Raw genomic sequence first — 46178 nt, forward strand, 5'->3', positions numbered from 1 at the left:
TTTCCAAACCATTTATTACTATATTTAATAATGAAGTTAATGTTTAAAAACGGTCAACCATATTTAGGGACGTTCATTACTCACCACTCACCACTCACCACTCACCACTCACCACTCACCACTTACTACTTACTACTTCTACTTTTATCTTCGAAGGTTGCCTCCTTGATGCTCTTCTTATTCGAGCTGTCTCCAAAAGTATAGGTTGCACCAACGGTTAATCTTCTGCTATTCCATTTATTGCTAAACGTTTGTATGTTGTTGTTGAAGTAGCTTGTTCCACTTGATTTCCCCGTATTAAAGACGTCAGATAACGTTAAGCTTAGATTTAGCTTTTTGTTGAGTACATTCGCTTTTAATCCTGTTGATAGAGATTGATATGCTCCATAATGTGTATTGTCTTCCTTATGTGGAATTTGATGGTACCAGTTTAGGAATAGGTTCAGTGTTTTTGCTTGATTTACTGTAAAAGTATTTTGCGAATAGTAGCTGAATCCAATGCCATTTTGAGCAATGTGATTGGCTAGTTTATTTCGATAATAGGTGTCCGATAGGTAAGCTTCTGCTCCTGTGCTCGTCTGCCACCACCCTGTTATTTTTTCACTGTAAGAAACACTCAGTCCATAAGTATCACTATTGAGGATGTTGTAATAGGTACTAATGAAGATATCGTTCTCCATGGTAGAATATTGATCAAAGGAATTGGTAATATGGTAGTAGTTTAAACTCACAGATAAAGAACCGTGGAATAGATAGTTCAATTCGTAGTTGTCCGTAAAAGAAGGGTCTAATTCGGGATTTCCACTGTTGTATGAATAGCTATTCGCATAGTAACGGAAAGGGTTTAAAATATCGGAATATGGACGGTTAATTCGCTTGGAATAGTTGAAATTAAACGAGTGATTTTCATTGGGGTTATAGGAGATATAAGCCGTTGGAAACCATTTGTTGTACGATTTTTTGAATGTTTCCTTGGTCTCTACTAAATGACCTTCTACCTCTGTTTGCTCGAATCTCAAGCCTCCTTTTACGCTCCATTTGTCGCTTAATTTTTTGTGTAAGCTCAAATACCCTGCAAAATTGTCCTCTTTGTAATTAAAGCGATTGCTTCGTGTAGGATCATAGTTTAGGTTGTTGTCTATTCGGTTGTAATAAAATACGGTAGATCGGTTGTCGTAGTTGGAGTATTTTCCTCCAAATTCTACATCAGCCCAGGATAATTTATAGGATACATCTGCCGTACCACTCCATACTTGATAGTTTAAATCGTTGGTAAAGTAGGTCGATCGAGTATGGTTGCTAGGGGTGTTGCGCTCATTCATGTTTGTGCTTCCTTCTGGAATATTGGAAAAGTAATTCATCCCCAAGGATAATTTACTCCCCAAGGTATCTAAGTTGTGATCGTAAAAAGCATTTAGTGTGTGATAGATGTTGTCTGAAGTTACCTCTGTTAACGAATTAATAATAGAATCCGTGGTCTTTTGGGATACTGAGATGTACTTGGAAATATTGTTGTTCTTCGTTGTGTTTTTAAACTTAGATAAGTCATACGTTAAGCCAATTACGCCGTTTTTTGACAGCTGATAATTTGTTGTTAGGTTTAACCCTCCTGAAGTATAATCTCCTGTTGGATCGCCATAAGCATCTAGTATACGGTCTTCACCACGGTAAGTGTAGGTGTTGGTATTGCCGTACTCTCCATAGTTACCGTGGGCTTTTAGCATAAGATTCCACTTCTTATTTTGGTAGTTTAAGCTTCCATTGGTTGAGGTAGAATTGAAGTTATTATACGCATAGGAGCTGCTGAGTGATCCGTATAAGCCCAAAGACTTGTTCTTCTTCAAAACAATATTGATCAATCCGCTATTTCCACTTGCTTCGTATTTAGCAGGAGGATTGGTAATTACTTCTATTTTCTCTATATCATCTGAGCGTAGTGTTTTGAGGTAGTTGCTCAAAGCATCTCCTTGAAGATGAACGATCTTATCGTCAATCATTACCGTGACACTGCTTTTACCTACAATGCTAATCTTGTCGTTTTGAACTTTTATCAAAGGGGTATTGGTCAAAGCTTCCATGGCATCCATTCCCTGTGACGCAATGCTGTTGGCCGTGTTGAAAACCAAGCGATCTGCTTTGCGCTCCACTAATTTTTTTTCCGCTTGAAGTACAATTTCGCCTAATTGCGTGGTTGATTCTGCTGTGATTTCACCTAAGTCTAGATCGCGATCTAATGTGATGTTTTTGGTGTAAACTAACTGACCTAGATAATGAATATTGAGCTTGTAGGAAGCAGTGGGAAGGTTTGTTAATTGAAAATCTCCTGTTTCAGAGGTAAAACCCTGTTGAGCGAGTTGGTCATCCACGCCTTTGAGCAGGTGAATTTCCGCAAAGTCAATGGGTTGTTTTTCTTGGTTAAGCACTTTTCCCTTTAAGCTATTTTGGGCTTGTAGTACTGAAATACTACATAAAAATACCATAAAGAGTGTAAATTTCTTTTTCATAATGGTTGAGTTGAAACCTACTTATTAACAGTGTTGATAAGGTTGTTAACAAGTAGGGTTATTTCTGTTTGTAACTTAGTTGATGCCTATTGGTAGCAGAAGTAAATGATTTGTTACTATTTATTTAACTATGTTAATAACTTTCGTTTTGGAGGGGCTATTAAGGTCTTTGGATAAAGCTTTTTCTATGCTTATTAACAAAGTTATAAACAAGGTTAATTTACTTTCTGTTGATAACTTCTTTATTGCTACCTTGTCTTTCACTTACTTTAATTTTCGAATTTCCAAAGCTGTAGCTTAACCCCAACGAGAAATAGCGGTTGTCATAATACATAGTATAGCCTTGTTTCACACCATCTGATGTGGCCTCTGCACGTAAGTGGGACGTTCTAAAAATGTCATTTAGATAAGCAGATAGATTTAGTTTCTTGTCTAACATTGCATATTTCATACCAATATTTAATCCCTGCATGGCTTTTAACTTCCAGTTTCCGTTGTTTAATTTCGACTGATAGAAGTAATCCACTTGAGCTTGTAAGGTCTTGTCTGCATTTAGATTGATCGTATTGTTTGAATTGAAGTAGTAGCCCATACCGTTGCTCGTTGTTAAATCCACAGGCAGTAATAGTTTGGTACTGTTGTAAAATACGCTCAAGGTATTTTGCGAATTGAACCAATGCCAAGCATCGTGAATATGCGTCATACTTAGGTTGTAATTTTCTGCATCAAAGACATTGGCTTGTTGTAAGATTTGAATGCTATTGATTTTGTCTATCGTGGCATATTGCGTAGCTAGATCTTTCACTTTTGAGTAAGAGGCATTGATGAATAATTTATTTTTAAGGGTGTAACTCAGCGTCAAGGCATTGGTGAAAGTAGGTTTTAACGAAGGATTACCCGTTACGTAATTATATTCATTTACATACCATCTAAAAGGGTTTAGTTGCCAAAAAGAAGGACGGTTAATGCGGCGATTGGCGGTAAGGGAAAAGGTGTGATCCTCATTCATTTTATAGTTGACGTATACACTTGGAAATAGCTCGGTATACGTTGTTTTTTCTTTGGATTGACTTGCTGCGGATTCTCCTACTGTTTGTGTACTTTCTAGGCGTAAGCCCACCTGTGCTTCCCATTGTTTAGAAAAAGATCGAGTAGCACTAAAATAAACAGCTTGAATGTTCTCTTTGTAAACGAAGTGATCGGCTTGTAAAATCTCTTGTGTTGCAGAACCCGCGTTTGTATTAAACGAATTAGCGTTGTTTATCGTTTGAACAAAACTCACTTTTGCTCCGTAAGTTAAGTTGGCAAAAGACAGGGGCTGTTCCATGTCTATTTTGGCACTGTAATTATCGATCGTTTGATCGCCATCTGTTTGGGAATTTTGATCGCTGTTCACAACGTTATGAACAGTAGCTTTTTTTGTGTTGAAAACTCGGTTTTTATGTGTGATGTAGTTAAAGTAATCCATGTCTAAATTCAACCTAGTTCCCACAGTATCAAATTGATGATTTAAATTAAGATTAACCGCATGATTGTTGAAATCTGGACTCGATTTCCCCTTCGTTTCAATGTTTTTAATCAAGTTATCAACAAGGTTATAAACATTTGTTTGATTCTTGTCTTGGGTGTTTTGTTTGTAAGTATTTCCTCTATATTGTACTCCGATTCCCGTTGATGGAGTCGCTTGGTAATCCAATTGAAAACTACCTGATAGATCTTCTTTTTTCGCGGTTTCACGAAATACGGTTTTCCATGTTTCTTTCGGATAATGTAGCTCCATTTTGCCAATTTCTTGGCTGTATCCTGAACTAGCATTAAGTGAAGCTGCTAGGGATACTTTGTTCTTGCTGTAATTGAATACATCGCTAATCTTATAGGTTGCTTTATCCGCAGCTGTAAATCCACCGCTTATTTGATTGCTCCACGCATTGTGTTTGCCTTGTTTTAAAACAATATTGATCAATCCGCTATTTCCACTTGCTTCATATTTGGCTGGAGGGGTCGTTATTACTTCAATTTTCTTGATCGTCTCCGAGGGAATTGTGCTCAAATAGTTGATGAGATCCTCTCCAGTCAGGGGAAGGAGTTTATCGTTAACCATCACCTGCATGCTGCTTTTTCCGATCTGAGCAATTTGATCCTTGTCTACTTTTAATCCTGGAGTAAGCTTTAATACATCTTTAGCATTGCTGTTATTCGCGTGTATTGATTGTTCAATATTGAAGACTGTACGGTCAATTTTGCGTTCTACTAATTTCGCTTGAGCGGTCAAGATAATTTCGTCTAATTGTTGATCGTTTTGGATGACAATGGGATCTAATTGACGATCCGTTTCTATGGACAAAGTGGTTTCGTATTGTTTTACTCCCAAATATTGAATGCGTAAAATATAGGTAGCTGAGGGTATATCAAGAAGAACGAAGCTTCCTGTATCATCAGTATAGGTGTGTTGAATCAGTTGATCTTGTTGATTGAGCAAAAGTACTTCTACATAGTCAAGCGGTTGATGTGCAGCATCAACAAGTGATCCTGTTAGCTTTGATTGAGCCTGACTGATGAAAGAAAGGAGTAAAATAAAAAAGGTGATTCGTTTAGTTTTCATCGAATAGTTAATTTGCTAGATGAAAGACTAAAGTTGTGCCAGAGAAATTATGTTTTTATAATTCGCTGAAATTTAGTATATTAATCGTTTTGTTTAGTAGAGGAGTGTTCATTTTTGAACAGCTAATGAATGAAAATGAACAAAAAAAAACTGCTTTTGGGGAAAGCAGTTTTTCGTTAAGCATATATGAATTTTTGAATTTCAGTTTTCAGTGTATTCATTTTAAGCTTGACATTGATTTTGTTGTTTATGTTAACCAAAGGTACGATAAAGTTTAATAAAATGGAACTAAAATATAATAAAGTGTTACCTTTGTGACAGATAATTTATTAAACTCAAGGTTTATTATGCAAACACCAACACAAAAATGTAAAATTCAATCAGAAAAAATGCGAACAAGAAGAAAAGAATTAGGGTTTTCTCAGGAATATGTAGCAATGAAGCTTAATATTTCACAAAAGGCATATTCTGATATTGAGAGTGGAAAGACGAAGTTGAAAAATGATGTATTGAATGAAATCGCAGTGATTTTAGAGATATCTCCTTTTGAAATTTGTCCGATTGCCTGTGATTGTACTTCTGATTTGCAAATAAAACATGGCAGATTAATTCAGTATCTGCAAGAGAAGGATGTTAATTTTCCAGAAGAGTTGATTTAATTGGCGTGCAATCTTACTTGAACCTATCGTTTTTAAATTGAATAAACAAAGCGGTCTCCCATGGGAGACCGCTTTGTTTATGTAGTGTAGTTTATATATTCCATTGCAAAAGACTAGCTCCCCACGAAAATCCTGCACCAAAAGCAGTAAGTAAAAGCAAATCGCCTTTCTTAAGCTGATTTTTGTACTCCCAAATACAAAGCGGAATAGTGGCTGCAATTGTATTTCCGGAATAGGTGATGTTGTTTAAAGCTTTTTCTTCCTCAATGCCTAGTTCTTTTCCAACAGCATCAATAATGCGCTTGTTTGCCTGATGAGCAACTAACCAGTTGACGTCTTCTACAGTTAAACCATTTTGGTCTAGAAGCGATTGACAGGCTTGACTCATTGCTGTTACTGCATTTTTGAATACAACTTTACCATCTTGTTGTAAGTAGCGATGGGTTGAATCCCAATTCTCCATAGCATAAGGATAGCGCGAACCTCCTCCTTTGATATTCAAATATTCAATTCCCTTGCCGTCACTGAGCAACAAAGCATCTAAGACTCCAGTTTCTTTAGAAGGTTCAAGCCATACCGCTCCAGCTCCATCGCCAAATAAAATATTGGTCGATCGATCTGTGGTGTCAACATAGGAACTAATTTTATCCGCACCAACGACCACGACATTCTTGTAGCGCCCTGTTTCTACCAAAGCAGCGCCCATATCTAAAGCATATAAAAAACCAGAACAAGCTGCATTCATATCAAAAGCCCATACCTGGGTTAGATCTAACTTGTCGCAAATAATATTTGCCGTTGAAGGCATAGGCATATCAGGTGATGAGGTTGCAACCAATAGTGCATCTATGGTCGTGATGTCTTTTTGATAGGTTGCACACAACTCCTTAATCGCCTCAACTGCCATATCTGATGTCGCTAGACCATCCTCTAAAATACGTCGCTCTTTGATCCCTGTTCTTTTCATGATCCATTCATCAGAAGTGTCTGATAAACGTTCTAAATCAGCATTGGTCCGTCTGGTTGTTGGTAGATACCCCCCAATGGCTGTTATTTGAGCATATTGTTGTTTGTTTCTCAACATTTTTGTTAGTTTTGCGTCTTATATGCAAATAATAATTAACTTCAGTTTGAGGGGTGTTTCCCCTTATAAAAGACTCAAATCTCGTGTTTTTTGATAAAATATCAGTAGTTAAATAAACGGAACAAGTTGTCAAAAAGACGTAATAAATTCCGTAAAATGTTAATTTGTTAACTTATACTCGCGCGGTGACACGCCTACGCTATTTTTGAAAAACTTACTGAAAAGGGCAACGTCCTGAAAGTTTAATTCATTGGCCACTTGGGTAATGGTATTGGTCGGATTTTTCAGTAGGATTTTGGCCTCGAGAATGATTGTTTCTACAATGATATCCTTGGGTGCTTTGCCAAAAACATCAGTAATGATTTTAGTTAAGTGTTTTCTGCTGATAAACATATGATCAGCATAAAATTGCACGCTTCGTTCTTTTTTGAAATGGGAGGATACCAGTAAAAGAAAATTCTTGGTCAGTTCTTCTTTTCGAAGGGTCTTTTTTTCTGTTTTTGCCAATACACGTTTGTTGTAAAAATGCCCTAACTCATACATCAAAATAGAGAAATGGTGTAAAATCAACTGATGCGTAAACATATTGTCTTGTGTAAAAACCAATTTATTCAATCGCTTCAAATGGTATTTTATCTCTTTAATGATGTAGCTGTTTAACGGTAAAATCTTGGGATACTGAGAGGAGAAAAACTGAATGAGGTTGTTTGACTTTAAGTGAAAACCCGCATCTAAAAATAGTTCGCCACTGGCAAAAAAAGCTAGTACACCAAAGTCTTTGGTATATTGAATAATTTCAAAAAATTGCTGAGGTAAAACGACGAGAATATCGTTCTTTTTGACTTTCGTCGGCTCTAAATTGATCGTGATTTCGCATTCTCCTGAAGTGATGAGAATCAATCCAAAAGAAGCAAATTTATAGGGTTTTCCAATAACAAAATACTGGCTGTGTTTAGGACCAATTTCTACAACAGCTAATCGCTTATCTACAATAAAACGTTCATATCGGTTTAAGATATCAGCAATAGAGTACGATTGTATATAATTATTCTTCACAATAAGACAACATAGTTAAAGGGATAAAAATAAGAAGTCCAAGTCAGAAAAAAGTTGTTTTAGGTTAAGAAAAAAAAATAGAGTAGAAAATTTTTCTACTCTATTGCTGTTTTATTTTATTCGGTCAACAAGGGCGAAGTCCTAGTGATGATCTACGAAATTGTGATTGGGTTCATAGTCTGCCTCCATCTCTGCCTGATAGTCTACAGGTTCTTTTTTGCCAAATCGCTGTCCGATTTTGTCAAAAATAGAGTAGATGATAGGTACAATAACCAAGGTTAATAGAAGGGAGGAGAGTAATCCACCAATAATGACAACGGCTAATCCATTGTTCATTTCTGCTCCTGCACCACTGGCGAGTGCAATGGGTACCATTCCGATTACCATGGCGATTGTCGTCATCAAGATAGGACGTAAACGCGCATGGTTGGCTGCAATCAATGCATCGTGCACGCTATCTCCTGCTTCTACGCGGTGGTTGGCAAAATCAACCAATAGAATAGCATTCTTACACACCAGTCCAATTAACATAATGATACCGAGAATAGTAAAAATGTTTAAGGAAATATTGGCAATAGCAAGCGCGAGTAGCGCACCAATAAACGAAAGGGGAACAGAGAAAATAACAATAAACGGTTTAGAAAAACTGTCGTATAAGGCAACCATAACCAAGTAAACGAGGATAATAGCTGCTAATAGAGCAATTCCCAATGTACCAAAACCTTCTTCTTGATCTTCCATTGTCCCCGTCCATTGGTATTTAACCCCTGGTTTTAAGGTCAATTGATCAAATTGAGGCAACCAATCTTCTGCAATTGCTCCTGGTGAACGACCAATCGTTTGAGACTTAATCGTTACAGATGGACTCTTATCGCGGCGCTCTAAAATTGAAGGTCCTGAACTATAAGCTACGGTAGCAAATTGCTCTAATTTAACATCTTGTCCTTGGTTGTTCTTAAAGTTGATGGTTTTTACATCGTCAATCGTCGTTCTAGCATATTCTTGAAAGCGGATGTTGATGTCGTATTCATATTCACCTGCTCTATATTTTCCATCTGTATTTCCATTAAAAGCTGTTTGCATGGTCATCCCCACTGTATACATGTCTAGTCCCAAGGCCGCCATTTTGTCTCGATCTACTTGTACATTGATCTCAGGACTACCCGTTTCTGTGGTTAGTTTGGTTTCCATTGTACCAGGGATTTGATCCAATATCGCTTTGGCTTGGATGGCAAAATCCATGGCATCGTCTAAGTTAGATCCAGTAACCGTTAGTGCTAAAGGCGCTTCTTCTGCACCGATGAGTCCCACGGGAACCGTTTTTACTTTAACGCCCACCATCAAAGGTGCAAGTTCATTTTTCAATTTAGCAGCATAAACAAATGAACTCTCACTGCGTTGTTTCTTGTCAGTTAAAATCACGTGAATTTCCGATTTGTACTTCGTAGCCTGACTTCCACCATATCCTTCTGATGATTGTCCAACTGTGGTAATCATATCCACCACTTCTGATTTGGTGCGCAAGAAAGCTTCTGCCTTTTGGGTCATGCGATTGGTTTGTTGTACTGAGGCATCTTTATCTAGTTCTAACTGAACTAAAAACTCACCTTTATCTGTTTTGGGGAAGAATTCTCCACCAACATACCCAAAAATTGGGAGTAAGAGAGAACCGAAAAAGGCTAAAGCAACAATAACTAATACAATCACCGTGTTTTTTGTTGATTTTAATGACCAAACCAATAAACCGGAAATACTGTGAGTGAAAGAACTTAATCCCTTTTCAAATCCATGCAAAATTTTTCCAAAGAATGAATGCGGTTGAATGACCTCAATCTTCCCATATCTTGAGAACAACCAAGGTACAATGGTAAAGGACACCAATAAAGACAACAAGGTTGCAATAATTACAGTTACACAGAATTGCTTAATAATGTTAGGTACTAAACCAGATGACATGGCAATCGGTAAGAATACCACTACTATAACCAAAGTAATTGCCGTAACGGTAAAACCAATTTCTTTTGCTCCATCATAAGAGGCACGTATCTTGTTTTTGCCCATCTCCATGTGACGGTGAATATTTTCAATAACCACAATAGCATCATCTACCAGAATCCCTACGACCAAGGAAAGGGCGAGTAAACTCAATAAGTTTAGCGAATATCCCAAAAGGTAAATACCAATAAAAGTAGCAATTAACGATAGGGGAATGGCAACCATTACAATCAAGGCATTTCTAAAACTGTGTAAGAAAAATAGCATCACAAAAGCCACTAACACAATAGCTAAGAACAAGTCAAACATTACTGCATTGGCTGCTTCAAGGGTAAATTGGGAGGAGTCATTCGCCGTTTTGATGTTTAGTTGAATATCAGCATAGTTCTTTTCAACCTCTGCAATGGATTGCTGCGTCAATTCACTCACCGTTACCGCATTGGCATCCGATTGTTTGATCACTTGCATCAAAATGGTTGACTGTTGATTTAAACGCGCAATTTTTTCTACTTCTTTGATGCCATCTTGTACATCAGCGATATCACTTAAACGAATGTCAATACCTTGGTGAGAAGCGATCACTAAATTTCGCATTTCCTCTATGTTTTTGTACTTTCCGGCTAAGCGAATAAGTGTTTGCTTGTCTTGGGATTTCACACTCCCCGTAGGGAAATCTAAGTTAGAACTCAACACCGCTTGCTGGACCATAGGAACGCTCAAGCCATAGGCTTCAATCTTTTTGGGATCCAGTAAGACTTGAATTTCTCTTTCTTCACCTCCAACCAGTTCTACTTTGGCAACACCAGCAACACGCGAAAAGATTGGCTGGATTTTCTTGTCTAATAAATCATAGAGCTCCTTTTCGGTTAGGTTACTCGTTACACTCAATGTCATGATAGGTAAATCACTCAAGGAGTATTTCTGTAAGGAGGGTGGATCTACGTCTTTGGGTAAATCTTTGAGGATGGCGTTGATTTTACGCTGGGCGTCATTTAAAGATAAATCGACATTTGCCTCAGAGGTCAGGTAAATCATTACCGTTGACAAGCTCTCAAAAGATAAGGCTTCTACCTTTTTTACGTTTTCTAAGGAGGCTACGGCATCTTCAATTTTCTTGGTGACTGTATTTTCGATCTCCGAGGGCGATGCTCCCGGATATACAGTGGCAACTGTAATTACGTTTACTTCAAATTTTGGAATAAGCTCGTAACTCAGGTTTTTATAACTAAAAATACCTCCGAGTATGAGTGCAATAAATAGTACTATAATAATACTCGGACGTTTTATGGATATTTCGGCTATTTTCATATGTCAATCCTCTCTTTTAGGACATTATTTAATAATAGATACAGGGGCTTGATCAACTAAGTTGATTTGCCCAGAGGTAATTACAACTTCTCCTTCTTTTAATCCGTCGAGGATTTCAACAAAGTCCCCGAGATTTCTACCCGATACCACTTGTGTAGCTACGGCTTTATTATCAATGATGCGGTAAATTAAATTCGAGCTTACACTTCCTACAAAAGCATCACGAGGAACTAAGAGTAACGGAGTATCTTGATTCTTATCTGCATCAAAATAAGCCGAACCATACATTCCAGCACGCAACTTATTGTCTTGGTTGTTGGTCAGCAACAAGTCTACGGGATAATTTAGAGCTGCATCTGCTTTAGGAGCGATAAACGTCACTTTTCCTTCAAAGGGATCATTGGGAAATACGCTGGCTTTCACTTCAATGATATCGCCTTCTTTTAAGTTGGCTACGTGACTCTCATCTACATTAACTCGTAGTTTTAATTGATTGACATTCACTAGGTCGAAAATAGGAGCCCCAGGAGCAACAAAACTTCCCTGTTCGACGTGTTTTTTGTTGATAACGCCGTCAATAGGTGCTTTGATACTCGTATCGCTCGCTGTGATTTGAGCCGATTTTAAATTGGCTTCTGCATTTTTGAGCATAAGTTTTACCTGATCCAATTGTTGTTGGGTAACTCCGCCCGTAGTAAACGCACTTTCGAAACGAGCAGCATCTGCTTTGGCTGTAGCATAGGCGGCCTCCGCATTGCGAATTTGGATATTGATTTGATCGCTATTTACTAAAGCTAAGGCTTGACCCTTGTGTACTTGAGCGCCTTCATCCACCAAAAGGCGTACAACGCGTCCTGGTGTTTCTGCAGAAAGCGTTACTTCCTGAAAGGGTACAAAGTTTCCATTGGCTTTGTAGGTAGCATCAACAACTTGAACCGTTGCTTTTTCTGCCCGTACAGCTATGGTTGCTTCTTGTTGCGCAACTAAGGCCGTTTCTGCATCGTTCTGACTCTTATTTCGCTGTAGTATATAGATCGTCCCACCAATTAAAGCAATAAGGACTAAGGCTGTAATTATTTTTTTCATGATTGTTTGAGATTAGGTGAAGAATTAGTTTAGGAGTGTCTTTAACTCACCTTGTGATTTAATAATTTGAATTTCTGCTAGTTTAAAATCAAGAAGGGAGGTGGTGTAATTATTTTCAGCTTCAGTATAGGCATTCTCTGCATTGAGCAGATCCGTTAAAGAGGCTAGTCCATGCTTGTAGTTATTCTGCATATTGGTTAGGATACTCTTCGCTAAATCAACATTTTCTTTTTGAATATTAATGGTGATGAGCGCATTCTCAATTGATTTTTGCGCATTGACAAAGTCTAAACTCAACGCCTGTTTGGTGTCATCCAATTCAATCTCGATTTTTTCTATGTCAATTTTGGCCTGTTTTACTTTAGATTTTGTTTCAAAACCATTAAATATAGGTAGCTTTAAGGTGATTCCCACTGCAGATGCACTCGTCCAAAATACGCCATCACTTGGCTTAGCCCCCCAAGGGAATTTGTCTCCCATGCCTTGATAACCAAACGTACCAAAGGCCGATAAAGTAGGGTAGAAATCCGCTTGAATCGATTTGAGCTTATACGCTAATAGTTCCTTTTGTTTTTCTAATAAGTTAATTTCCGTGCGATGGTCAATTTTGTTTTCTGCCAATACAACGCTTTCATCAATGGTAAACGTATTGTCAGGTAGTTGAATCGGCGTTTCTAAATCCATCCCCATAAAAAACTTCAGTGCATTCTGTTGTAACTCGACCGCGTTGATTATTTGTTGTCTTGTTGCTTTTAAATTGCTTAAACTCACTTTCGTTCGGTCAAGGTCGATCTGAGTGGCCAAGCCATTGCGGTGTAAATCTTCAATAATGGTCTTGATGCGCGTCGTACTGCTAATCGTTGTTTCTAAGGTTTGTAACATCGCCTTAGATTGGAAGACTTGGTAGTAGGTCGAAGCTACTTTTTCTATAATTTGTTCATCCGTCAATTCCTTGTTGATCACGTAGAACTCTTTGGCAGAACGCGCCGCTTTTAATCCCATAAAAACGGCTTGATTAAATAGGATTTGAGAGGCAGTTGCCGTGATTTGAGAGTTCCACTTCAAATTAAAAGGGATCATTTGTGTTTGTCCACCAAGCGTTAAGGGCATTTCCTGAATCTTGACGTTGTTGGCGATATTCGCCTCTACGTTGAGGTGAGGTAAGGCATTGGCTTTTACTTCTTGAATCTGGTAGTCACTGTTGATAACGTCCAAATTCGCTTGCCTAGCTTCTGCTTTGTGAACTAGTGCATAGTGCAAGGCATCTTTCAGTGTTAAAACCGGTTCCTGTGCCCATAAATGGCCCGTAATAAGTAGACTACATAGGGTGAGTAAAGTCTTATTCATTGATGATACTTTCTTTAAGTTCTAAGTATTGTTTGAGTCCTTTTTCTGTGGTAATGCTGCGAATGTGATGATCGAGATGTAGGGCATGTAGCTGCATATGGGTGTATTCTTCGGGTTCAAAATAATCGTGATCGTCGATGAGTACAACAGAAGCAATGTGTAAACGCGCCGTAAATTCTACATCTAAATTTGGACGATAAACACCTTCTTTTATTCCTTTTTCCAAATTGCGTTCTATAATCCCTACGTATTTTTTCTTGTGGATTATTTTTTGTTTCTGTGCAATCTTGGGGTAATATTTATTTAACTGATACAAGCAAACCGAAGTTTCAACCGCAAATACTTCGTTCATATTGTTGTGTGCCGCAATAATTTCAGCTATTGCTGTTTGGTTTTGTGCAATAACAGCTTCGAGAGATCTTAAGAATTTATCGTTGATGTAAACCAAGCTCTTTTCAATCAGTTCGGGTTTAGATGCAAAGTGCTGGTAAATCGTCTTTTTAGATATCGAAAGCTCAGCGGCTATATCATCCATTGTTATGCTTTTGAACCCTTGGGACAAAAACAGGTGTGTTGCTTTTTCTAATATTAAAGTTTCCATGAATCTCTTTTTAATCGGGCAAATATAAACAGGAAACTTATTTGGTTTAAAAGTTTCTATTGAATTATGAAAACTTTAACGCGGGTAAAAGTTTCCGTTTTGTCAAGGATAAAAAAGGAGAGAACCGCTTTGTTGTGATTTGATGCTCTTTCGTTCCAAAAAGAGGAGAATCAGTCTAAGAATGTATTGTTTTTGTTTCTAAATTAGTGGAAAACTGATCTATTTTTAAGATCTTTGCCCTAATCAAGAAGTAGAAATAGACAGCGAAACTAGAATTCTTTAAAAAACGCGTATTTTTACCAAAATTTTTTTGAGCATGCAATCAATAGCAAAATATAAAGAGGAGATAGCCTCCTATTTGAGTTCACTACAATTAGAGGGGCAACCGAATGAACTTTATGCGCCTATTTCTTATATTCTCTCCTTGGGAGGAAAACAGATTAGACCAGTTTTGACGTTAATGGCCACTGATGTTTTCAATGAAGATCCAAAGAAAGCTCTTCATGCGGCTACAGCCATTGAATTGTTTCACAACTTTTCCTTGATGCATGACGATATTATGGATGATGCTTCTTTGCGTAGAGGGCATCAAACCGTACATGAAAAATGGGATGTCAATACGGCGATTCTCTCTGGTGATGCGATGTTGATCTTGGCGTATCAATATTTTGAGCATTACGAACCAACTATTTTTAGAGATTTAGCGAAATTGTTCAGCAAAACAGCTATTGAGGTGTGTGAAGGACAACAGTATGATATTTGTTTTGAGCAACGTACTGATGTTCGCATTGAAGAGTACATCAAAATGATTGAGTACAAAACGGCTGTGTTAGTAGCTGCTGCGTTAAAAATGGGAGCGATTATTGCACAAACAACAGCAGAAAATGGCGACCAGATTTACAATTTTGGTTTGAATCTAGGCATTGCTTTTCAATTGCTCGATGACCATTTAGACGCTTTTGGAGATCAAGCAACGTTTGGCAAGCGAATTGGAGGAGATATTCTTGAAAATAAAAAAACCTTCTTGTACTTAAAAGCGTTAGAAAAAGCCAATCCGAATCAAAGAGAGGAATTGATTCGCTTTTATGCCACTGCAACATGCGAAGATGAAGAACAAAAAATTGAGCGTGTAAAACAATTATTTGTAGAAACAGGTTCACAACAAGCCTCTTTACAACTAATTGAACAGTATACAGAAGATGCCCTACAGACGTTAGAGCGCTTAACTATTGAAGAAGATAAAAAAGAATTGCTTCGCATTTTTAGCAAAGAATTGATGAATAGACAAATGTAATATACCATGGAAGTAGCAGTAACTTATCTTGAAGATCAATTAAAAGAAAGAAACTTATTTGACCCCTTGGTCCAGCAAGTTCAACGCGATTTTAGATTGAGTGTCGATGAGGATATTGTCTTCCAACCTTCAACTCCTCTTGCCTTGGTTCAACAAATTCAAGAGGAGTTGGAGCTTATGGCTTCTCGTACTCCTGCGAAGCTATCCATGCTACTCTACCGCATAGACGTAGCAGAAAAAGACATACGCGCTTTAGAAGAAGGCGATGTGTTTAACTATTTTCAACAATTGACCTATCTTATCGTGAAACGCGAGTTTCAAAAAGTGTACTTTCGACATTCCCTTTAATACCTAAAAATTACGCTATATAGTTTTCTTTTGAGAAAGAGCCAGTTTTTAAGTTATACAAAACAAAGAAGATGAATACAAATCACATTTCGTAAGTAAAATGGTATTGTTTTTGTATTTGTGTTACAAAATTAGAGATACTATGAATATAATTGTTTGGCAAGTTTTTATTATTGGAATTATCCTTCTAATGATTTACAGTTTATATCGCGTAGGACAATCTTCCTACTCGACAAATAAAAAGATTTTGTTTTTCTTTATGGTGCTCTTCTTCCCGCTATTTGGAAGTTTGGCTTTTCTGATGATGAATCACAACAAAGAAAAATAGCAAAGGAAATGACAAGGGTGCAAGATGCAAAAACACAAGCTAGGAGTTAAATAATATAGACTAGTTTTCGTTTGAAAGTTGTCAATAACAAGTATGAAACAACGTTTAATACAAGCAAAAAAAGAGCCGATTTGTACAATCGGCTCTTTTTTTGTATCTTATCGAATGTGATTCGAATTAGAAATAAATGCGGATAAATGGCATAAAGGCACTGCCATACACCATGTCTTTTTCGCGGTATAATACATTATATCGAATGCCTACCGTTGCGGGGCCACTGCTGTATCCTGCGCCTAAGAATAGGGCAGTATTCCAGAAGTTGGCATCGAGCTTGTGTAAGTCTTCCTTATAAGTATAGGTGTTGTTGACGCGCAATTGCTCCAGTTCAATAGAGAGTTGTAATTGTGGAATCGGGTTAGACAAAGCAATTAAGCTCCCGCCATAAATCCACGATTGGTATTCTTTGACACTACTGTAGTAAAAAGAGCGGTCTTTGCTGTTGATATAACTCCCTTGCAAACCAACACCAACACTCAAATAGGGGTTGACGGTATAGAGTGCACTTGGGGCTAACATCACATCCGTATAGCCATTTCCGAAGCCTAATCCGAACCCACCGCCAAATCTCCATTTTTTGACAGAATCGTAATTTTCGGAGTTATTTCGGTTTTGTTGTGCAAAAAGTGAAAAATTGGACAATAAAAAAAATGAAAAAATGAATAAAATACCCATTTTTTTGACATAAAATCTTCTCATAGCTGTTTTATGAAATTGTTGTGAGATAAAAATAAGAAAAAGTTTATACTTTTGTAATCAAAGAGTTGTATTTTTGTATATATAATATTTAATCAATAGGTCTTTAGACGAAAATTATGGATAGATTTTCCTTTTTAAACGCGGCACACACTGCATTTTTTGCAGATTTGTATGATCAATATTTAGAAAATCCAGATAGCGTAGAACCAAGTTGGAGAGCCTTCTTTCAAGGTTTCGATTTTGCAAATGAATTTAATGATGGTACGGTAGAAAAAGTAACTTATGTAACATCACCAACAGCCAGTTCAAATACAGGTAGTTCGGTTGATACAAGCCAAATTACAAAAGAGTTAGCTGTACTTAAGTTAATCGATGGCTACAGGACTTATGGACACCTATTGACTAAAACAAACCCGCTTAGAGAGAGAAGAGTCGTTCACCCAGATTTAAGTATAGAAAAATTTGGATTGTCTTCGGCTGATTTAAATACGACATTCGACGCTGCAAAAGCAATTCAATTACCTGCATCTTCTTTAGCGCAAATCATTGCTCAATTAGAGAAAATTTACTGTGCTACTTTAGGTATTGAATTCAAATATATTACAGATGAAAAAGAAGTGAATTGGATCCAAGATCACTTCGAAATCCCAGAAGCTAAATTTAACGCAGAAGAGAAAAAAGAAATCCTACACAAATTAATTGAAGCGGTTTCTTTTGAGAACTTCTTGAATACCAAATACGTAGGTCAAAAGCGTTTTTCTTTAGAAGGTTTGGAAGCTGCTATCCCAGCGATGGACTTTTTAATTGAATCCGCTGCTGCAAAAGGAGTAGAGGAAATCGTTGTTGGAATGGCACACCGTGGTCGTTTGAACGTTTTAGCAAACGTTTTCAAAAAACCAACCCAAGAAATCTTCTCCGAGTTTGATGGAAAAGACTACGATACGGTAGAAGGATTCGACGGAGATGTAAAATACCACTTGGGATTAAGCTCGATGCGCAAAACGCGTACAGGAAAAGATATCCATGTAAATTTGGCGCCAAACCCTTCTCACTTAGAGACTGTTGGAGCAGTGATCGAAGGAATCGCAAGAGCAAAGCAAGATACTGTATTTCCTAATCAACCGTCTAAAGTATTGCCAATCGCATTACACGGAGATGCTGCGGTTTCAGGACAAGGAATTGTGTATGAAATTGTGCAAATGGCACAATTAAGAGGGTATAAAACAGAAGGAACCATCCACATTGTACTAAACAATCAAGTTGGATTTACTACAAATTACACAGACGGACGTTCGTCAACGTATTCTACAGACATTGCAAAAGTAACAGCATCCCCCGTATTACACGTAAATGCTGATGATACGGAAGCTGCAGTACGCGCTTTCTTATTCGCTTTAGAGTACCGCATGACTTTCGGTAGAGATGTGTTTATCGATTTAGTGGGATACCGTAAATATGGACATAACGAGGGAGATGAACCAAAATTCACTCAACCTTTATTATATAAATTAATTGCAAAGCACCCAAATGCTAGAAATATCTATAACGCTCAATTGTTAGAAGATAAGATTGTAGATGAAAGCTTTGTTAAAGATTTAGAACAACAATATAAAGATGTATTAGAACAAGATTTACAAATTTCTCGTGAGAATGAATTTGCTAAAATCAGAACGTTCATGCAAGAAAACTGGAAAGACTTCCGAACTGTAGACGAAACGGAAATGGTTGTAGATTACGATACGAAAGTGTCTAAACAAGTGTTGACGGATATTGCTACTGTTATTACTGCACTTCCGGAAGATAAGAAATTCATCAGTAAGGTAAAAAGATTGATCGGAGATCGAAAAACGATGTTTTTCGAAAATGATCGATTAGATTGGGCTATGGGTGAACTATTGGCATATGGATCTTTACTGTCAGAAGGGTATGATGTGCGCATGTCTGGACAAGACGTAGAACGCGGTACCTTCTCTCACCGTCATGCTGTGGTTAAAACAGAAGATACAGAGGAACTTATCGTTTTATTAAACCAATTGAAAGACCAAAAAGGGCAAATGAGAATTTACAATTCCCTATTGTCTGAATATGCGGTTGTTGGATTTGAATATGGATATGCCTTAACGAATCCAAATACTTTAACGATCTGGGAAGCGCAATTTGGAGATTTTTCCAATGGAGCTCAAATTATGTTCGACCAATACATCTCGGCAGCTGAAGATAAATGGAATAACCAAAATGGGTTGGTGATGTTGTTGCCGCATGGATATGAAAACCAAGGGGCAGAACACTCTTCTGCTCGTTTAGAACGCTATTTACAACTTTGTGCAGAACACAATATGTTCGTAGCAAACTGTACTACACCAGCTAACTTCTTCCACTTATTGAGAAGACAAATGGTAACAGATTTTAGAAAACCGTTGGTTGTGATGTCACCGAAGAGTTTGTTGAGACATCCACAAGCAACTTCTACCATTAGTGATTTAACGGATGGTAAATTCCAATACGTCATTGATGATGCAGGGGTAGATAAAGCAAAAGTAAAATCATTGGTATTCGTATCGGGTAAATTCTACTACGACTTAGTAGCGAAGAGAGAAGAGCTAGGAAGAGATGATATCGCTTTTGTGCGTATCGAACAATTATTCCCTCTACCTGTAGAGCAAATCAAAGCAGTAATCGCTTCTTATCCGAATGCAGATGACTTTGTATGGGCACAAGAAGAACCGAAAAACATGGGAGCTTATGGCTATATGTTGATGAACTTTGATGCAAAACCATTGCGTTATGCAGGTAATAAGGCTTATAGTGCGCCAGCTTCAGGAAGTTCAACGCGTTCGAAAAAGCGTTTTGCTTATGCAATAGAAAAAGTTTTTAATAAGAACTTATAATAAAAAAAGAGTATTTTTACATAACAATATTTAATTAAAGAATATACGATGAGCATCTTAGAAATGAAAGTTCCTTCACCAGGTGAATCAATTACAGAGGTTGAAATTGCTACTTGGTTGGTAAAAGATGGAGATTATGTTGAAAAAGACCAAGCAATTGCTGAGGTTGATTCAGATAAAGCAACATTAGAATTGCCTGCAGAAGCAAGTGGAATCATTACTTTAAAAGCAGAGGAAGGTGACGCAGTGGCTGTAGGTCAAGTAGTTTGTTTAATCGATACTAGTGCTGCAAAGCCAGCAGGGGGGGCTTCTACTGAGGCTAAGCCTGCAGCTGAAGCTCCAAAGGCTGAGGCTCCAAAAGCAGAACCAGTTCAAGCACCTGCAGCGGCAACTTACGCAACAGGAACAGCTTCTCCAGCGGCTAAAAAGATACTAGATGAGAAAAATATTGATGCTGCTACTGTTTCTGGAACAGGAAAAGATGGTAGAATCACTAAAGAAGATGCTTTAAACGCGAAACATGCTATGGGAACACCAACAGGAGGACCTAGAGGTGAAGAGCGTAAAAAAATGTCTATGTTACGTCGTAAAGTAGCAGAACGTTTAGTTGAAGCTAAAAATACAACGGCTATGTTAACTACGTTCAACGAGGTGAACTTGACGAATGTAAACAAATTGAGAAGCGAATATAAAGATGCTTTCAAAGCTAAACACGGTGTTGGTTTAGGTTTTATGTCTTTCTTTACAAAAGCTGTAACACGCGCTTTGGAATTATATCCAGACGTGAATTCAATGATCGACGGACAAGAGCAAATTAAATATGACTTCTGTGATATTTCAATTGCTGTATCAGGGCCAAAAGGGCTAATGGTACCTGTTGTTCGCAATGCTGAATTATTGTCTTTCCGCGGAATTGAAGCTGAAATCAAACGCTTAGCAACAAGAGCTCGTGATGGACAAATTACCGTAGATGAAATGACAGGAGGTACATTTACAATCACAAATGGTGGTGTATTTGGATCAATGTTATCTACGCCAATTATCAACCCTCCACAATCTGGAATCTTGGGAATGCACAACATCATTGAGCGCCCAATTGCAGTAAATGGAAAAGTTGAAATTCACCCAATGATGTACGTAGCCTTGTCGTATGACCACCGTATCATCGACGGACGCGAGTCAGTTGGATTCTTAGTAGCAATCAAAGAAGCGCTAGAAAACCCAACAGAATTACTATTGGATAATAATCCTAAAAAAGCATTTGAACTTTAATATAAAAAAAAGCAACTCGAAAGAGTTGCTTTTTTTTTGGAAATGGGAGATTGGAAATGGGAGAAGGTGTCAACCGATTACTATGAGCCGTAAACGTGAACTGTGTGTGGTCAACCGTAAACAAAATAACGTATCTTTGTTCCTTAAAACACTAGACCATGTCGAAAGAAACGAAAAAAGGAATATACAGAGGTATTATTGAAAAGGACGAATTAGGAAACTATTTTTGTGGTCCTTACTTACTCGATTACCAATATACAGAGGCTCAATTTAAGTTGGGAGATAAGATTAGTATCAAAACGGTTATTGCTAATCCAAGTGGAAAGAGTAGAACCGCTTATCCAATGAAATCAATGAAATTTTTCTTGTCAGAAGAAGAGTAGTCAAGGAATAGAAGAAAATAAAAAAGGTATGATAGCGAATCATGCCTTTTTTTATGGGGTTAAAACAGCTAAAAAGGGCGAGTGAAAAGGAGATAATTCGGTAAAATAGCACTACATTGTCTGCTGGCTTTACGCGAAGTTTGCTTTTCACTTTTGGTCTCGTAGAGCGTTTTATTGACGATTTTATATGCGCAACTATTATACGATATTAGAGGTTCCTTCAACTGCAAGTTCGAGTGAGATTAAGCAAGCCTTTCGACGTTTATCAAAGCTGTATCACCCCGATATGAATCAGGGTAGTACGCGTTATCAAGATCGATTGGCTGAGGTAATCCATGCTTATGAAGTTTTGGGGAATGAAACGCAGCGAAAAAGCTACGATTTCTCATTGCTTCAATCAACTTCCTATCGTTCGTATAGCGATCAAAATACTTCAAGTTCACAGCCAACCCAAGCTTGGCAAACAAGCTATAACCAACCAGTCATTGTCGATTTTTCTTGTAGTCAAACTTATTTCTTTATTGGTGATATTCTCGAAATTAGTTGGGCGTGTCAAAATGCCGATCGCATTCGTCTCTATCCTTTGGGGTATATGAGTGAACTAAAGGGAAAAATACGCTATCACGTGAAAGATTTTAGCGGTAAACAGCTGTATCTCGAACTCATCGTTTATCATAATAATATCGCCCAGCCAGTCAAACAACATTTGATTCTGTCTCATGGTCGGTATAAAACATTTACCGATGCGGATGCATTGGAAACACCCGTAGACTATGTACCCATATTTCCGTGGTTTATTGGTTTTGTGGCACCGTTGGGACGCAGTTCACGCAAAGATTTTGCCCTTCGATCGGGAGCTATGTTGCTCGTGTTTTTATGGGTATATGGCTATCACGCTATTAATGATAATGAAGAATTGTACTACTTAGTCTGTACCATGCTCATCTATGCTTTGGTTATTAGTGCAGCCAGGCGCATTCACGATGTCAATCGATCGGGTTTTCTTTCTTTGTTATTGTTAATTCCCTACTTGAATGTGGTTATTTTTGTTATTCTCCTCCTGTTGAAAGGTGAAGAAGCTCCCAATAAACATGGGCGTAAACCCAAAAAATAGGAGGGAAAAGTAAGGGAGTGGAGGATCGATTTTTCGTTGTCTTTTTAGAGAAACTCGTTGGACAGTAACGTTTTTTTTAGCTTATATTTGTAGTTAATAATGTTCAAATCATATTTTGAGATGAGTTCTTTGTATTATATCGACAGAACAGATACTCGTTTGGAAGATGTTATGTTTTCTGAAACAGTAGCAAGAGAAATCGAAGCGTTCTTGAAGGAGTATAGGTATCGTGAAATATTGACGAAATACAACCTTCCTGTTAGTAATAAAATTTTGTTATACGGCAAAACAGGGTGCGGTAAAACAATGACAGCCAAAGCCATTGCCAAGCAATTGGATAAGAAGTTGATCATTGTCAATTTGGCGACTATTGTTTCCTCTAAATTGGGTGAGACTGCCAAGAATATTGAGAGTTTGTTTAAGGAAATTCAATATGAGAGTGCCGTTTTGTTTTTTGATGAATTTGATTCTTTAGGTCAAATTCGCGATTATGACAATAAGGACAATAGTGAGATGAAACGCGTGGTAAATGCTATCTTACAATTGATCGACAATTTCCCACAAAAATCAATTTTAATTGCCGCAACGAATCAAATTCAAATGATTGATGAGGCATTAGTGCGTCGATTCGAATTGAAATTAGAGTATACTGCACCAGAAAAAGAAGCGTTAGACTTGTATTATGATAAGATGTTGGCCGTTTATCCTGAAGAATACGCCAAGGTGGAACGTTTGTATGATGTTTCCTATGCAGAAGCTAAAACTCATATCTTTCGTACAGTAAAGAACAATATTATTACAAGCCAGATAGAATTAGAAAATTAGTAAAGAAACAAAAGAATATAGTATATGATGAAATGGGAAAAGTTACTGTCTTTAAAAAAGCACGGTGACACCTTTGTACGTAATCGTTTAGATGAAAGTCAAACGAGAATTGGTTTTGAAGTAGATTATGATCGCATTATTTTCTCCTCGCCTTTTCGCAGTTTACAAGATAAAACACAAGTAATCCCTTTATCAAAAACCGATTTTGTTCACACCCGATTAACTCATAGTTTAGAAGTTTCCGTAGTAGGGCGTTCACTAGGGCGAAATGTCGGAGAAAAATTACTGAAGAAATATGTGTTTTTAGCTGAAGAATACGGGTATACCGTCAATGATTTTGGCGCTATTGTCGCTGCCGCTTCTCTGGCACATGACATTGGAAATCCTCCTTTTGGTCATTCAGGGGAAAAGGCTATTGGCGATTTTTTTAGCCGTGGAAAAGGTCTTGGGTTTAAAGAGCAATTGACTGAAAAAGAATGGCAAGATTTAATCGACTTTGAAGGAAATGCCAATGGCTTCTCTATTTTGACTAAATCCCGTCCAGGAATCGAAGGTGGTTTGCGTATTTCCTATGCAACTTTAGGTGCTTTTATGAAGTATCCAAAAGAGAGTTTACCTAAAAAGCCCACACGTGATATCTCGGATAAGAAGTATGGCTTTTTTCAAGGAGATAAAGAAGCGTTTATTGACGTAGCCTCTGAATTGGGTATGATCATGAAAGACGATCGCGTTGAGACTGCTTTTTACCGACATCCTTTGGCGTATTTGGTTGAAGCAGCAGATGATATTTGTTATACGATTACCGATTTTGAAGATGGAATTAACTTAGGTTGGATTCCAGAAGAGCACGCCTTAGAGTTCTTGATTATGATTGTGCAAAATAGCATCAATACACAAAAGTATTCTCAATTGAATTCCAAAGAAGATCGTGTGAGCTATTTACGCGCCTTGGCGATCGGTAGTTTAATTGACGATGTAACGCGTTTGTTTATTGAGAATGAAGAGAAGATATTAGCGGGCGATTATCCTTTTGCATTAACAGAGAAATGTTCGTATATCGCTCAAATGAAAGATATCTTAGCGGTAAGTATTAATAACGTATACCAGAGCAAAGAAGTAATTGAAAAGGAAATCATAGGGTATCAAGTAATAGAAACGCTCTTGGAGCGTTTTATAACGGCTACAAATAACCGTTATTATGGTGAAGACAACCACTATGACGGATTAATTCTCAAGTTGCTACCGGAACGTTATATTATAGAAAGCGATAGCCTGTATGAACGATTGATGAGTATCTGTCATTTTGTTTCTATGTTGACTGATGGTAAAGCACTGGAATTATATCATACAATAAAAGTAACCAAATAAAAAAAAGGCATTTGAAATTAATTTCAAATGCCTTTTTTCATTATTTAAACAAATATGGAAATGCGATTATTTTTTAGTTGTTGGAATCCAAACGTGTGAGTACACCATCATTCCACCATCCCACATCTTCATTGCGTCTGGTGCAGCAATGTTTTTCGCTTGTTCTAACGTTGTTCCAAGAGCGTCACCTTTACTAGCTGCAATTGAACCTTCTCCGTGTTTTGTAGCGATTGCAAAAGTAGCTTTGTTATCTTGGTTTTTGTAGTCTCTTACATATAATGTCAAGAATTGTCCAGCTCTTCCGTCGTAGTATCCTTCAGCAGTTAGGATTTCATAAATGATTTGCCCTTTAGCTTCGTCAGTAAATACGCGTTTCATTTCGATTTTTCCTCCTTCAGTGAATGTTCCTGTTCCTCTGAAATCTCCCATGAAGATAAAAGCTTCACCATTTTCTCCGATGTGGAACTCATATTGTCCCATATCATTTCCGTTTACTTTGATGATCGCTGATAAGTATGTTCCATCTAATTCTGCAAATGCAGGTGTAGTTTCACCACCATCTGTACCTTCTTTTGTATAGGTAGAGAATCTAGCTCCTGTTAATTCTGATGCTAATGCAAATTCAGCTTCAGCTTTTGTTTTAGCGTCTGCTTCACCAAAAGTTAAACGCGCTACATCTACTGTGTTCTCCGTAATATCCTTTAATTGAGCTACAAAGAAAGATCCTGCTTTGTCACCTGTACCTTCTAATAAGATTTTGTTGGTATTGGTGTTGTGCTGTAATACTTTCATATCGTAAGCGCCATTGAAGTTTACTACTGTATTAGAGAAATCGTAGTAGTATGTATGTCCTTGTTGAGTGAAAATGTATTTTCCTTGTACAGGTAAATTGATTTTTACTGGCTCTTCACCCCCTGATTTTGTCAATTTTAACCAGCTAAATTTGTTGTTTGCGTGGTCTGGAGTTCCATTTCCACTTGGTGGGAAAGCTGCATCGATTGCTTCAATTTCTGATGCGTATGAGTAGTCAATATTAATATCTAATGATACTCCGTCTTTAATATTACGCAAGAAAAAAGCTTTGTATTCGCTCTCTTTTACGTGTTTAGAAACAACTTTTAAAACGTTTTCTTTATTCTTGTAAACTTTGATGATATTATAAGTATCATCTTCTTGTCCACTTCCTGCCATTAATGACATTTGCATCGCAATTGATTTCTTTTTAAACTCAAACGGAATTGGGTTTCCAGCATGCGCATAGGCATAAGTTCCTTCAAATGGCAACTCTGAACCAACTTCAGTTTGTCCATTGTTGTTGTTTTCGTTTCTGATTACGTCATCATCACTAGAACAACTAGTAGTCCCTACAGCAAATAATGCCATAATTGCAAAAGCAGATAAGAGTTTAGTTACTTTCATCATGAGTAGATTATTATTATGTTTTTAGTTATAATTTAATTTAGACCAAAAATAAATAAGAAAAACGACATATGCAATATTATTTTTATTTTTTCTAAATAAGAATAGTGGAGAGAAGGGAAATGGGAGAAGGGAAATGGGAGATGGTGAATAAAATGAAGAATTCTTTGTTCGGCTTGTTCTTTGTGGTTAAAGGTTTACTAGGATATTGTAGGGCTCATTACCCATTTCTCCTTTTTCCTTTCCAAAAAAAAAGGTACTGTGAAATTTCACAGTACCTTTTTTTATTTTGTAATCATTGTATCTGTATTGACAGATAACTTAGATTCTTAAGCTTCAAATGGAACGATAGAAACGTAAGACTTGTTGTCTTTTTTCTTTTGGAATTTAACAACACCGTCAACTTTAGCATGTAAAGTATGGTCTTTTCCCATATAAACGTTTTCACCAGGATTATGCTTAGAACCTCTTTGTCTTACAAGGATGTTTCCAGCGATAGCTGCTTGACCACCGTAAATCTTAACACCTAAGCGTTTCGATTCTGATTCTCTACCGTTCTTCGAACTTCCGACACCTTTTTTGTGAGCCATGACGTTATAATTTTAAATTGTTAATTACTCAGCTGCTTCAGCTGTTTCTTTTTTAGTCGCTTTTTTCTTTGCTCCACCGAAGTTGATTCCTTCAATTACGATTTGAGTCAAAGCTTGTCTGTGACCGTTTTTCTTTTTGTAACCTTTTCTTCTTTTCTTTTTGAAAACGATTACTTTATCACCTTTAAGGTGTTGTAAAACTTTAGCTTCTACAGAAGCACCTTCTATAACTGGGGCGCCTATAGTAATGTTGTTGCTGTCGTCAACTAAAAGAACTTTATCAAAAGTGATAGTAGCTCCTTCTTCTGTCGCCAAACGGTGAACATATACTTTAAGGTCTTTGCTAACTTTGAATTGTTGCCCAGCTATCTCTACGATTGCGTACATAACAATAAATTATTAATGTTTATTTAAGTGTGCAAATGTACGATTCTTTTTTAATTAGTCAAATGTTTTTTAAAAGAAAAACAGTTAATGGTTGATAGTTAGCGGTTACGGGTTGATGGTTGATTGTTGCTTTTTGTACGGCTTATCTCATCTAGTTTATATTTTTTTTTGATATTCGGTGAATCTTCACTGCGTTAGGATTTGTTCTTAGTGTGGTTTATCTCATCTAGTTTATATTTTCTTCTGGCATTCGCTGAACCTTTACTTCGTTCGGTTTGTTCTTTTTTACAGGCTATACCGTGAAAAGTGCAAATCGCAAAAATAAACAATTCATGCTGTAACAAAATCCAACTTCGTGCGTCTCATAGTGCTATAAACTAAATTCAAAAACTATAAAATGAAAAGATCACTCTTGATTTTAGGCGCATTATTTTACGGAATGACTGCGTCAGCTCAAAAAGTGGAATTCGAAGAATACACTTTAGATAATGGGCTTAAAGTTATTTTGCATCAGGATAAGTCAGCTCCTGTTATTATCACGTCTGTTATGTATCACGTAGGGGCAAAGGATGAGAATCCTGAGCGTACAGGATTTGCACATTTCTTTGAGCACTTGTTATTTGAAGGAACGAAAAATATCGAACGCGGAGAATGGTTCAAATTGGTAACAGCAAATGGAGGCCAAAACAATGCCAATACGTCGGATGATAGAACGTATTATTACGAAGTATTTCCATCAAATAATTTGGAATTAGGATTGTGGATGGAATCGGAGCGTTTGATGCATCCTATCATCAACCAAATTGGGGTAGATACACAAAATGAAGTGGTAAAAGAAGAGAAGCGTTTGCGTATGGACAACCAACCGTATGGCCAATTGCTTCCTGAAGTGAAAAAGAACCTATTTACGAAACACCCATATCGTTGGGCACCTATTGGATCGATGGAACATCTAGACGCTGCAACATTAGAGGAGTTTTTAGCGTTCAATAAAAAATTCTATATTCCAAATAATGCCGTATTAGTTGTTGCTGGAGATTTTGAAACTGCTCAAGCTAAAACGTGGATTGAACAGTATTTTGGTTCTATTGCTAAAGGAACGCCTATAACGCGTACAGCTATTCAAGAAGATCCAATCACCAAAGAAATCAGAGCATCGTACCAAGATCCAAATGTTCAAATTCCGATGTTGGTTCAAGCATACCGCACGCCATCAATGAAAACACGTGAAGCACGTGTATTGGATATGATTTCTACTATTTTATCTGGTGGGAAAAGCTCAAGATTGTACAAGAAAATTGTAGATGAGCAGAAAAAAGCATTAGAAATAGGTGCATTCAACTTAAGTCAAGAAGACTATGGAGCGTATTTGATCTTTGGTTTACCTATGCAAGGATTTACAACAGCTGATTTAGTGACTGAAATCGATAAAGAGATTGAGAAATTGCAAACGGAATTAATTTCGGAGCGCGACTTCCAAAAACTGCAAAACGTATTGGAAAATAACTACGTGAGCGAGAATGCTGATTTAGAAGGATTAGCGCATAATTTAGCAACTTACAGCTTGCTATACGGTGATACCAATCTAATTAATACGAATATTGAGTTGTATAAAGATATCACGCGTGAGGAGATCCGTGAGGTAGCTAAAAAATACCTGAATAAAAATCAGCGCTTAATCTTAGATTATACGCCAGAGAACGAGACTACAAACTAATGCGAAACAAGACGAAGAAAAAATGAAAAAAGTATATATATATGCAGCTAGTTTAGTTTTTGCTTTAGCAGCTGCTCAACTACAAGCACAAGACAGAAAACAACCAGTTTCAGGGCCAGTACCTACAGTACATGTTGGACAACCAACTTCCTTTGTATTGAAAAATGGATTAAAAGTATTGGTGGTTCCCAATCATAAATTACCCCAAGTTTCTTATACCTTAACGATAGATAACCCTTCCATTGTAGAGGGAGAGAAAGCAGGTGTATCGTCTATTTTATCTCAAGTATTAGGAAATCAAACGAAAAAAATGTCCAAAGAACAATTCAACGAAGAAATTGATTTCTTAGGAGCAAATATTCAGTTTTTCTCTTCAGGAGCGTTTGCTAGTGGATTGTCAAAATACAATGAAACTATTTTGGGATTATTGGCAGATGGAGCTTTAAATTCAGTTCTTACACAAGAAGAATTTGACAAGGCAAAAGCGCAAGTAATCGAATCGTTAAAAACAAGTGAGAAGAGTGTAACTACCGTAGCACGTCGCGTAGAAAATGCGTTATTGTATGGAAAGCACACAGCAGCAGGAGAATTTGAAACGGAAGCTACAGTAAGCAACGTTACGTTAGCAGATGTACAAGCGTATTACGATAAGTATTTTTCGCCAAACAGCGCTTACTTAGTGGTGGTTGGAGATGTAGACTACAAAAAAACAGAAAAGGCGGTTAAGTCGTTATTCAACAATTGGAAACAATCTCCAGTTGCCTTTGAAGAAATAGCAACAAATAAAAACGTAGCAACAACGCAAATCGATTTTATCAATATGCCGAATGCGGTGCAATCTGAGATTGCTTTAGTCAATGAGGTAGATTTAAAAATGACCAATGAAGATTATTTCGCTGCTCTTTTGGCGAATCAAATCTTAGGTGGTGGTGGAGAAGGACGCTTGTTCTTAAACCTACGTGAAGCACATGGATGGACATATGGTGCATATTCTTCAATTAGTGTTGCACGTAAATATCCAGGTAAATTTAGAGCAAGTGCATCTGTGCGTAATGTTGTGACAGATAGTGCTGTAACAGAATTTATCAAGGAAATCGAATTAATGCGTACAACCTTAGTAAAGGATGAAGAGTTGAAAATGGCAAAAGCAAAGTACATTGGAAACTTTGTGATGGAAATTCAAAAGCCTGAAACGGTGGCGCGTTATGCTTTAAATAAAGAGTTACACCGATTGCCTGCTGATTTTTATGAAAACTACATCAAAGGTATTAATGCGGTAACAGCAGCAGATATCCAAAAAGCAGCACAAAAGTATTTCTTGAATGAGAATATGCGCATTGTTATTGTTGGAAAAGGAGCAGATGTAGTTGCTGGATTAGAAGGATTGAATAAACCTATGTTCTTCTATGATAAAGAAGCGAATGCAGTTGAAAAACCTGTGTTCAAAAAAGAAGTAGCAGCAGGTGTAACAGTACAGACCGTATTAGCAGATTACATCAAGGCTATTGGTGGTGCGGATAAGGTAAAAGCAGTGAAATCATTGATGATTACTAGCGAAGCTGAAGTACAGGGGATGAAGTTAGAAATGGTAAATAAAGTGAAGGAAGGCTACTTGTCTTCAGAGCAAAAAATGATGGGTGCTGTGATGTCTAAGCAAATTATTACACCAAAAATGGGGTATACAGTAATGCAAGGACAAAAATCTGACATTACAGGAGATGAGTTGAAAGAGGCTCAAGCAGAAGCTATGCCATTCGCTGAATTAAAAGCAGATGCAGCAGCTGTATTAACGGGAATCGAATCGATCAACGGTGTAGATGCCTATGGCGTTAAAGTGGGGAATACCACAGCGTATTACGATACTACGACAGGATTGAAAGTGGCTGTTGTTCAGGAAATGGAACAAATGGGACAAAAAATGCAACAAGTCGTTAACTATTCGGACTATAAAGAAGTAAAAGGAATCAAGTTTCCTTTTGTTCAATCGATGAATGTAGGAATTGAAATCGAAATGAAAGTCAAAGAAATTAAAGTTAACGAAGGAGTTTCGGATGCCGATTTTAAATAATCTTTTTAAAACTTAATTATAATTCTTTTTGAGAAGTCGCTATTCTAATCGAATAGCGACTTTTTTTTAGTTAAAGTCAACCGTAACAATTGATTCTCAAAACAAAAAGAGTGAATTATAAGGAGTGCGCATTGCCTTTTTTTGTATTTTTGTAGGATAAAAGCATTGTATTAATCAATTAGTTAACAAGAACGAGATGAAAATAGTAAAACTAGGATTAGTTGCCTTAATAGGCGGTATCTTTTTAGTAGGTTGTAAAGGCGAAACAAAGACGGCAGAAGGACAAGCGAATGAACAAGTTGAAGCCGTAGAGCAAGTTGAAACAGCAGATACGAATGAGGTAGCAGGTACGATGGAACAAGCTACATTTCAAATTGAAGGAATGACATGTGCTTTAGGTTGTGCTAAAGTGATTGAAAGTAAATTAACGGGATTGCCAGGTGTAAAAGAGGCTACAGTCGACTTTGACAGTAAAACAGCTAAAGTGGTATTTGACGATGCCAAACAAAATGGAGAATCGCTGACTAATACGGTTCAGAAAATTGCAAATGGCAGTTATAAAGTAGAACATTTAGAAGTAACTACACTTTAATAGTTGGATAAAAAAAGGGCTTTCGCTAAAACGAAAGCCCTTTTTTTATGGTTGTATGTGACAATGTCTTTCTTGAGGAAATAGGATGGCGAATGCCTTGGTAAAGATTAATTTTTCATTGATTTTTCCCATTTTAGCGATTCTAGCATTTGGCGCATATCTTCCTGTATATAATGGCTAGCAGGAAGTATAGAATCAAAGTTGGGTTTAGCATAAAAGTAGAGGGAAGCTACCACGAAGTTTTTGACGCTATCTGTAGCGTAAAATTGTACATTGGTTGCTGCATTACCCCCAACATGATAAAACATACCGAAAACGCGGTCTTTTTCATTGACAAAAGGTTGCTCGACAATTTCATCTGCTTTGATGAAGTGTTCATAGGTTAATTTTTGAGCGTCTTTCAATAAAGCATCGAGGTTATTGTCTACGGTTTTATAGTTCATAAAGATCGTTGCTTTCATCTCAGGATAGTGAACTTCAAATGCTGTTGCTTTCAATTCTTTGACCGTTGTGTTTTTGTTCTGGTCGAAAGTGAAGTGATGGTATGAATTCTCGTAGGTTTTGTATTCCTGTTTAGGGTAATTCAGTGCTAAATAAGCATTGGGTTTTGGTGTGGTTTCTTTTTTGCAAGAACCAAGTGCGAGTACGACTCCTAAAAAAGCAACGCTGTAGCGTGCGAATGTTTTGTGGAACATAGAGTTTATTTACTTATCCGATTAAAAAGGCAAATTATCGTCGTTGTTTTCTCCTGGAATAGAGAAGTTGTCAATGGCCTTTTTGCGTTCAATTTCTTCTGGTGTAACGGTTCTACTGCTCTCTTTTTTTGTATCAAGAAACATGAATTCCGTTACGATAATTTCAACAATTTGTTTTTGTATTCCTTCTTCCGAGGTCCATTGTCTGGTTCGTATCCTACCTTCAACGTAAATGCGATCGCCTTTAGTAAGGTGTTTTTCACATATTTCTGCTTGTTTATTTCGAACGACAATATTGTGCCATTCTGTAGAAGTGATGCGTTCATTGGTTGTTTTATTGATGTAAACTTCGTTGGTTGCCAAGGGAAAACGTCCAATGCAATTGCCATTCTCAAAATAGTGTATTTTGACATTTTCGCCTAAGTGGCCAATAAGTGTAACTTTGTTTAGTGTGCCATTCATAAATGCAAAAATTATACGGTTAAGGATTGAATAAAGTTATGAATTACAATTGGAAAACCAAATTTATTTAATTCACTCCAAGCGACAGTGTTCCCCTTGAGTGCAGTTGTTTTGACTAACCAAAAGTGAATGTGTAGTTTTTGGTGGGATAGTTGATGAATAATCACTTCTTGTGTGAGCGCTTCAAATTGGATAATAGAGTCAGCGAGGTGGTGTTTTTGTAGGTGTTCAGCAATATCGAAAGGGGTGTTCTCAAAGCGATCGAAAACGGGAAATTGATACAGGTTTTGCCAAATATCCTTTTTTGTACGTTGTTCTAGTTGCGTATTTCCTTGTTCATCTAAGAAAATAAGGAAGTCCATGTATCGGTTTTTAACCTTGGTTTTGCTGAGTTTCACGGGGAGCTTATCGACCTGGTTGGTTTGGTAGGCAACACAGGTGGTAATGAAGGGACAAGGGGTACAATTAGTGCCTTTGGGAGTGCATTGAATGGCGCCGAAATCCATGATCGCTTGGTTAAATATCGCGGGTTGTTTTTGAGAGATTAAACCAGCTGCAACCTGTTGAAATTCTTTTTTTGTTCTTTGAGTAGATATATCAGATGTAATTCCGTAAATTCGTGCGAGAACTCGAAAAACATTCCCATCAACTACAGGAACGACTTCATCATAAGCAATTGAGGCAATTGCAGCGGCGGTGTATTCACCAACGCCTTGTAAGGTGAGTAGGTCTTTATAGGTGGTAGGGAATTGACCTTCAAGTTCAAAGGCTACTTTTTTCGCTGTTGCATGTAAATTTCGCGCACGACTGTAGTAACCTAAACCTTGCCAAAGCAGTAAAACATCATCTTCTTGCGCATTTGCCAGGTCAAAAACAGTAGGATATTGCTGTATAAAAGCCTCAAAATAGGGTAATCCTTGGGCTACGCGCGTCTGTTGAAGAATAATTTCTGATAGCCAAATGGAATAGGGATCTTTTGTTTCACGCCATGGTAAAAAACGTTTGTTGTCTAAATACCAAGCTATTAGTTTGTTAGAGAAAATCATGATTAAAAAGTGTCTGGGGCAAAAATAAACGATATATAATTAAATTTTAATCGATTAAGATTGAATTATTGGATTATAAATTAATATATTTGCACACTCTAAAAAAAACGGACAACAACAAATATAATTAATATCTAAAATGACTAAAGCGGACATTGTAGCTAAAATTTCAGAGAAATTAGGGCTTGAGAAAGGTGACGTTCAAGCGACAGTAGAATCTTTTATGGATGAAGTAAAAGCGTCGTTAGAAACAGGTGAAAATGTGTATTTAAGAGGTTTTGGAAGTTTTATCATCAAAACAAGAGCTGAGAAAACTGGAAGAAACATTTCTAAAAACACAACAATTAGAATTCCAGCTCACAACATTCCTGCATTTAAACCAGCTAAAGTGTTTGTAGAAGGTGTAAAATCAAACACAGAAGTAAAAGTAAAATAATTTATTAATCTCTAAATTACACACATTATGCCAAGTGGTAAAAAAAGAAAAAGACATAAGGTAGCAACGCATAAGCGTAAAAAAAGAGCGAGAGCTAACCGTCACAAAAAGAAAAAGTAGTTTAATACTACTTTTTTCTTTTTCTAAGAAAGTTTAAAATACGTTCATTGATAACTATCTTATCAAGTTGAAGAAGGAATAAACAGGCATCTGCTTGTTTTTTAAAATAATGTTTAATCCATCTATACAAACTCATTTTGTTTTGAAAGGATTCTCCAGAATAACCAAAACAGTGTAATGAATGAGTATGGATAAAAATGTACAGTGTGAATAAAGAGCTAATTATTAGGTCGAATTCTGATACAGTAGATTTTGCCTTATTAAAAGATGGAAAACTAATTGAACTGCATAGAGAGCGTGAAGCTGATGAAGGAAATGGTTTTCAAGTCGGGGATATTTTTATCGCCAAAATCAGAAAACCCGTTCCCGGATTGAACGCTGCGTTCGTACACGTAGGTTTTGAAAAAGATGCTTTTTTGCATTATCACGACCTAGGCCCGAACTTAAAAACGCTATTGAAGTTCACTAAACTTGTAAGTGGAGGTAAATTAAAAGATTACGCCTTAGAAAACTTTGTTTTTGAAGAAGAGATAGATAAGGATGGAGCTATTACTGATGTATTAAGCGCCAATCAATCCTTATTGGTTCAAATTGTAAAAGAACCTATTTCAACAAAAGGACCACGTATTAGTTCAGAATTGTCCATTGCAGGTCGATACGTCGTACTTGTACCTTTTTCGAATCGCATTTCAATTTCGCAAAAAATTGAATCCAAAGAAGAAAAGGATAGACTAAAAAAACTAGTACAATCCATCAAGCCCAAAGGTTTTGGAGTAATCGTACGTACAGTTGCTGAAGGCATGAAAGTAAGTGAAATCGATAAAGATTTACGCAACTTAATGGCCAAGTGGAACAACATGTGCAAAAAGTTAACAACCGCACATCATCCCTCTAAAGTACTGGGTGAAGTCAATAAAGCTTCGTCCATTCTTCGAGATGTTTTTAATGATACTTTTACGGGTATCATAACAGATGATGAGGATCTGTATTACCAAACAAAGGACTATCTGCAAGAAATTGCCCCGACTAAGGTGTCGATTGTAAAGCATTATCAATCGAGAGAAGTTCCGATTTTTGAGAAATACAGTATTGAACGCCAAATAAAGACCTCTTTTGGTAAAACCGTTTCTATGAGCAAAGGTGCTTATTTGATCATAGAACACACGGAGGCGTTGCACGTCATTGACGTGAATAGCGGAAATCGTTCAAATAAGGCACAATCTCAGGAAGATACCGCCCTGGAAGTAAACTTAATTGCCGCAGCAGAAATTGCGCGCCAGTTGAGATTGAGAGATATGGGGGGAATTATCGTGGTCGATTTTATTGATATGGGTAACCCAGAGAATAGAAAAACCCTGTATGATTTCTTGAAAGAGGAAATGAGCGATGACAAAGCCAAACACAAAATTTTACCACCTAGTAAATTTGGACTCATTCAAATCACTAGACAACGCGTTCGACCAGAGGTATCGATCGAGACTAGAGAAGAGGATCCCAATGAGCATGGTGAGATCGAAGCTCCAATTTTAGTTATTGACAAAATTAGAGCACACATCGAAAATATTATTGCAAGAGATCCATCTTGCAAAATAATCTTGAATACACACCCATTTATCGCGGCTTATCTGACGAAAGGATTGCCTTCTTTGCGAATGAAATGGTGGATGGAGTTCAAAAAATGGATCAAAATTGTACCGCGTGACGCTTACACGTATTTAGAATACCATTTCTTTGATGATAAAGGAAAGGAAATATCAGAATAACGAAAAACCCAAAACGAAATCCGTTTTGGGTTTTTTGTTAGTTTTGTTTTTCTAGATAAAATTCAATGGTCTGTGTATGACCTTCTTCATCGGTAATGGTCAGGTAGTTCACTCCTTCTTTGCCGTGAATGGCTGTTTCGTGAAATTGACTGGTTGTGCCAATGTATTGCTCGTTTAAATACCAAAACAAGGCTTTATTTGCACTACTTGTACTCGCTTTGGCTATAAAAGGTTGTACTTCGGAATAGAAGTTTTTTGTCAGGTAAATATGTTCCCCGTGTTTGGGGTAGATAAATTCAATTTTCTTGAGCTGATCTTGTGGCGCACAATCTCCCCTAAATGGAGGTAAATCTTGATAATCACTGTGTGATTTTCGATAGAAATACGCCATCGTTGGCGGTAGAATAAACCAGGGTATGGGTTGGATCTGATCGACGGACTCGCATTGGCTGTTCACTTGATATTGCAAGGAGGTATCCAAATGTACGAGTCTGTGGTAGGGGCATAAAACGGTTTTTTTTGCACGAAAAGGAACAAGGTCCGTTTGGGTCTGTGGACAATTTGGACCTGCTAAATAACCTGATGCTTGACAAATCGCTACTTCTTCCAAATCATTGAAGGGAATGGGTACATCTTGCTGTTTGGGTAAAAGTTTGAATAAATCAAAGAGAATTGGTCCGGCCATGCGGACGCCACTAATGGAAGGTCGTCCTTCGCCTGACGCGTTACCTACCCATACACTAACGACGTATTTTTTGTTGACGCCAATAGCCCAAGCATCACGCCCACCAAAACTCGTTCCCGTTTTCCAAGCAATTTTAAGCGCTGAGTCGTAGTATTGCCATGCCTCATCACCTTCGGGGCGATTTACTTTAGTAAGTGCCTCAAAAGTGTTGTAAATAGCTCCTGCGCCCCAAATTGTTTTCTCTTTGGATGTTGCTCCAAAAGATTGGGTGAAAGAGGCTTTCCAATTGAGCTCTTGTATTTCTTTGGTACGATAGTCGTGATCCTTGTTGTAGTGATTAACCGTCCCCACCATGCCTGCATAGGCCCTAGTTAGCTGCCATAAACTGCTTTCCGCTCCTCCTAAAATGAGGGATAACCCATAGTGATCTGGAGATCTGTTGATGGAACTAAGATTGAGTTGTTGTAAGTGGTCATAAAAGCGATAAACGCCATATTGTTGTAACATCAAGACAAAAGGGATGTTTAACGAGCGAGACAAGGCTTCATTTGCTGTTACAGCACCTTCATAACTGTTGGAAAAATTCGTTGGCTTATACCCTGAAATAACAATGGGAATATCCGCAACCAATTGATGGGGTAGTAAAGCGGCATCATCGAGCATGGCAGCGTATAAAAAAGGTTTCAAAATACTTCCTGTACTTCGTGCAGCTTGGATGATGTCTACATCTTTTTGATGCGCGGTTGTCGTAGGAGAGTTTCCTATATACGCAATAACATCTCTGTTTTCTACGTCGACAATTAGTGCCGCTATATTGTAAACCTCGGCTTGTTTGTAGTGGGTATAGTAATTCTCAACAATTGCATTGGCGCGTTGTTGTACAGCATAATCGACTGTTGTTACCAAGCGCTCCTCTTTGTTGGTTTTGGCTACATATTGCAAAAGATGAGGAGCTAATTGAGGAAGTTCATGTGGTTTTTGCGGTAGAGGTTCTGTAATGGCCAAGTCATACGTGCTTTGATCAATACGTCCCTTGTCCCTTAATTTTTTTAGTAAGGAATTGCGTTTTTGGAGTAAAATCTCCTGATTTTTTCCCGGATAGATTAAACGAGGAGCATTGGGCAACACCGCTAGAGTTGCACACTCTGCCCAAGAGAGTTGTTCGGGTGATGTACCAAAATAACGCCAAGCCGCCACGTCGAGTCCCACTACGTTACCTCCAAAAGGTGCATGTGAGGCATATAGATTTAGAATTGATTTTTTACTGTACTTGAATTCCAATCGCGTGGCTTGAATCAGTTCTATAATTTTTTCAAAGTAGGTGCGTTTTTTTCCATCTCTCGCTAATCGAATGGTTTGTTGCGTTAAGGTACTTCCCCCTCTTTTTACCTTTTTTGCTGATAAATTAGAGGTAAAGGCTTTGACAATGGAAACAGGATTAAATCCCCAATGGTAGTTGAAATATTCATCTTCATAGGCCATGATACAGGTTTCAAATTTTTCAGGAACTTGTTCCATGGCAGGAAATCTCCATTGACCATCACTTGCGATTTGAGCCGCGAGTAACTGGTGATCCTTGCTTTCAATCACAGTGGAATAGGGTTTGTCAAATAAAGTTTGAGGCAAACAAAAGTAATAGGCAATCAAGGTGATTCCTATTAAGATGGAGCCTACTTTCTTTTTCGTGCTCCATGTACGCCATTTTACATTAGGTCTGAATTTCATATAAAACAATACAGGGATATAGCTACCCCTGTATTTTGTATTGATTTAATATGTTGTTATTTAATTACTTCTACCCATTGTCCAATGGTGCGGCAACGATAAGCGTTGTCATACATCGCATTGGCTTGTACACCTGGTAAGTAATAATTTCCTAAGTAGGAAGCATTAAGCGTCACGCGTAGGGTTTTGGTTGTATTGGCTTGTAGCGTAAAGTAGAACATGGTACGATCATCGCGAATGTCAGTATAGTCTACTTGATTTTGTGCACCACCTGCGTCGGTATAACGCAAGTTGACAATTTCCCAACCAGAAGGTACAATATGGGTTAATGCTACATTTTCAATGCTGCGGTTACTTGTATTTGAAATGGTAATGTCACAAACAAATTCAGTCCCCTGTTGCAAGCTACTTGGGTTTACGGCAGCTCCATTGGTTGAGCGATAGTTTGTTTTGATCATCAAATTACTTTGATCTGCCTGTTCTTCACCCACGGGTAAAATACCACTGGAGGTCAAACGTGCATAAAGTGCGGCATTACTCTTGTTTTGAACGACTAAAGTATTGTTCGACTTGATGCTCTTTAACTCTGTACTAACCATAGCTTTGGTTGTATTAACCGTAGCTGCTTGCCCGTTATAGGTATAGAGCGTATTGATTCCATCTCCTGGTTTGTGTACGTTGACATAGCTGGCAATTGCATTTAAGGCATAGGCCGTTGTCTGCGTGCTCATCCATTGAGATGATCCCAATTTATTCGCTAGTTCAAGGGCATATTCATGTGTTTTGACTTTGTTCGCTCCACTGTTCATCATCGTTTCTAACACCATAGCTAAATTGCGTTCGTAGGAACCATAGTAGGAATAGCCTGAAATCTCATCCAACGAAAGGTTAGCGATTAATTTCTGAGCGGCATCTTTTTGTCCTGCTAGCGCATAAGCGGCTGCGAGACGGAATTTCGTATTGGTAGAAATTCCTTGCGTTTCTCTTAATCGGTTCATCGAAGCAACATCGGCTTGTCCAGCAAGAGCTAAAGTGTACAAGCGATACGCTTGAGCAAAATCTGAGCTATAGCGTTTGTCGTACTTCCATTGACGCGCCATCTTTTGTTGGTAGGCAATCCAGTTGGCTTTGCTGTTTACTGGTAAGACATAGCCCTTTTTCTCTGCTTCAATATAGAAATGTCCTACATAGGAAGTAGCCCAGTCATCTGCATAGCTATTTCCTGGCCAATAGGCAAATCCTCCATCAGAAAACTGGCGTTGTGCCAAGCGCTGAATACCTTCATTGACATTGCGTTGGATACTTTGTTTTTTGCTGTCATCTAGCGTAATTAAATCCCCTAAGTACAGCTGAGGAAATACACCCGAGGTAATTTGCTCCGTACACCCATGAGGGAAGGTAATTAAGTAATTTAAACGAGAGGTTAAATTAATGTTCGGGAAGGTAGAAAGCTCTAAAGTAGCCTTGTTACTTCCTGCAATTCCAAATGGAATCCAATCTAAATCTTCTTGTCCTTGTGGGTCAATGCTTACAATTTGTGTACGCGTTGTCACTGGGTTTGGATTGAGTACATCCAACTCAATGCTATACGTCGCTTTTTCTTTGCCAGAAGCGGCCTCAATTTCAATTTTGGAAATTCCTGTTTTATTGGCTACTTCTAGTTCAAAATACGCAATTTTATCATCGGGTTCGCTAAACGTTACTTGTTGGGTAGAAGAACCGCTAATTTTAAATTTATCATCCGTTTTAACGGATACTTGTGCATTTTTCACGTGGTTTTCCATGGCGAAAACCGTTACTGGTAACGTGATTTTCTCTCCAGGAACAGCTCGTCTTGGTAAAGATCCTAAGATCATTAATGGGTTGTTTACTTTTACCGTCTTATCAGCATGACCATAGGCTCTGTTTTCCGTGTTAGAAGCGACAATCATCGTGCGCACAGATCCGATGTATTTCGGCATTTTGATTTCGTGTGAAGCTGTTTTGCCTTTTTCTAAGGTATATGGACCTGAGAAAATAACAACAGGTTTAAAGCGATTGGCTTTTTTCACTTGTCCAGCGCCTAAATCTTCATCCCCACCAATACTGAATACTTGATTGATGGTTCCTCCATAGGCTCCAATGATGTAATCAAAAACATCCCAGGTACGAACACCAAGTGCAGACTTACTATAGAAATTTTGCCATGGTGCAGGTGTTTTAAAGCGCGTAAGATCCAGTAATCCATCCTCAACAATGGCAACGGTATACGTCATCTTGTTTCCATTTTTCTCCTTAACTTTTAAGGTGAATTTCTCTTCTGGACGCAATTTATCTGGCATGATGATCTCAGGCTCCAATTTTGTTTTCTTGTTGTACACGCTGATTGGCGCAATACCATAGAGGCGGATTGGCGCGTTATTAATCGTATAGGCGTGGGGTTGAATCAAGGTAATGTTAATATAAGCATTCGGAGCCATAGCTGCCGTTGCAGGTAATTCAAATGTCGTTTCCCCTTGTTTGGTTTGTACCCAATGCGTAGATAGAACACTACTGCCACTTTCTACAGAAACCAAGGCTCTTCCACCTTCACTTGATGGGAAGGATAGCTTTATTTTTTCATCCACGGTATATTCTTTTTTATCCGTAGCAATCGATAAGGCAATCGCATCTTTTCCTTCTCTGTGTTTGGTTTTTGCAGACCAATACGGCCAATCTACATACACTTGTTGAGAAGCGATATGACCACTGTTTAGGTTGGTAATCACTACTTCGTAGTTCCCCCAATCTTGTTCAGGGATTTTTAATTCGAATTTAGTTGATCCCTTAGATGAGGTCGTTAGTTGATCCGAACTGTAGAGGCTGTAATAGTCTGAAGCGTTGTAATTGGATACGCCATACTCGTTCGAACTCCACCACCAGTACCCTTTTTTACGGTATACATCGACTTGGATATTTTGCCCCAATCCTTTACCGTCACTGTCTACCGTTACAATAGAAAAATTCAAAGGTTGATCAGTTTCGTAATAGCCATATTTATTAGCTTCAGGCGCTTTTATTCCCACATAACTTGCATAAGGAGAGTAGGTAAGAGTGGAAACGTCGGTCGATACATCTCCGCCATTTTCATATACCTTGGTCGTTAAAATCGCTTTTAACATGGCTGAGTTTTCTACGGTATTTTTCAAGTTAAGCGAAAAGGAAAATGTCCCATTTTCGCTTGTTCTACCCGAATATACATTGATGTCTTCAGTTGCATAAGAAGACAAACTATTGTTGAAACGATAGTTCGGATATGCTTTGAAAGTTGTTTGTTCAGGTAGTAATTTAATCTGTACATCGGCTTTCAAGTTCTTCGCTGTACTTCCTTGTAACCATTCTACGGTATAGTCGATTTGCTTGTTGTAGTAATCGGATGTAATTATTTTACCTTCCGCATTATTTTTTATTTTTAAGCGATTGGGCTTAATCGTTTCTACCTTAATGCGCTTGTAAAATTTAGCTCCTCCCACTTGGATGATTGCCTCCCAGTTTCCTGTTGGGGCTTCCGCATCTGTTTTTATTTTAAATGCATAGTGATTGGCCGCATTTTTCTTTTGTACGATTTGTTCCGTTACTTTTCCAAAAGGATCAGATAAGGTCAATTTAATTGGGTGATTGTCTGGTAAAGGATTAGCGATATCATCTAAGATAAACCCAATGTGAATATCATCACCAGGACGCCAAACACCGCGTTCAGTATAAACATAACCGTTCATCCCCTTTTGTAGAGTTGTTCCGTCGACATCGTAATTACTTACAGAAAGTGCATTGGCTTGATCTATTTTGATGTACGTTGTATTGTTGTCTTGTTTAGCAATGGCAAAATACGCCTTGTTTTTACCAAGGTTTACTTTTGCAATTCCATCGCCATCTGTTTTGGCTGAAGTAAGTAGCTGTTGTTGATAGCTATAAAATTCAACCGTTGCTCCATTGACTGGTGCGGTTGTTAAAATATTCGTTACGATTGCTGTGTAGACATTGTCGTTTCCGCCTTTTACAATGATTCCTAAATCACTGGCAAGCACGTTAGCACTTGGCATTTGCGTATAGTAATAGTAAGCGTCAGAACATGGATCTTCGCGTTCTTCCCACGGATAGTAGCGGTAGTAGTATTCATATTCATCGTCCTCAGGCTCTAAATCCTCTTCTGCTTCATAGTCAATTTCATCCTCAGCCTCTTGTGTACAGGTGAGGGCATATGCTTTTTTAAATGAGAATTTTACGTGATAAATAGCCCCTGGATCTGGTTTGATCAAGGTCGATAAATCCAACGCATAGGCATTCCAACGCAATAGCGCTTTAGGATCTGGATTGGTCAGTTCAATCGTTGTTTTTGCAATCGGTGCTGCAACGGTATAAAGCGAATAAGAACCATCTAAGTTATTGGATTGTAAAAACTGTAGGATGTTATTTTGATAAACTTTATATACTTTGACATCTACCGCTCGTAACGAGGTGGCTTTGAAGTTGATTTTTAAATTTTCCGAAGAAGGTAAAATAGTTCCATTCTGAAGCAATTGTACTTCGGGTTTCGGAATAGCAAAGCTAATGGTTTCGGTGTGAATTGAACTCAATCGGTTGCCATAGGTATCTGTGATTCCCTCTTGAACCAATAGGGTTACTTCTTCTGGTAATGCTTTTTCGCTATACACTTTAATCAAGTTTCCTTCGATTAAAAAGGTCAAGGGCAAGCTTTCAAATCCCTGTAAACGAATTAACCCTTCTAGGCTTTGATTCTTTTTAATAGGATTTGAGAAGTTAATTGCAAAAGCGTGATTATCACCAAGAGTAGTTAATACCTGATGAACAGCAAAAACATCTTTAGCGGGAATATCAAACGTTTGCGTTGTTTTTTGGTCGAGTTGAAGTGATTTTGCATCAACAGTTAAGGTCAATTCTGAAGATTCCTTTTGGCGTTTAATCCCGCGAATAGTAAAGGGAAATTCCTTTGCTTCTTGGCCATCAGCTGTCTGAAAAGACAAGTCAACTCCTTGTTTTGCCTGCTGTGCTGTAGTGATTTTTTTAATCGTTTCTGTACTCGTCCAATCGCTGGATTTAACCATACCATGCAGAATGTAGCTGTCTTTATCTGCTGATTGTAAATCGGTAAATTCCGTTGTAAACTGTTGAGGTACGGTATGTACTAAAAAAGAAAACGTTTGCTGCGCTTCTTCCACAGCAGTTAGTTTACCCAAGTGGAAGGTAATATAGTACTTTTGATCCTGTTTTAAGCGTTCTGTAGGTTCAAAACGCAAGGTTTGATTGGCTAAATAATGTAATTTTCCCTTTACTGCAGGTGAAATGGTAAATAATTTAGCATCGACCTCTTGTTGATCTTGCCATTCACCCCAATTCTTCGTTAGGGCAATGTCGATGGGAGATTTGGACGAAATCATCCCTGTGGTAAAGGCCGTGATGTACTCGCTAAAATCCTTGGGATCTGATAGCGGAAAATCCTGAGTGTCCTCCTTTTTACAGGCCTGTAAGAAGGCGAGTAGCACACACACTACCGTTAGTACAATTTTTTTCTTCATAGCTTTTTAATTTATCTTCTTTTTTCAAAAAACGAACGCATTAGTGTGGCACATTCCTCTGCCAAAACGCCTTGGGTAATGGTGGTCTTCGGATGGAGTTGTCCCCCCATAGTTTGAAAACCTCTTTTTTCGTCACTTGCTCCCCATACCACCCTTGAAATCTGACTCCAATACAAGGCCCCCGCACACATTTGACAGGGTTCTAAAGTTACGAATAAAGTGCATGATTTCAGGTATTTAGCGTCTAAATAATTGGCCGCGGAAGAAACCGCTTGCAATTCCGCATGGGCGGTGACATCGTGTAGTAATTCCGTGAGATTATGGCATTTGGCAATGATTTTATCGTTGGAAACTACAATAGCGCCAACGGGAATCTCCCCCTTTTCAAAGGCCATTTGCGCCTCGCTGAGGGCGATTCGCATAAAGTATTCATCTGTGAAAATATCCATAACTCACTTTTAAATTTAAGCAAAGTTAAGTGAAAAACGATTGCTGTTATTTTATATCGTAAAAAAATCACTACAAGTAGGGAAGAATTCGTATGAGACTATGTTACAATTGACTGTTTTTTTTTACCACAGTATTTCATTTTTATGAATGTGAAATTCTGTTTGTAAACGTGGTATTATTTAGCGTGATTAGTGTTTGAGTAAAAACAAAGTTGTAATTTTGTTCTTCACCAAAGAAGAGTAGTAGGGCTTATGTTACTAGAACAAATCAAAGATCCTTCCGATATTAGACAGCTAAGTTTGCCACAATTGGAAGAATTGGCTGCTGAAATCCGACGATTTATCATTGATATTGTAGCAACTAAAGAAGGACATTTAGGAGCGAGCTTGGGCGTTACAGATAAAAAAACTATCATATTTCAACACGTTCTATAGAAAGATTAGAATGCTTACTTTTTACCTTACTTCCAAATTTATAATTAAAAGAAAAACCTATACTTCTACTGTCATTATAACTATGCACAATATTTACATAATCGTGAAAATATATTTTTTGGTCTTTTCGTTCTTGCCTAAAAACATCATTTACGAAGATTCTGTAAGTTAATTTATTTTTAATCAATGTCCCCTTCATTGCAAGTGAAAAAGACGATTCTGATTTATAAATAACATTTAAAGAAGCACTTGATGGGATGTAGGAAAAAGAGGTTGAAATAAGAATATTTTTAGTTATTTTTAAATCTGTATTTAAATAAAGATTAAACGCAAATCCATTTTTAGAAGTAGTTTTTTTATCATACAAAGTCGAACTAGAATAAAGTACATCAAATAATAGTTGTGAACTTAACCAAGGAAGTGGAGATAGCAAAACATTTACTGTTACACCAGCAACTCTTAAGTCAGAATCATTAACATATTTCTTTTCTATTATTTGATCATTTAATTTACTAGTTGCTGATATTAACTTTCTCATATCAGAATAATATAAATTAAAGAAAAACTTATTATTCAATGAATAAGTCATATTCAAATCGTGATATATTGAAGGACTTAAGCTAGTTGATCCTTGAACAAATGATTCACTAGATGTAAATTGTTTATAAGGATTAAGATAGATAAAATAAGGTCTTATAACTCTTTTATTATAAGAAAAACTCAAAACATGTTGATTATTTGTATAAGAAATCAATAGGTTAGGAATCAGATAGCTTTTATAATTATAATTTTCATATCGTACACCGATTTTTACATCTATAGGAACTATAATTTTAAATCCAGTGGAAGCGTAAAAACTATAAATATTTTCTTTAAAATTAAATGTGTCTTCTAAAATGTAAGTATTTCTTGTTGAATTAATCTTAGTCCCTAATTCATAAAATATTTTTTCCCTTTTTACGAATAAATCTAATTTTATATCATAATTTTTTATTTGTGTAGAAGATTGATAATCAAAATTATTCAAACCAAACAATTCATTATTATCGACTAAACGTTGATTTAAATAAGTTGTATTAACAGACAGATTACTACCTAAGCTATCAATTTTATAAGTTGAATAAAAAACTAGAATATTGTGTAGGCTTACCTAAAAATCGGACAGTTGTTAATTCGAAATTATTAACTTTAAACAAAACTGTCAAATATGAAAACA

General features: G+C 37.4%; 34 protein-coding genes and 1 pseudogene. 16 read left to right on the plus strand and 19 right to left on the minus strand.

The window, feature by feature from the left end; translation table 11 throughout:
- Positions 1 to 125: 125 nt before the first annotated feature.
- Both ACPDHL_RS13140 and ACPDHL_RS13145 read right to left on the minus strand, forming a co-directional pair.
- Positions 126 to 2504 (minus strand): TonB-dependent receptor domain-containing protein, encoded by a 2379-nt coding sequence (locus tag ACPDHL_RS13140; protein WP_430533209.1) that lies wholly within the window; start codon positions 2502 to 2504, stop codon positions 126 to 128.
- 220 nt (positions 2505 to 2724) lie between these two features.
- Positions 2725 to 5106, minus strand: a complete 2382-nt coding sequence (locus ACPDHL_RS13145; RefSeq protein WP_430533210.1) for a TonB-dependent receptor domain-containing protein — start codon at positions 5104 to 5106, stop codon at positions 2725 to 2727.
- Positions 5107 to 5420: 314 nt separating this feature from the next.
- Between ACPDHL_RS13145 and ACPDHL_RS13150 the strand changes: the two genes are divergently transcribed.
- Positions 5421 to 5765: a helix-turn-helix domain-containing protein gene (locus ACPDHL_RS13150; protein WP_430533211.1), complete on the plus strand. Its 345-nt coding sequence runs from the start codon at positions 5421 to 5423 to the stop codon at positions 5763 to 5765.
- Between the two features lie 91 nt (positions 5766 to 5856).
- On the opposite strand, the gene ACPDHL_RS13155 is transcribed toward ACPDHL_RS13150, so the two are convergent.
- From ACPDHL_RS13155 to ACPDHL_RS13180, 6 genes are all read right to left on the minus strand, one after another.
- The gene (locus ACPDHL_RS13155) at positions 5857 to 6849 is read right to left on the minus strand and encodes a beta-ketoacyl-ACP synthase III (protein WP_430533212.1); all 993 of its coding nucleotides are present in this window, start codon (positions 6847 to 6849) and stop codon (positions 5857 to 5859) included.
- Between the two features lie 159 nt (positions 6850 to 7008).
- Positions 7009 to 7905: a helix-turn-helix domain-containing protein gene (locus ACPDHL_RS13160; protein WP_430533213.1), complete on the minus strand. Its 897-nt coding sequence runs from the start codon at positions 7903 to 7905 to the stop codon at positions 7009 to 7011.
- A 141-nt stretch (positions 7906 to 8046) separates the two neighbouring features.
- Positions 8047 to 11208, minus strand: a complete 3162-nt coding sequence (locus ACPDHL_RS13165) for an efflux RND transporter permease subunit (protein WP_430533214.1) — start codon at positions 11206 to 11208, stop codon at positions 8047 to 8049.
- A gap of 24 nt (positions 11209 to 11232) precedes the next feature.
- The gene (locus ACPDHL_RS13170) at positions 11233 to 12294 is read right to left on the minus strand and encodes an efflux RND transporter periplasmic adaptor subunit (RefSeq protein ID WP_430533215.1); all 1062 of its coding nucleotides are present in this window, start codon (positions 12292 to 12294) and stop codon (positions 11233 to 11235) included.
- A 24-nt stretch (positions 12295 to 12318) separates the two neighbouring features.
- Entirely contained in the window at positions 12319 to 13641 is a 1323-nt protein-coding gene (locus ACPDHL_RS13175; protein ID WP_430533216.1) for a TolC family protein, read from the minus strand.
- On the minus strand, positions 13634 to 14242 hold the full coding sequence (locus ACPDHL_RS13180) for a TetR/AcrR family transcriptional regulator (RefSeq protein WP_430533217.1): 609 nt from the start codon (positions 14240 to 14242) through the stop codon (positions 13634 to 13636). Before ACPDHL_RS13180 ends, ACPDHL_RS13175 begins: the two co-directional genes overlap by 8 nt.
- 316 nt (positions 14243 to 14558) lie before the next feature.
- On the opposite strand from ACPDHL_RS13180, the gene ACPDHL_RS13185 reads away from it, so the two are divergent.
- The 3 genes from ACPDHL_RS13185 to ACPDHL_RS13195 all read left to right on the plus strand — a co-directional run bounded on the left by ACPDHL_RS13185 (position 14559) and on the right by ACPDHL_RS13195 (position 16212).
- Complete coding sequence (locus ACPDHL_RS13185; RefSeq protein ID WP_430533218.1) at positions 14559 to 15536, plus strand: polyprenyl synthetase family protein; 978 nt, start codon at positions 14559 to 14561, stop codon at positions 15534 to 15536.
- A gap of 6 nt (positions 15537 to 15542) precedes the next feature.
- A complete protein-coding gene (locus tag ACPDHL_RS13190) occupies positions 15543 to 15884 on the plus strand; it encodes a hypothetical protein (RefSeq protein WP_430533219.1) in 342 nt (113 codons plus the stop codon).
- 142 nt (positions 15885 to 16026) lie between these two features.
- Positions 16027 to 16212 (plus strand): hypothetical protein, encoded by a 186-nt coding sequence (locus tag ACPDHL_RS13195; RefSeq protein WP_430533220.1) that lies wholly within the window; start codon positions 16027 to 16029, stop codon positions 16210 to 16212.
- 177 nt (positions 16213 to 16389) lie between these two features.
- Here the strand turns inward: ACPDHL_RS13195 and ACPDHL_RS13200 are convergent, their stop codons facing one another.
- Complete coding sequence (locus ACPDHL_RS13200) at positions 16390 to 16968, minus strand: hypothetical protein (protein ID WP_430533221.1); 579 nt, start codon at positions 16966 to 16968, stop codon at positions 16390 to 16392.
- A 116-nt stretch (positions 16969 to 17084) separates the two neighbouring features.
- On the opposite strand from ACPDHL_RS13200, the gene ACPDHL_RS13205 reads away from it, so the two are divergent.
- The 6 genes from ACPDHL_RS13205 to dgt all read left to right on the plus strand — a co-directional run bounded on the left by ACPDHL_RS13205 (position 17085) and on the right by dgt (position 24818).
- On the plus strand, positions 17085 to 19856 hold the full coding sequence (locus ACPDHL_RS13205; protein WP_430533222.1) for a 2-oxoglutarate dehydrogenase E1 component: 2772 nt from the start codon (positions 17085 to 17087) through the stop codon (positions 19854 to 19856).
- A 48-nt stretch (positions 19857 to 19904) separates the two neighbouring features.
- Positions 19905 to 21128: a 2-oxoglutarate dehydrogenase complex dihydrolipoyllysine-residue succinyltransferase gene (gene odhB / locus ACPDHL_RS13210; RefSeq protein ID WP_430533223.1), complete on the plus strand. Its 1224-nt coding sequence runs from the start codon at positions 19905 to 19907 to the stop codon at positions 21126 to 21128.
- A 158-nt stretch (positions 21129 to 21286) separates the two neighbouring features.
- Positions 21287 to 21511 carry a hypothetical protein gene (locus tag ACPDHL_RS13215; protein WP_430533224.1) on the plus strand — a complete coding sequence of 75 codons (225 nt, stop codon included), beginning with the start codon at positions 21287 to 21289 and terminating at the stop codon, positions 21509 to 21511.
- 187 nt (positions 21512 to 21698) lie between these two features.
- Positions 21699 to 22625, plus strand: coding sequence for a DnaJ domain-containing protein (locus tag ACPDHL_RS13220; protein WP_430533225.1), 927 nt, complete (start codon positions 21699 to 21701; stop codon positions 22623 to 22625).
- Between the two features lie 120 nt (positions 22626 to 22745).
- Positions 22746 to 23450, plus strand: coding sequence for an AAA family ATPase (locus tag ACPDHL_RS13225; RefSeq protein WP_430533226.1), 705 nt, complete (start codon positions 22746 to 22748; stop codon positions 23448 to 23450).
- 24 nt (positions 23451 to 23474) lie between these two features.
- Entirely contained in the window at positions 23475 to 24818 is a 1344-nt protein-coding gene (gene dgt / locus ACPDHL_RS13230) for a dGTP triphosphohydrolase (protein ID WP_430533227.1), read from the plus strand.
- A 66-nt stretch (positions 24819 to 24884) separates the two neighbouring features.
- Here the strand turns inward: dgt and ACPDHL_RS13235 are convergent, their stop codons facing one another.
- The 3 genes from ACPDHL_RS13235 to rplU form a co-directional block, all read right to left on the minus strand.
- Positions 24885 to 26240: a hypothetical protein gene (locus ACPDHL_RS13235; RefSeq protein WP_430533228.1), complete on the minus strand. Its 1356-nt coding sequence runs from the start codon at positions 26238 to 26240 to the stop codon at positions 24885 to 24887.
- 326 nt (positions 26241 to 26566) lie between these two features.
- Positions 26567 to 26827: a 50S ribosomal protein L27 gene (gene rpmA, locus ACPDHL_RS13240; RefSeq protein WP_430533229.1), complete on the minus strand. Its 261-nt coding sequence runs from the start codon at positions 26825 to 26827 to the stop codon at positions 26567 to 26569.
- 24 nt (positions 26828 to 26851) lie between these two features.
- Positions 26852 to 27214: a 50S ribosomal protein L21 gene (rplU, locus tag ACPDHL_RS13245; RefSeq protein WP_430533230.1), complete on the minus strand. Its 363-nt coding sequence runs from the start codon at positions 27212 to 27214 to the stop codon at positions 26852 to 26854.
- Between the two features lie 397 nt (positions 27215 to 27611).
- Here rplU and ACPDHL_RS13250 point away from each other — a divergent pair, with 397 nt between their 5' ends.
- From ACPDHL_RS13250 to ACPDHL_RS13260, 3 genes are all read left to right on the plus strand, one after another.
- Positions 27612 to 28931 carry a M16 family metallopeptidase gene (locus tag ACPDHL_RS13250; RefSeq protein ID WP_430533231.1) on the plus strand — a complete coding sequence of 440 codons (1320 nt, stop codon included), beginning with the start codon at positions 27612 to 27614 and terminating at the stop codon, positions 28929 to 28931.
- A 22-nt stretch (positions 28932 to 28953) separates the two neighbouring features.
- Complete coding sequence (locus ACPDHL_RS13255) at positions 28954 to 30999, plus strand: M16 family metallopeptidase (RefSeq protein WP_430533232.1); 2046 nt, start codon at positions 28954 to 28956, stop codon at positions 30997 to 30999.
- A 196-nt stretch (positions 31000 to 31195) separates the two neighbouring features.
- On the plus strand, positions 31196 to 31591 hold the full coding sequence (locus ACPDHL_RS13260; RefSeq protein WP_430533233.1) for a heavy-metal-associated domain-containing protein: 396 nt from the start codon (positions 31196 to 31198) through the stop codon (positions 31589 to 31591).
- A 107-nt stretch (positions 31592 to 31698) separates the two neighbouring features.
- Here ACPDHL_RS13260 and gldD read toward each other — a convergent pair whose 3' ends face one another.
- The 3 genes from gldD to mutY are packed head-to-tail and all read right to left on the minus strand — an operon-like array spanning position 31699 to position 33794.
- Complete coding sequence (gene gldD / locus ACPDHL_RS13265; RefSeq protein ID WP_430533234.1) at positions 31699 to 32286, minus strand: gliding motility lipoprotein GldD; 588 nt, start codon at positions 32284 to 32286, stop codon at positions 31699 to 31701.
- A gap of 21 nt (positions 32287 to 32307) precedes the next feature.
- Positions 32308 to 32748, minus strand: coding sequence for a single-stranded DNA-binding protein (locus tag ACPDHL_RS13270; RefSeq protein ID WP_430533235.1), 441 nt, complete (start codon positions 32746 to 32748; stop codon positions 32308 to 32310).
- Positions 32749 to 32759: 11 nt separating this feature from the next.
- Entirely contained in the window at positions 32760 to 33794 is a 1035-nt protein-coding gene (gene mutY, locus ACPDHL_RS13275; RefSeq protein WP_430533236.1) for an A/G-specific adenine glycosylase, read from the minus strand.
- A 139-nt stretch (positions 33795 to 33933) separates the two neighbouring features.
- On the opposite strand from mutY, the gene ACPDHL_RS13280 reads away from it, so the two are divergent.
- Both ACPDHL_RS13280 and ACPDHL_RS13285 read left to right on the plus strand, forming a co-directional pair.
- Positions 33934 to 34230, plus strand: coding sequence for an HU family DNA-binding protein (locus ACPDHL_RS13280; RefSeq protein WP_002989807.1), 297 nt, complete (start codon positions 33934 to 33936; stop codon positions 34228 to 34230).
- A gap of 326 nt (positions 34231 to 34556) precedes the next feature.
- Entirely contained in the window at positions 34557 to 36113 is a 1557-nt protein-coding gene (locus ACPDHL_RS13285; protein WP_430533237.1) for an Rne/Rng family ribonuclease, read from the plus strand.
- A 37-nt stretch (positions 36114 to 36150) separates the two neighbouring features.
- On the opposite strand, the gene pbpC is transcribed toward ACPDHL_RS13285, so the two are convergent.
- Genes pbpC through ACPDHL_RS13300 form a run of 3 tightly spaced genes read right to left on the minus strand, consistent with a single transcriptional unit; the run spans position 36151 to position 44527 of the window.
- Positions 36151 to 38523 (minus strand): penicillin-binding protein 1C, encoded by a 2373-nt coding sequence (gene pbpC, locus ACPDHL_RS13290; protein WP_430533238.1) that lies wholly within the window; start codon positions 38521 to 38523, stop codon positions 36151 to 36153.
- Positions 38524 to 38579: 56 nt separating this feature from the next.
- Positions 38580 to 44078, minus strand: a complete 5499-nt coding sequence (locus tag ACPDHL_RS13295) for an alpha-2-macroglobulin family protein (RefSeq protein ID WP_430533239.1) — start codon at positions 44076 to 44078, stop codon at positions 38580 to 38582.
- An 11-nt stretch (positions 44079 to 44089) separates the two neighbouring features.
- Positions 44090 to 44527, minus strand: a complete 438-nt coding sequence (locus tag ACPDHL_RS13300) for a nucleoside deaminase (protein ID WP_430533240.1) — start codon at positions 44525 to 44527, stop codon at positions 44090 to 44092.
- Between the two features lie 252 nt (positions 44528 to 44779).
- On the opposite strand from ACPDHL_RS13300, the pseudogene ACPDHL_RS13305 reads away from it, so the two are divergent.
- Positions 44780 to 44929, plus strand: a pseudogene (locus ACPDHL_RS13305) (1-deoxy-D-xylulose-5-phosphate synthase N-terminal domain-containing protein); the annotation flags it as partial.
- A gap of 10 nt (positions 44930 to 44939) precedes the next feature.
- Here the strand turns inward: ACPDHL_RS13305 and ACPDHL_RS13310 are convergent.
- On the minus strand, positions 44940 to 46097 hold the full coding sequence (locus ACPDHL_RS13310; RefSeq protein ID WP_430533241.1) for an outer membrane beta-barrel family protein: 1158 nt from the start codon (positions 46095 to 46097) through the stop codon (positions 44940 to 44942).
- Positions 46098 to 46178 lie beyond the last annotated feature (81 nt).

This window comes from Myroides sp. C15-4 (assembly GCF_050522745.1).
Classification (GTDB): domain Bacteria; phylum Bacteroidota; class Bacteroidia; order Flavobacteriales; family Flavobacteriaceae; genus Flavobacterium.

What these genes read in the sequence shown, in the direction of transcription:
- ACPDHL_RS13140 (WP_430533209.1), bottom strand. Translation starts at nt 2,504, where the DNA reads ATGAAAAAGAAATTTACACTCTTTATGGTATTTTTATGTAGTATTTCA.
- ACPDHL_RS13145 (WP_430533210.1), bottom strand. Translation starts at nt 5,106, where the DNA reads ATGAAAACTAAACGAATCACCTTTTTTATTTTACTCCTTTCTTTCATC.
- ACPDHL_RS13155 (WP_430533212.1), bottom strand. Translation starts at nt 6,849, where the DNA reads ATGTTGAGAAACAAACAACAATATGCTCAAATAACAGCCATTGGGGGG.
- ACPDHL_RS13165 (WP_430533214.1), bottom strand. Translation starts at nt 11,208, where the DNA reads ATGAAAATAGCCGAAATATCCATAAAACGTCCGAGTATTATTATAGTA.
- ACPDHL_RS13170 (WP_430533215.1), bottom strand. Translation starts at nt 12,294, where the DNA reads ATGAAAAAAATAATTACAGCCTTAGTCCTTATTGCTTTAATTGGTGGG.
- ACPDHL_RS13175 (WP_430533216.1), bottom strand. Translation starts at nt 13,641, where the DNA reads ATGAATAAGACTTTACTCACCCTATGTAGTCTACTTATTACGGGCCAT.
- ACPDHL_RS13180 (WP_430533217.1), bottom strand. Translation starts at nt 14,242, where the DNA reads ATGGAAACTTTAATATTAGAAAAAGCAACACACCTGTTTTTGTCCCAA.
- ACPDHL_RS13185 (WP_430533218.1), top strand. Translation starts at nt 14,559, where the DNA reads ATGCAATCAATAGCAAAATATAAAGAGGAGATAGCCTCCTATTTGAGT.
- ACPDHL_RS13190 (WP_430533219.1), top strand. Translation starts at nt 15,543, where the DNA reads ATGGAAGTAGCAGTAACTTATCTTGAAGATCAATTAAAAGAAAGAAAC.
- ACPDHL_RS13195 (WP_430533220.1), top strand. Translation starts at nt 16,027, where the DNA reads ATGAATATAATTGTTTGGCAAGTTTTTATTATTGGAATTATCCTTCTA.
- ACPDHL_RS13200 (WP_430533221.1), bottom strand. Translation starts at nt 16,968, where the DNA reads ATGAGAAGATTTTATGTCAAAAAAATGGGTATTTTATTCATTTTTTCA.
- ACPDHL_RS13205 (WP_430533222.1), top strand. Translation starts at nt 17,085, where the DNA reads ATGGATAGATTTTCCTTTTTAAACGCGGCACACACTGCATTTTTTGCA.
- odhB (WP_430533223.1), top strand. Translation starts at nt 19,905, where the DNA reads ATGAGCATCTTAGAAATGAAAGTTCCTTCACCAGGTGAATCAATTACA.
- ACPDHL_RS13215 (WP_430533224.1), top strand. Translation starts at nt 21,287, where the DNA reads ATGTCGAAAGAAACGAAAAAAGGAATATACAGAGGTATTATTGAAAAG.
- ACPDHL_RS13220 (WP_430533225.1), top strand. Translation starts at nt 21,699, where the DNA reads ATGCGCAACTATTATACGATATTAGAGGTTCCTTCAACTGCAAGTTCG.
- ACPDHL_RS13225 (WP_430533226.1), top strand. Translation starts at nt 22,746, where the DNA reads ATGAGTTCTTTGTATTATATCGACAGAACAGATACTCGTTTGGAAGAT.
- dgt (WP_430533227.1), top strand. Translation starts at nt 23,475, where the DNA reads ATGATGAAATGGGAAAAGTTACTGTCTTTAAAAAAGCACGGTGACACC.
- ACPDHL_RS13235 (WP_430533228.1), bottom strand. Translation starts at nt 26,240, where the DNA reads ATGATGAAAGTAACTAAACTCTTATCTGCTTTTGCAATTATGGCATTA.
- rpmA (WP_430533229.1), bottom strand. Translation starts at nt 26,827, where the DNA reads ATGGCTCACAAAAAAGGTGTCGGAAGTTCGAAGAACGGTAGAGAATCA.
- rplU (WP_430533230.1), bottom strand. Translation starts at nt 27,214, where the DNA reads ATGTACGCAATCGTAGAGATAGCTGGGCAACAATTCAAAGTTAGCAAA.
- ACPDHL_RS13250 (WP_430533231.1), top strand. Translation starts at nt 27,612, where the DNA reads ATGAAAAGATCACTCTTGATTTTAGGCGCATTATTTTACGGAATGACT.
- ACPDHL_RS13255 (WP_430533232.1), top strand. Translation starts at nt 28,954, where the DNA reads ATGAAAAAAGTATATATATATGCAGCTAGTTTAGTTTTTGCTTTAGCA.
- ACPDHL_RS13260 (WP_430533233.1), top strand. Translation starts at nt 31,196, where the DNA reads ATGAAAATAGTAAAACTAGGATTAGTTGCCTTAATAGGCGGTATCTTT.
- gldD (WP_430533234.1), bottom strand. Translation starts at nt 32,286, where the DNA reads ATGTTCCACAAAACATTCGCACGCTACAGCGTTGCTTTTTTAGGAGTC.
- ACPDHL_RS13270 (WP_430533235.1), bottom strand. Translation starts at nt 32,748, where the DNA reads ATGAATGGCACACTAAACAAAGTTACACTTATTGGCCACTTAGGCGAA.
- mutY (WP_430533236.1), bottom strand. Translation starts at nt 33,794, where the DNA reads ATGATTTTCTCTAACAAACTAATAGCTTGGTATTTAGACAACAAACGT.
- ACPDHL_RS13280 (WP_002989807.1), top strand. Translation starts at nt 33,934, where the DNA reads ATGACTAAAGCGGACATTGTAGCTAAAATTTCAGAGAAATTAGGGCTT.
- pbpC (WP_430533238.1), bottom strand. Translation starts at nt 38,523, where the DNA reads ATGAAATTCAGACCTAATGTAAAATGGCGTACATGGAGCACGAAAAAG.
- ACPDHL_RS13295 (WP_430533239.1), bottom strand. Translation starts at nt 44,078, where the DNA reads ATGAAGAAAAAAATTGTACTAACGGTAGTGTGTGTGCTACTCGCCTTC.
- ACPDHL_RS13300 (WP_430533240.1), bottom strand. Translation starts at nt 44,527, where the DNA reads ATGGATATTTTCACAGATGAATACTTTATGCGAATCGCCCTCAGCGAG.